This is a genomic window from Streptomyces sp. NBC_01089 (assembly GCF_045162975.1).
Taxonomy (GTDB): Bacteria; Actinomycetota; Actinomycetes; order Streptomycetales; family Streptomycetaceae; genus Streptomyces.
Genome location: NZ_CP108660.1, coordinates 4,996,348 through 5,054,018, shown reverse-complemented (window position 1 = coordinate 5,054,018; position 57,671 = coordinate 4,996,348). Strand labels below are relative to the sequence as shown.

Here is a 57,671-nt window from a genome sequence, read left to right as displayed (position 1 = left end):
CTCGCCGGTGGGCGCCACGGCGGCGCAGCCGTACAGATGGATCTGGGCCGGCTCGACCTCCATGAGGGCGACCACGCTGCCACCCTCGCGCTCCTGGATCTCCACCATGCGTGCGAGCAGCGGGTCACGCGGGTCGATCAGGTCGTCGCCGAGCAGGACCGCGAAGGGCTGGTCACCGACGTGCGGGGCCGCGCACAGCACGGCGTGGCCCAGCCCTCTGGGGTCGCCCTGGCGGACGTAGTGCATGGTCGCGAGGTCGCTGGACTCCTGGACCCTGGCGAGCTTCTCGGCGTCGCCCTTGCGGGTGAGCGCCGACTCCAGCTCGTAGTTGCGGTCGAAGTGGTCCTCCAGCGGACGCTTGTTCCGACCGGTGATCATGAGTACGTCGGAGAGACCGGCCGAGACCGCCTCCTCGACGACGTACTGGATGGCCGGTTTGTCCACCACAGGCAGCATCTCTTTGGGCGTGGCCTTGGTGGCCGGCAGGAACCGGGTACCGAGGCCCGCTGCCGGAATGACAGCCTTGCTGATCCTGGGCGGCAACTGAGTCATGCGTAGCACCCTATCCGCTGATATCTGGGCGGAAGATGATGCTCCGGTTAATAGATCCTCATACCCGAGGTGACGAGAGGATGACGGACTTCTCATGACGCCCGCACACTTCGACAAACCGTCTCTGCGGCGGCAACTCCTGGCCGCACGGGCCCTCCTGTCCCCCGAGGACGTCGCGGCGGCTGCCGCGGTTCTCGCCGGTCACGCCGTCGCGCTCCCGGAGCTCGCGCGGGCGCACACCGTCGCGGCCTATGTCTCGGTCGGCCGTGAGCCGGGCACCCGCCCGCTCCTGGACGCGCTGCGCGCCCGCGGGGTCCGGGTGCTGCTTCCGGTGCTGCTGCCCGACAACGACCTCGACTGGGGCGCGTACCGGGGCGCGGACTCGCTGGTGCCCGCCGGGCGCGGGCTTCTGGAGCCGGCCGGCGCACGGCTCGGCGTACGCGCGGTGCTCGAAGCCGACGCGGTCCTGCTGCCCGGACTGGCCGTCGACGGGCGGGGGATGCGGCTGGGGCGCGGCGGCGGCAGTTACGACCGGGTGCTCGCCCGGCTCGCGGGGGCGGCAGCGCACCCCGCCCTGGTGGTGCTGCTGTACGACAACGAGGTGGTCACGCGGGTCCCGGAGGAACCGCACGACCACCCCGTGCACGCGGTGGTGACCCCGGCGGGCATCCGCCGCTTCAACGCCTGAGCCGCCGCCGGGTCAGCGCCCGGGCCGGCCCGGAAGCCGACCCGGGCCGGCCCGACGCCGCCCGTGTCACGGCTTGAGCACCAGGGTGTCGACCGTGCTTCTGTCGACGGCGGCCTTGCTGAACGACCAGCCCAGCAGTTCGCCGTTGGCCCACTTGCTCTCCTGATCGGTGTAGTGCGCGCTGTACGCGTGCCCCGACTCACCGGTCAGGTTGATCCACTGCGACTTGTCGAGATCCTTGAGGTTCACGACCATCCGCATCGACGGGACCCAGACGACTCCGTACCCGCCGGCCGCGTTCCAGCCGGTGGCGTCCACCGCCGCCTCGCCGCCGCCCAGGTTGAACGGGCCGCGGTTGAGCATCCACTGGAGGATGCCGGGGCCGTCGGTGCCGAGCGTCTGGTTCTTGAGCATCAGCTGGTGCAGCCGGCCCCAGTTCCAGGTGTCGACGTCCTTGCCGAGCTTGGCCGTCAGCTCCCAGCGGGCGTCCTTCATGGCCCGCGCGAGCAGCTGGTCACGGTTGTGGGTGGCCCCGTCGAGGCGGGTCTTCGGCGTCTTCCACCAGTCGCTGTCCGGCTTGTCGAGCAGCTTGCGCACGACCTCGAACCACCGGTCGCCGCCGTCCGGCTGCGCCGAGTCGGCCGAGCGCTCACCGCACTCCCGTACCAGCTTGTCCTGTTCGTCGGCGGGCCCAGCCGCGCTGTTGGCGGGCGGCACATTGAGGCACTGGCCCTCCACCCGCAGCTCCTTGGGCAGCTTGTTGCCGAAGGCCAGTTTGAGGATGTTGCGCCAGACCGCGTTGAAGTACGCGGCGGCGGCCGAGTCCGACTCCTGGGTGTAGTCCCAGCCCTCCAGGAGCTTCTGCGCCTGGCGGACGTACGGGTCCTTGATGTTCAGCTTCAGCAGCCGCGGGGTCAGCAGCTTCGCGATCTCGCTGCTGTTGTCCAGCTGCATCTTCTGCATGTCCTCGGTCGAGATCTTCCCGCCGTCCTTGGTCTTCGACTCGATGAGGTCGGTGATCCGCCGGCTGCGGGTGCCGTAACCCCAGTCGTCGGTCAGCAGGTACGGGTACTTCTTCGGGTCGATCACGGCCTGGTTGGCGGTGACGATGTAGCCGCGCTTCGGGTTGTACTCGTAGGGCAGCTTGTCGAAGGGGATCGTGCCCTTCCACTGGTACTTGGAGTCCCAGCCGGGAGCGGGCATCGTCCCGTCGTACCCGTTGGAGCGGATCGGGATGGTGCCGGGCGCCTGGTAGCCGATGTTGCCCTGGGTGTCGGCGTAGATCAGGTTCTGCGAGGGGACGTCGAAGTCCTTGGCGGCGGCGCGGAAGCCGGTCCAGTCCTTGGCCTTGTCGAGGTCGAAGACCGCGTCCATGGAGTTGCCCGGCTGGAGCGCCGTCCACTTGAGTGCCACCGCGTAGCCCGCGCCGCGGTCCGGTGCGGCCGAGGTCACCGGGGCTTTCTGGCCGACCTTCGCCAGTTCGGTGTCCCGGTCGGAGACCAGGGGGCCGTTGTTCGTCTCTCTCACGACGATCTGCCGTGACTTCCCGCCGGCGACCTTGATGGTCTCCTTGCGGGTCGTGAAGGGCTTCTCCTCACCGTCGTAGAGATAGCCGTTGTCGGTGACCTTCTCCAGATAGAGGTCGGTGACATCGGCGCCGAGGTTGGTGAAGCCCCAGGAGATGTTCTGGTTGTGCCCGATGATCACGCCGGGCATGCCGGAGAAGGTGTAGCCCGCCACGTCGTAGTGGCAGTTGCTGTTGACGGTTCTGCAGTGCAGGCCCATCTGGTACCAGAGGGACGGCAGTTGCGGCGCCAGGTGCGGGTCGTTGGCCAGCAGCGGCTTCCCGGTGGTCGTCAGCTTGCCCGAGACCACCCAGGAGTTGGAGCCGATGCCGCTGCCGCTCGGGCCGAGCAGCGTCGGGATCTTGTCCAGGGTGTCCGAGAGCGAGGAAAGCTGCGACTGCACACCCTCGACCGCGTCGCCCGCGGTGTTCGAACCGCCCGTGACACCGCCCGGGTTCGCGTCCTGGTCGAACTTGCCGGTGACCGGGTCGATGCCGCCCTGCTGCACGATCGGCTTGTTCCGGCTGTACGGGTAGGACGGGTACAGGTCGCTGATCTGCTGGGCGCTGAGCCGCGACGTCATCAGGGAGCGGTCGATCTCGTCCTGCATGTTGCCGCGCAGGTCCCAGGCCATCGCCTTGAGCCAGGCCACCGAGTCGACGGGCGTCCAGGCTTCGGGCTTGTAGTCGTTGGTGAGATTCAGGGCCGCGTACTCGACGGAGATCTGCTTGCCGTCCTTGCCCTTCAGATACGCGTTGACCCCGGCCGAGTACGCCTGGAGGTTCTTCTTCGTCTCCGGCGACAGCTTGGTGTCGTACTCCTGCTGCGCGACCCGGTGCCAGCCGAGGGTGCGCAGGAAGGAGTCGGTCTTGACCTGGCCTGAGCCGAACATCTCGGAGAGCCGGCCGGACGTCATGTGCCGCCGGACGTCCATCTCGTAGAAGCGGTCCTGGGCCTGGACGTAGCCCTGCGCACGGAAGAGGTCGGCGTCGGTGTCCGCGTAGATCTGCGGTACGCCGTAGCTGTCGCGCTTGACGTCGACGCTGCCGGAGAGGCCGGGGACCTTGATCTCACCGGTCGTCTGCGGAAGGGACGCCCGCACGGTGCTCACGCCCCAGTACGTCCCGTACCCGATGCCCGCGACGAGCGCCAGCACCACGACGATCACGATCAGCCTGGCGCGACGCCCTTTCTTCCTGCGGGATTTCGTGCCGGAATTCGTGCCGGAAGGGGCGGCTGTGGTGGTGGCGGCGGGCATCGCTGTCCTTCGAGGGGCAGGGTGGTCTGTAGGTCCGACGGAGCGCTGGAGCAACCATAGGCGCAGCGCTCGGGCGCCAGGGACCTGGTATCCCCACCGCCATCGCACAAGTAAGCGAAGCGTCAAGGAAGCGTCAAGGATTAGGTAGGGTAACGAAGTAACTGCAGGCGTACGAGGGAAGGAACGGCCACTGACTGTCCACCATCTCAACGAGCTCCTGCTGATCTGCTCGCTCGTCCTGCTGATCGCCGTGGCCGCCGTGCGCATCTCCTCCCGCAGCGGCCTCCCCAGCCTGCTCCTCTATCTCGGCATCGGGATGGCCATAGGCCAGGACGGCATCTTCAACGTCAAGTTCGACAACGCCGAGATGACGCAGGTGATCGGCTACGCCGCCCTGGTCGTGATCCTCACCGAGGGCGGTCTCGGCACCAAGTGGAAAGAGATCAAGCCGGTCCTGCCGATGGCCGTCGTGCTGTCGACGGTCGGCGTCGCGGTGAGCGTGGGGATCACCGCCGCCGGCGGGCACTATCTGGTCGGTCTCGAATGGCGCCAGGCCCTGATCATCGGAGCCGTGGTGTCGTCCACCGACGCCGCCGCGGTCTTCTCGGTGCTGCGCAGGGTGCCCCTGCCGTCCCGGATCACCGGTGTGCTGGAGGCCGAATCCGGCTTCAACGACGCCCCGGTGGTGATCCTGGTCATCGCGTTCTCGACGGCCGGTCCTGTCGACCACTGGTACGTACTGATCGGCGAGATCGCCCTGGAGCTGGCGATCGGCGCCTCGATCGGGCTCGCCGTGGGCTGGCTCGGCTCGTGGGGGCTGCGCCATGTCGCGCTGCCCGCGTCCGGTCTCTACCCGATCGCCGTGATGGCCATCGCGATCACGGCGTACGCGACCGGCGCCATCGCGCACGGCAGCGGGTTCCTCGCCGTCTACCTGGCGGCGATGCTGCTGGGCAACGCCAAACTGCCGCACTGGCCGGCCACCCGCGGATTCGCCGAAGGGCTCGGCTGGATCGCCCAGATCGGCATGTTCGTCCTGCTCGGTCTGCTGGTGAGCCCGCACGAGCTGGGCAGCGACTTCTGGCCCGCGGTCATCGTCGGCCTGGTCCTGACGATGGTGGCGCGGCCGGTCTCCGTACTGCTGAGCCTGGCGCCGTTCCGGGTGCCCTGGCAGGAACAGACCCTGATGTCGTGGGCCGGGCTGCGCGGAGCGGTGCCCATCATCCTGGCGACCATCCCGATGGTGTCCGGGATCGACGGCAGCTCCCGGGTCTTCAACATCGTCTTCGTGCTCGTCGTCGTCTACACCCTGGTGCAGGGGCCGACGCTGCCCTGGCTGGCCAGAAAGCTCAGCCTCGGCAAGGGCGCCGACGCCGCGGCCGACCTGGGCATCGAATCGGCGCCGCTGGAACGGCTGCGCGGGCATCTACTGTCGGTGGCGATCCCGGAGAAGTCCCGGATGCACGGCGTCGAGGTCGGCGAACTGCGGCTGCCCAAGGGCGCGGCGGTGACCCTGGTCGTCCGGGACGGTACGAGCTTCGTACCGCAGCCGTCGACGGTGCTGCGGCGCGGGGACGAACTCCTGGTGGTGGCGACCAATCCGGTGCGCGACGCGGCCGAGGCACGGCTGCGGGCCATCGGCCAGGGCGGCAAGCTGGCGGGCTGGCTCGCCGACGGCGGCATCAACCGCCGGTAGCGGCAGCGCTCTGGCCTGTAGCGGCACCGCTCTCGTCGGCAGCAAGCACCACTCGCCAGTAGCGGTACCATGAACCGAATCGGTTCTGACCCGATCGACTTGATTGACCTGATTGACCTGATCGACCAACTCTGCCTGATGCAGAGCTGGCGCGACCGTATGGCGGTCGAGGCACCCACGTCGCGGTGCGTGCGCGGTATCCGCGCAGGTGTTCCGCACGACGAAACGGCCCGGCCTACCGCAGTTCCGCGCAAGAGGACAGCTCTCGGCAGCTCCCGTACGCATGCCTCCGCATGCCCGTACGACCAGGGGAGCGCCACCAGGCGGCAGAAAGGCTAGGCCGTGGTGTCCACGGTCTCCGAGACCCGTCCGGGGTACGGGCAGTTGCTGCGCACACCTGGCGCATGGACGTTCCTGCTGCCCGGTTTCGCCGCGCGGCAGCCCTTCGCGATGCTGACCATCGGCATCGTGCTGCTGGTGCAGCACACGACGGGGTCGTACGGCAACGCCGGCATCGTCGCCGCTGTGACGGGTGTCTCCATGGCGCTGTTCGCGCCGCAGAGCGGGAAGCTCGCCGACCGCTTCGGACAGCGCGCGGTGCTGTTCCCCGGCGTCCTGGTGCACACCGCTTCGGTGGTCGCCCTGACGGTCCTCGCGCTGGCGGGCGCCCCGCTGTGGGCGCTGTTCATCGCCGCTGTGCCGACCGGTGCCTCGGTACCGCAGGTCGGCCCGATGGTCAGGGCCCGCTGGGCCGCGAAGCTGGAGGGCTCGCCCCTCATGTCGACGGCCGCCGCCTTCGAATCGGTGACGGACGAGTTCACCTTCGTCATCGGCCCGGTGCTGACGACCGCGCTGTGCACCGGGATCCACCCGGCGGCCGGGCTGATCACCGAGGCCACGCTGACCCTGATCGGCGGTCTCGTCTTCGCGGCGCAGCGCCGGACCCAGCCCGCCGTCCGCGTACGTGACAACGACCACACGTCCGTACGGCACGTCTCCGCGCTGTCGGTTCCCGGTGTACGGGTGCTCGCCATCGCGTTTCTCGGGATCGGCGCGGTGTTCGGCGGCATGCAGGTCTCACTGACCGCGTTCGCCGAGGAGATCGGGCAGCCCGGAGTCAACGGTGTGCTGTACGGGGTCTTCGCCGCGGGCAACATGCTGGCCGGCATCGTCTGCGGAGCCGTCGCCTGGAAGACCGGGCCGAAGTTCCGGCTGCTCGTCGCCTACACGGCGCTGGCCATCACGGCATCCGGGCTCTGGGCGATGCACACGGTTCCGCTCATCGCGGGCCTCGGACTCCTGGTCGGCCTGTGCATCGCACCCGCGCTGATCAGCGGATACACCCTGGTGGACACGCTGGTGCCGACTTCGGCACGCACCGAGGCGTTCACCTGGCTGACCGGTTCGGTGGCACTGGGACAGGCCGCGGCCGTCTCGGTGGCGGGCGAGCTGACAGACGCGTACAGCTCAAGTGCCGGGTTCCTGGTGCCGATGGGCGGAACGGTCCTGGCCCTGCTCACCCTGCTGGCACTGCGGTCCCGGCTGACGCCGCGCGACGCGGGACCGGGCCTGGAAGCGGAGCCGGCCTCGGCGACGGCGACGGCATCCGCGTCCGATGCGGCATCGGGTCCGGAATCGGATCTGGCGTCGGATGTGGCGTCGGATGTGGTGTCCGGCCGGGGCATCAAGCGTGGCGCGCGGCGTGGGATCGGTCACCGAGTGCCCGTCTCAGTGGACTGATCCAGCGGAATACGTCACTATAGAGCGTCGTTAGCACTCACTGAGTGAGAGTGCCAGGAGGAGCAAGTGCCGACCTATCAGTATCAGTGCACCGAATGCAGCGAGGGTCTCGAGGCGGTGCAGAAGTTCACCGATGACGCCCTGACCGTATGCCCGAGCTGTGATGGACGCCTGAAGAAGGTGTTCTCGGCGGTCGGCATTGTCTTCAAGGGCTCGGGGTTCTACCGGAACGACAGCCGTGGCTCGTCATCGAGCAGCACGGCGGCGTCCGCGAAGTCCACCGGTTCGTCGTCCTCGTCGGACTCGTCCTCGGGTTCGTCCAGCTCTTCCGGTTCCTCGGGCTCTTCGGGTTCCTCGGGTTCCGACGCGAAGGCCGGTGCCTCGAAGTCGGCCGGTTCGGCGTCGTCCTCGTCATCGAGCAGCTCCTCCAGCGGCAGCTCGGCCGCCTGATAGCGCTTTCCCGGAAACCCCGCCGTCGGTCGACGGTGGGGTTTCCGTTGTGTCCGGGGCACCCAGGGCGTCGGGGGCGGGTCCTGAGCCCCGGATAGTGTGACCGGCATGGTGAATGTGGCGAACTCGGCAGACCGGGCGACCGCGGGGCGTACCCCGGCCCTGACAGCGGACATCGGGGTCATCGGCGGCTCCGGCTTCTACTCCTTCCTGGAGGACGTGACCGAGGTCGAGGTGGACACCCCGTACGGGAAGCCGAGCGACTCCCTCTTCCTCGGTGAGATCGCCGGCCGCCGGGTGGCGTTCCTCCCCCGGCACGGACGCGGCCACCATCTGCCCCCGCACCTCATCAACTACCGGGCGAATCTCTGGGCGTTGCGCTCCGTGGGCGTACGGCAGGTGCTCGGCCCGTGTGCGGTCGGCGGTCTGCGGCCGGAGTACGGGCCGGGGACGCTGCTCGTCCCGGACCAGATGGTGGACCGGACGAAGGCGCGCCCGCAGACGTACTACGACGGTCAGGTGCGGCCGGACGGCAGCATTCCGAACGTGGTGCATGTGTCGCTGGCCGACCCCTACTGCCCCGCGGGCCGCAAGGCAGCGCTCGCGGCGGCGCGGGGGCGGGAGTGGGAGCCGGTGGACGGCGGGACTCTGGTCGTCATCGAGGGGCCGCGGTTCTCCACCAGGGCCGAATCGCGCTGGCACGCGGCGATGGGCTGGTCCGTGGTGGGTATGACCGGGCACCCGGAGGCGGTGCTCGCCCGCGAACTGGGGCTCTGCTACACGTCGATGACGCTGGTCACGGACCTGGACGCGGGGGCCGAGGCGGGCGAGGGCGTCTCCCACGACGAGGTGCTGACGGTCTTCGCCGCCAATGTGGACCGGCTGCGCACGGTCCTCTTCGACGCGGTGGCGGGGCTGCCCGCGGAGCAGTCGATGGCCTGCCACTGCGCGCGGGCGCTGGATGGGGTGGACCCGGGGATCACGCTGCCTTGAGGGGCGGGCGGTTCAGGCACTGCTGAGCCCGGCTGCGGATGGGCAGGCGCGGGTGAGCCAGGCACCGCTGAGCGGCTTCGGGTGAGCAGGCGCGGGTGAGCCAGGCATCGCTGAGTGCGGCTACGGATGAGCGGGAGCGGCGAGCAGAGGCGGTTGAGCGGCTGCGGGTGAGCGGGTTGTCCACAACTGGCGAGTAGTCCACAGCTCTCAGCGGGACGCGGCGGAAGGCCGGATGGTGGGAGGCGCTCGACCCGGACTCCTCTCACCAGGCGGTGGTTGTCATGATCCCCATGCCCGTACCGGTCGTTTCCGCGCCCGAGCCGCGCGGAGTGCCCCCGTTCGCCCCGCTCCGGGTGCGCCCGGGACGGCGCCGTGTGCGGCGGGCCCTTGGCCGATGGCGCCGGACGGCGGTGGCGGGGCTGATCCTCATGGCTGCCGCCCTGGCCGCCTGGGCCCCGCGGGACGCAGGGGGCGCGGAGCCCCCGCCCAGCGCCAAGGCCGACGCCCGGGCGGATTCTCGGGCCGGCACCACGTCGGGCGGGGCCGCCGCCGTCCGGGCCCGCGGACCGGGAGCCCCGGCGGCCTCGGGCCCTGCTGCCATGGTGTCCGCGCCGGTACGTATCGCCGACGCGGCGACCGTACGGCTGCTGGCCCCCGGCGACCACGTCGATGTCATCGCGGTCGGTGACACGTCGGCCGACGGCACGTCGACCGACCACACATCGACCGACGACACATCGACCGGTGACCCCTCGGCGGGATCCGGCCGACCGGGGAGCGCCCGCGCGGCACGGGTGATCGCGACGGGAGCCCGGGTGTCCGACGTACCGGATGCGGCAGACATGAGAGACACGGATGCCGCGGGTGACCCCTCTCCCGGCTCCGGTGCCCTCGTCGTCCTCAGGGTGCCCCGCTCGACGGCGACCGCGCTGGCAGGCGCCGCAGCCACGTCGAAACTGGCGGTGACACTGTGCTGAAATCAGCGTCGGCTTCCGCGCCAATTAGTACTGATGCCCAGTCATGTACCCAACAGGGGCAGGGTAATTGGACAGTTTCGTGGCGCAGCGCCTTAGGTGGCGGAGCGGGCTGTTCCGCCCCCGGCGCACACGAAGAAGGACCGCTTGATGAGCAAAGAGAACCCCACCCTGCTGGAAGGCTTCAAAGCCTTCCTGATGCGGGGGAACGTCATCGACCTCGCTGTCGCCGTCGTGATCGGCGCCGCGTTCACGGCCGTGGTGAATTCCGTGGTGAAGGGCGTGATCAGCCCACTGGTCGGCGCCTTCGGGACCTCGCAGCTGGACTCGTACAAGTCCTGCTTCAAGGGTCCCTGCACCGTCGACGCCTCCGGCGATGTGACCAACGGCATCTACATCCTGTGGGGGTCCGTGCTCAACGCGGTCCTGACCTTCGTCATCACCGCGGCCGTCGTCTACTTCCTGATGGTGCTGCCGATGGCGAAGTATCTCGCCCGCAAAGCCGCCAAGGAGCAGACGATGGAGGAGGAGACGGTCGAGGCGGAGGTCGCCGAGGTGGCGCTGCTGCGGGAGATCAGGGACACCCTGGTCGCCCAGCGTGGCTCGGGCCACGGCTCCTGACGCCAGGCGCGCCTCAGATGTGGTGCGGCGGCTTCTCGTCGAGGAAGCGGGCCAGATCCGACGCACTGCCCCCGGAGGACGACTGCTCGCCCCAGCCGCGGTCCGAGTCGTCCGGGGACTGCTGGTCGAGCGGATCGTCGAAGACCAGCTTGGATACCGGCCTGGCCACCGGTGTCGCGCCGGAGGAGGTCGCGGAATCGCGGTCCTCGTCATCACGGGAGGCGCGGCCGGGAACGGGGGCATTGCTCATACGGCAAGGGTACGGCGCCCGGCCACGGTACGGCTCCGCCCGCTGTTCAACGGTCCTTGGGGTCGAGACGCCAGAGCGCGAGCACCGCCAGAAAGGACAGACAGAGGAATCCGGCGCCCCACCACGCGGTGCTTGTGTGTCCCTCCATCCACTCGTTGACGGTGATCGTCAGGGCCCAGAGCTGGCCGATCACGACCGTCATCGCCAGGGCGAGCCGGGCGGTCAGCTTGGCGGAGCGTTCAGGCTCCTGTTCGCTCCCGGCGCCGGGCCCCGGGCCGGTGTGCCGGATCCGGGGGTCTCCGTACCCACTGGTGGCGCGGATCTGTGGATACCGTTCGGTGAGCGGCCGGTTGAGACGGGGCTGCGCACTGCCGGGCCGGTATTCGGGCCGGGGAGAGCCGGGCCGGGGAGAGCCGGGCCGGGATGCATCGGGCCGCTGCGGCTCGGGCTGCTGCGGCTCGGGCTGCGACGGGTCGTGGCGAGGCGATTCAGGCTGCGACGGCTGGTCGCTCATGTCTGCTCCCCTCGGTCATGTGTCGTCCGTCTCACACCGGGACAGCCGATCCGTGCGGTCGATTCCGGGTCCGAGTCCTTGAACTGCCGGCACACCGCGTCCTTGATGTTCTCGCCGGAGCGAGCCGTGGCCAGGGCCCAGACGCTGCCGTCGTCCCGCTCCACGAGAAGCACCCGGGGCAGCCCGCGAGGGGGCGGGCCCGCGGTGACCTCACCGGTCCGCGCGTCGAAAACGCCCTCGTGGCAGGGGCAGTAGAGCTCGCCGTCGGCACCGCGGTCCTTGCGCCACAGAACACCGCAGGCGAGGTGGGTGCAGACAGCGGAGTATCCGACGAGGCTGCCGTCCGCGAGGCGTACGGCCACGGCTCGGTCCTCGTCGCCGGGAAAGCGGAAGGCGACGGACTCACCGGGCTGCAACTGATCGGTGACCTTCTTGGGGGTGGGCGCGGTCTCGCTGTCACCATGCCGCTCCAGCACTCCCCCGGCGACACCGAGGCCGCCGATGGCGAGCCCGCCGGAGACGGTGGTGACGATCCGCAGATAGTCGCGCCGCGTGGTGAGCGAGTCCGCGCTGATCCGGTCGTGCAACGCCTCGCGCGCCCCACCGTTGTCCGCCGCCCCACCCCCGGACGGGCCGGACGGGCCGGACGACGAATGCCCCGGCGGTTGCTGCCCGGGTGGTTGCTGGCCGCCCGGTGGCTGCTGGGTGACGCTCATCGCCCGCCACCTCCGCTCCCCGCACCACCGGTGCCCGTGCCCGTGCCGGTGACATCGGAACCACCACCGGCACCGGCACCACCACCGCCACCGTCGGAACGGCTCGCACCCCCCGCGCCACGCGCACCACCCGCACCGCCCACGCCCGGCGGCGCTTCTCTCACATCGACCCCATTGACCTCGACCACCGGCAGCCCGCCGGGCACCGGCCACTGGACCTTCTCCGCGGGGACCACCATCGCGACGCCGGTCTTGACCACGACATCGCCGAACGCGAAGGAGTCGGCAACCTGGACGCCGGGGCGCTCCGCCTGGAGCTCCTCCAGCGTTCCGTAGAACAGCGCCCCGGTCGGGCAGACCGTGGCGCACATGGGGGCGAGGCCGTAGGCGGTGCGGTCGTAGCAGAGGTTGCACTTCAGCTGGAGCTTCGCCTGGAGGTCGATCTTCGGTACGCCGAAGGGGCAGGCGTTGACGCAGTTGGAACAGCCGATGCAGCGGGTGGTGTCGGCCTGCTGCACCACACCGTCGGCGGTCACCAGGATCGCGTCGGCAGGACAGACCTCGGCGCAGGGCGCGACCGGGTCCTCGCAGTGCATACAGACCGTGGGAAGGGAGGCGACGGACTGGCCGGGGTCGGTGTAGTCGAGGTGGATCATCGACTTGCCCCGGTGCGAATCGCACTCACGGCATGCGGAGACACATGCCTGGCAGCCGATGCAGCGCCCCGGATCGATGAAGATCGTTCTGCCCATCATGGCGGACTCAGCTCCTCTCCGCCGTGCCACGCCCCTGCGGGGCCGAGGGCGGCAGGGGGTCGGTGCGGGAGATCTGCGCCTCGGGGTAGGCCGTGCCACCGGGGGCGACGGGCGGTGCGGGGACTTCGTCGACCCGCTGGGCGGCCTCGATACGGCAGGCGCAGACCTTGTACTCGGGAATCTTGGAACGGGGGTCGAGAGCATCGATGGTGAGGGCGTTGGCTGCGGTGGGAACGGGCCAGTGGTACGGGATGAAGACGGTGTCGGGCCGGATGGCCTCGGTGACCAGCGCGGGGAAGACCTCGCTGCCGCGCCGGGTGACGACCCGCACCGGGTCGCCGGATGCGAAGCCGTGCGACGGGTGCACCTCGACCCAGGGGCGCGGGGTCTGCTCGACCAGTCCGCCGAGCCTGCGGGTCTGGTTGCCGGAGAGGAAGTGCGCGACCGTGCGGCCCGTGGTGAGCGACATGGGGTGCTCGTCGTCGTACGGGTCCATCGGGGCGTGCCATTCGACGACTTGCAGATGGATCTTGCCGTCGGGGTGGTACGTCGTGCCGTCCTCGAAGAGCCGGGGGGTGCCGGGGTGATCGGTGGAAGGGCAGGGCCAGGCGATGCCGCCGGTCTCGTCGAGCCGTTCGTAGGTGATGCCGTAGTAGTCGTTGACCGTGCCCGCCGACGCGACGCGCAGCTCTTCGAAGACCTCGCGGGAGCCCGCGTAGGTGAACTTGTCGCCCACCCCGAGCCGCTGGGCGAGCTGCGAGATCACCCAGGTGTCGGTCCGTACGCCGGGGGGCGGGTCCTGTGCCTTGTTGTGCTTGACGACACGGGCCTCGGCGTTGGCCATCACGCCCTCGTCCTCGGCCCAGGTGGTGACGGGGAAGACGACGTGCGCGTTGGCCGCGGTCTCGGAGAGGAAGAAGTCGAACTGGGCGTGGAACTCGGTGGTGTCGTACCCCTCCTTGACGACGCGGTAGTGGGGAAGGGAGACGAAGGGGTTGTTGCAGATGCCGATGAGTCCGCGGATCTCCTGGCGCTGCATCTGCCAGACCATTTCCATCATCGAGGTTCCGGCGGGCGGGAGTTCGGGCTCCTCGATGCCCCAGATCTCGCAGATCTGCCTGCGGTGCTCCGGGTTGGTGATCGAGCGGCCGCCGGGGAGGAGGTCGGACTTCTGGCCGTGTTCACGGCCGCCCTGGCCGTTTCCCTGGCCGGTGAGGGTGCCGTAGCCGGCGCCGGGGCGGCCGATGTGGCCGGTGGCGGCGCAGAGGTTGATCACGGAGAGGCAGTTCTCGACGCCCTGGGAGTGGTGCTCGATCCCCCGGGCATGCCAGGCCATCGCCCGCTCGGCGCCCGCGAAGGTCCGGGCCACCTGGACGACCTGAGCCGCCGGGATTCCGCAGATCTCGGCGGCGCGTTCCGGGGTGTAGTCGGCGACGGTGGCGCGTACCTCTTCCCAGCCGGTGGCGTGTGCCTCGACGAAAGCCCGGTCGTCGAGGCCCTCGCGGATGACCACGTTCAGTACGGCGTTGAAGAAGGCCGAGTCGGTGCCCGGCTTGAGCGCGACGTGGATGTCGGCGGTGCGGGCGATGGCCGTCTCGCGCGGGTCGATGACGATGAGGGACGCGCCGCGGTCCCTGGCTCCCCACAGGTACTGGGTCAGCACGGGGAAGCACTCCCCGACGTTCGATCCGGCGATGAGCAGGCAGTCGGTGAGGAGGATGTCGGAGAAGGGGTTGCCCGCCCGGTCGATGCCGAAGGCGAGTTTGTTGGCGCCGGCGGCGCTGACCATGCAGAGCCTGCCGTTGTAGTCGACATGCCGGGTCTTGAGCGCGACCCTGGCGAACTTGCCGACCAGATAGGTCTTCTCGGAGTAGAGGCTGGCCCCACCGAGCAGCCCGAAGGCGTCGTTGCCGAACTGCCCCTGGATACGGCGGATCTCGGCGACGGTGAAGTCGAGGGCCTCTTCCCAGGAGGTCTCCCTGAAGGGCTCGTCGCGCGAGCGGCGCATCAGCGGGGCGGTGAGCCGGTCGGGGTGGTTGACCTGCTGATAGGCGTTGATCCCCTTGGGGCAGAGCCGCATCCGGTTGATGTCGTGGTTGCGGGGCTCGACTCCGAAGACCTTGCCGCCCCGGTCGACCCGGAGGTACATGCCGCACTGCACCCCGCAGAAGCAGCAGTGGGTGGGGACGAGCGTCTCGCCGTTCTGGTCGGCGCGCCACTGATCAGCCGGGATACCGCCCGCGTCACGGAAGTTGCGGGTGCCCGGAGGCGCGATGGCCGGGTCGAGCGGCACGGCGGGCGCGGCCGGCTGAGCGGAGTTGCCCGGCAGCGTGGAGCCGTGCGGCTGAGCGGAGTTGCCCGGCAGCGTGGAGCCGTGCGGCTGAGCGGAGTTGCCCGGCAGCGTGGAGCCGTGCGGCTGAGCGGAGTTGCCCGGCTGGGCGGAGCCGTGCGGTGAAGCCGGGGCGTGCGGGGTGCTCACTTGAAGCCCTTCTTCACTTGGCTGAGGTAGGCGTTGCCGCGCAGTACCCGCTTGCAACGGGGGCAGTACTCGGTCCAGGCGTCGAAGCTCAGGTCCAGGTCGCGCATGGTGGCGCGGAGGTTGTCGACGTACGGGCCGGTGTCGATCGGCTCATGGCAGCGGCGGCAGGTGAAGACCTGTTCGTCCTGGCGGGCGGTGTACTTGAACAGCTGCATCCCGACGGCGGCGGGCCGCTGCACGATGTGGAAGAACTTGCCGAACGGGATGTAGATGAGCGTGAAGATCACCGACACCATGTGCAGCACGGCGAGGAACTCATAGCCGCCGCCGTGCAGGAAGATCGAGGAGAAGGTGAGGAGGAGGCCCGTCACGGAGATGACGATCAGCGCGAGCAGCGGTACGAGGTCGTAGGCGAAGCGCTGTCCCGTCATGGCGCCCCGGTCCTTCATCCGCCGCCACAGGAAGTACGCGGCCCCGGGGATGACCAGGACGGCCGCGACGTCGAGGCCGTGGAACATCAGCCAACCCACGATGTTCAGCGAGTCGAACCCGATGATCTTGAAGCCCCAGATCCGCATCTCGTACCCGGGCCCCGAGCCGCTGCCCGACGTGAAGGTGAACCAGCCCCAGGTGAGCGGGAAGGTGATCAGTGCGGCGAGGATGCAGCCCCAGAAGATCAGCTGGTGAGCCGCCCAGCGGGCGTGCGAACGGGCTCCTAGGAACTTCTGGAAGCCGAGATAGGTGGCGATCATCTTCGGCAGGGCGGTGGGCGCCTTGCGGAAGTTGGCGCGTGAGAAGAGGCTGCCCCAGCCCCTGTTGAAGAGCCGCCGGGCGCCGGGCGCGGAGATCCAGACCGTGTACCGGTAGGCGACACCGAAGGCGAGGAAGACGCTGGCGACGGCGTACGGCAGCAGGGCCGAGTCGAAGTCGCGCAGGAAGCGGCTGCCCAGCACGATGGCCACGATCAGCAGGAGCGAGACCGCGGTGCCCGCGGCCGTCGCGCGTACGGAGACCGGGCGCCCCGGCATCTGGCCGGCCGGGGCCTGGTTCGCGGGGGCCGGGCGTACGGAGTTGGGGGCCGGCGGCGGTGCGGCGGGGGCGGGAGGCGGCTCGGTCACTGCGCCACCGTAGTCGGCAATATCCGTTTTATGCGTTTTCTTCGGTGCGGGTGGCGAGGCTTCACGCAGATGCCGAACCGGCCGTCGGCAGGGAAATCCACCGGCGGCAGTGGTCCCATGGGGGTATGACCGCAGCAGACACCCCGTCGGAGCGCCCCGCAGCCACTCCGCCCTTCAGTACGGGCAGTACGGGCAGTACGGGCAGTACGGACTCGCCCGCCGGCGCCGGTCCCCGTACCGGCGTCCACTCCTCCCCCTGGCACACCGGCTCGCTCACCGACGTGGACGGGCTGCGGGTCGGACATGCGCGGGTCCCCGGTGAGCGTGCGCTGAGCGGCACCACCGTCGTCCTGGCGCCGCCCGGCGGTGCGGTCGCCGCCGTGGACGTGCGCGGCGGCGGACCCGGCACCCGGGAGACGGACGCCCTCGACCCGCGCAACCTGGTGCAGCGCGTGGACGCCGTCGTCCTGACCGGCGGCAGCGCGTACGGCCTGGACTCCGCGTCCGGCGTGATGGCCTGGCTGGAGGAGCAGGGCCGCGGCGTCCAGGTCGGGCCCGACCCCGCCCAGGTCGTCCCGGTCGTCCCCGCCGCCTGCATCTTCGACCTGGGGCGCGGCGGCGACTGGCGGGCCAGGCCGGACGCGTCGACGGGGCGCGCGGCCGTGGAGGCCGCGGCGCGCACGGCCCCGGGCACACCGGTCGAGGAGGGCGGCGTCGGCGCCGGTACGGGCGCGGTGGCCGGCGGGCTCAAGGGCGGCGTCGGCTCGGCGAGCGTCACCCTGGCGTCCGGCGTCACCGTGGGAGCCGTCGCCGTGGTCAACGCGGCGGGCTCACCGGTCGATCCGCGAACGGGCGTGCTCTACGGCGAGTACGGGCAGGGCCGGCCCGAATACCCGGCCGACGCCGTCCATGAAGAGGCACAACGCCTGCTGGCTCTGGCGCGCGAGGGAAATGCGCGCCCCCCGCTGAACACCACCATCGCCGTCGTGGCCACCGACGCCGAACTGACCCGCGCCCAGGCGCAGAAGCTGGCCGGAACAGCACATGACGGTCTCGCACGTGCGGTGCGGCCCGTCCATCTGATGCATGACGGCGACACCGTCTTCGCACTTGCCACCGGCACGGGCCACCGCCCCGACCTGAGCGTCCTCAACGACGTACTGGCCGCAGGGGCCGACGCGCTGAGCCGGGCCGTGGTGCGGGCCGTCCGGGCGGCGGAGTCGGTGGAGGGGCCGGGGGGCTGGTTCCCGGCCCACCGTGACCTGTACGGCACGGAGGCGGGAACCGATCCGAGCTGACGCGGCATCTACTGACGTACCGGACACATGAGTTGGCGGGGCGCCCGGGAACTTTTCGCACGCCCCCATCGTTTTGCCGAACGAAGGCCACGTTGTCAGACCCAGGGACTACGTTGAGTTCCGACCTCATGACTTGCCGCGACGGCCTGGAGAGACCTTGAGCCATTCGCATGAGACGACCGAGGAGCACCTCGCGCGACTCCTCGGGCGCGCACTGAACGCTTTCGAGCTGCCCGACGCCACCGTCGAGCGGCTCGGCTCCGCGCTGGCACACAGCACAGCGCTGCACTCCTCGCACCACAGCTCGGGCGCGGGGCTGCACCGCGAGACGTACCGGCACACGTTCCTCATCGCCGACGGCACCGATCTGGCGCTGTGGGAGCTGGTGTACGAGACGGGTACGGGCACGGGCCCGCAGTACGAGCTGTATCCGGGCGAGGCCGAGGCCAGGCTCGCCGTGACCCGGATCCGCGGGGCTGACGCCGCCGCGATGTTCCCCGACGACGACCCGGAGGACGACCTCGGGATCCTCGCCGCGCTCCAGTCGGCACCCCCGCCCGCGGTGGCCAGGACGTACGCGGCGGACCGCTCGGCCGACCACGCCCGCCGGCTGCTGCGCCGCGCGGAGAACCCGGACCGCCCCGGTGAGGACATCGCCGGGCTGCTGCGGTCCGCCTTCGCCCATCAGATCAGCCAGGCTCTCGGCAGCCAGTGCCGCTTCGAGAGCGTGGGGCCCGCCGCCTTCACCCTCTACGAGCACGCCTTCCTGCTGCTCGACGGCCAGGAGATCAGCCTCTGGGAGGTCGAGCACACGGCGACGCCCGACGGACGCCATATGTGCGAGGTGTACATGTCCCAGAGCGAGGCCCGCACGGCGATGGAGCTCCGCGCCCGCGTGCGCTGAGCTCCGTCCCGCATGTCCCTGTTACTGCCGTTGCTGCCGTTGCTGCCTTAGTGCCTTTAGTGCCTTAGTGCCTTTACCGCCGTCACCGGTCCTCCGCCCCCGCCGCGCGGACCAGCCGGGCGCCCAGCTCCGCCACGTACTCCACCAGTTCGGGCGGATGGTGCACGGTGAACTGCGCGTCCACCAGCGCGAGTCGCAGCCCCAGCCACTCCAGCGAGTCCGCCACCGGCGCCCGGAGTCGGCAGCGCCGCTCGTCCAGCACCTCGGGTGTGCCCATCCCGCCCGGCAGCCGTGCCGCCACGAACTCCGCCGGGGCCTCGAAGGTGACGTCGAGATCCACCGAGGGCTGGCGCCGCGACAGCGACCGGCTGACGAACTCCGCCGCGTCACCCACCGGAAGCTCGCGCGGCACGAACCGCGCCCCGGTCGCGAACGGCCGGCTCACCCGGTCGACCCGGAACGTACGCCAGTCGTCCCGGTCGATGTCGTACGCCACGAGATACCAGCGGCGCCCGGTGGAGACCAGCCGGTGCGGCTCGACCAGCCGCTTCGTCTCCGTACCGTCCCCGGCGCGGTAGCCGAACCGCAGCCGCTCGGGCCCGGTGGCCGCCCCCGCGATCACCGTGAGCGTGCTCGGATCGATCGTCGCACCGTCGCCGCTGGTCAGCGGGATCGTCGCCGCCTGGAGGGTGGCGACGCGGTGGCGCAGCCTGGACGGCAGCACCTGTTCCAGCTTGGCCAGGGCCCGTACGGAAGCCTCCTCGATGCCCTCCACCGCGTGCCCGGCCCCGGCGCGCAGCCCGACCGCGATGGCCACCGCCTCCTCGTCGTCGAGGACCAGCGGGGGCATGGCCTTGCCCGCCACCAGCCGGTAGCCGCCCTCCGCCCCCATCGTGGCCCGGACCGGATAGCCGAGGTCGCGCAGCCGGTCGATGTCGCGCCGTACCGTGCGCCTGCTGACGTCGAGACGCTCGGCGAGTTCACCGCCGGGCCACTCGCGCGGAGTCTGGAGCAGCGAGAGAAGGTGCAGCAGCCGTACCGGAGTGTCCGTCATGACAGCCAGGATGCCCGGGAAGTGGGACACAGCCTGACCTAGATGCCGGTTAACTTCCCGGCATGACCTCAACACCTCCGCCCACCGCGCCGGATGCACAGGACACCCGGGCCGCGCTCAGGGCCGACCGCCGCCGGTGGTTCGCACTGGCCATCGTGATGACCGCGGCCTTCATGGACTTGGTCGACGTCACGATCGTGAACATCGCGATCCCGTCCATCCAGAAGGACACCGGCGCCACGTTCAGCCAGATCCAGTGGATCACCGCCGGTTACGCCCTCGCCTTCGCCGCCGGGCTGATCACGGGCGGCAGGCTCGGCGACATCCACGGCCGCAAGAGGCTCTTCCTCATCGGGATAGGCGGCTTCACGCTGGCCTCCGCGCTGTGCGGCTTCGCGGCCGGCCCGGAGATGCTGGTCGCCTCACGCATCCTGCAAGGTGCGATGGCGGCGCTGATGGTGCCGCAGGTGCTCTCGATCGTGCACGCCACCTTCCCCGCGGAGGAACGCGGCAAGGTCTTCGGGCTGTTCGGCGCGATCGTCGGCCTGGGCGCGGTCTCCGGCCCGCTGCTCGGCGCGCTGCTCACCGAGTGGAACATCGCCGGTCTGGAGTGGCGCCCGATCTTCCTGATCAATCTGCCGGTCGGGCTGATCGGGCTGCTGCTGGGGCGCAGGTTCATCACCGAGTCGAAAGCTCCGAAGGCGCTCCGGCTGGACATCGTCGGTGTGCTCCTCGTGGTGGCGGGTCTGCTGATGCTGCTCTACCCGCTGACGCGCGGCCGTGAGCTGGGCTGGCCGCTCTGGGGGTATGTGTCGATGGCAGGCAGCGTCGTCGTGTTCGGCGGACTGGTCGCGTACGAGCGGCTGAAGGCCCGGAAGGACGGGTCGCCGCTGGTCGAACTGGAGCTGTTCAGGGTGAAGAGCTTCGCGGCCGGTACCGCGGTGCAGGCCACGTTCGGTGTGGCGCTGGGGATCTTCTTCCTGGTCTGGACGCTGTACATGCAGATCGGGCTCGGCTGGAGCGCGCTGCGGGCCGGGACGACGGGGATCCCGTTCTCGGTCGCGGTGTCGGCGGCCGCCGGTATCTCCGTACAGAAGCTGGTGCCCCGCTTCGGCCGCAAGGTGCTCCAGACGGGCGCGCTGCTGATGGCGGCCGGGCTGCTGCTCTACATCTGGGAGGCGGACCGGTACGGGACGGCGATCGCGTCCTGGCAGATGGCGCTGCCGCTGGCGGTGATGGGGGTCGGCATGGGGCTGATCGTCGCGCCGCTGACGGACGCGGTGCTCGCCGATGTCCCGAAGGAGCACGCGGGGTCGGCATCGGGGCTGATCAACACCGTGCAGCAGATGGGCAATGCGCTGGGGCTCGGCCTGGTGTCCGTGGTGTTCTTCGGTTCGATCAGCGACCGCCTGGCGCCGAGTGCGACCGGCCCCGCCTTCGTCCATGCCTTCATGGACTCGCTGTGGTGGGTCGCCGGGGTGCTCGGTGTGATCTTCCTGCTGATGTTCGCCCTGCCGAAGCGGGCACCGGCGGGCAGCGGTACCGACGTGTCGGCACCCGGCCCGGAGGAACACCCGGGGTCCGACCCGGACGGGACACCCAGGGAGCCGGCGCTCACGGTCTGAGCCACGGTGGGGCTTCGTACGCCCTGCGCCCGCCTTCAGACCGGCGCGCTCAAAGGCCGGGCGCACCCAAAAGCCGGGCGCGCCTTACAGAACAAACGCCGGCCGGCACCCGCAGTGGGCGCCGTCCGGCGTTTGTAGTCGATTCGCGGCCGGAGAGGGCTGCGAGGGAGTCGGGAGCAGAGGTTGGGCAACGGGCCTGGCCGCTCACGCCGCTGCGTCGAAGCCCACGTCGTCGGCCATCTTCTTCAGTTCGAGCAGGGCGTGCTTCTCGATCTGGCGGATCCGCTCACGCGTCAGACCGTGCTCCTTGCCGACCTCGGTCAGCGTCCGCTCCCGGCCGTCGTCGATACCGAACCGCATCTTGATGATCGAAGCCGTGCGGTGATCGAGCTTGCCGATCAGCTCGTCCAGCTCCTCACTGCGCAGCAGCGTCATCACCGACTGCTCGGGCGACACCGCCGACGTGTCCTCCAGGAGGTCACCGAACTGGGTCTCGCCCTGGTCGTCCACCGGCATGTTCAGGCTGACCGGGTCACGGGCCCAGTCCAGCACGTCGCTCACCCGGGCCGGCTTGGTGTCCAGCTCGGCTGCGATCTCCTCGTGCTCGGGGTCGCGGCCGTGCTCACGGTTGAACTCGCGCTGGACACGGCGGATCCGGCCCAGCTCCTCCACCAGGTGCACAGGGAGCCGGATGGTGCGCGACTGGTCCGCTATCGACCGGGTGATGGCCTGGCGGATCCACCACGTCGCGTAGGTGGAGAACTTGAAGCCCTTCGCGTAGTCGAACTTCTCGACCGCGCGCACCACGCCCGCGTTGCCCTCCTGGATCAGGTCGAGCAGCGGCAGGCCGGCACGCGGATAGCGGCGGGCGACAGCGACGACCAGTCGCAGGTTGGACCGGATGAAGACGTCCTTGGCGCGCTCCCCGGCGGCGACCAGCGCCTCCAGTTCCTCACGCGAGGCCCCGGCCGCCTCGCTCTGCACGGAACCGTCGAGGATCTGCTGGGCGTACACCCCGGCCTCGATGGTCTGGGACAGCTCGACTTCCTTTTCGGCGTCGAGCAGTGGCGTACGCGCTATTTCGTCGAGGTACATGCCGACCAGGTCGCGGTCGGCGATCTCCCCGCCTACGGCGCGAACGCTGCTTGCCCGGTCGGATCGACGGGCGACGGCACGGGTTGCCATGCGTGCTCCCTAACGTGAGTAACGTGATGAGGTCGCGAATCAGTGGCTCGGTGTGGGGCTCGGTGTGGTGCGGAACACCCTCTCCGGTGTCCTGCATCTGATGGAAACAACGACTGGAATCCGGACAGAATTCCCATGACCCGCTCTGTTTTTGGTGATCATGCAGTACCCTGTCCGGCCACCAAGGGAGAGCAGATGTCTGCGCAGCGTACGGAAGTGCAGGTCAGGCCGGGGAAGGAGGCGGATCTCCAGGCCCTCACCGACCTTTACAACCACTACATCCTTGAGACCGCGATCACATTCGACACGAATGTCTTCACCCCCGAGGAACGCCGCCCGTGGCTGCTCTCCCACCCTGAGGACGGCCCACACCGGCTACTGGTTGCGCAGGAGGTACCGTCTGCCCAGATCCTCGGGTACGCAACCAGCAGCGCACTCAGGCCGAAGGCCGCGCCGCCGGGCGCCTACCGCGAAGTCTGATCCCCGGCCCCCGCCCGCTCCCCCGGGCCGTTGCCCATGACCCATTACCCGAACTGCACCGACCGCTTCGCCAGCCCCATCCAGAAGCCGTCGATCACATCACGGCGGCTCTCAAGACCGTCCCCGGCCGCCCCCAGCGTCACGAACAGTGGCGCGAAGTGTTCGGTGCGCGGGTGGGCGAGCCGCCCCGACGGGGACTTGCGCTCGAAGTCGAGCAGCGCGTCGATGTCCCGCGCCTCCAGCGCCTCCCGCCCCCAGGCGTCGAACTCGGCGGACCAGCCGGGGGTGCCCTCGTGCCGCAGCGCGGCCAGATTGTGGGTGAAGAAACCGCTGCCGACGATCAGCACGCCCTCGTCACGCAGCGGGGCGAGCCTGCGCCCGATGTCCATCAGCTTGCGCGGGTCGAGCGTCGGCATGGAGATCTGGAGTACGGGTATGCCGGCGTCCGGGTACATCTCGACCAGCGGGACATACGCACCGTGGTCGAGCCCCCGGTCCGGGACGTCCTGGACGGGATGGCCCGCGCCGCGCAGCAGCTTCCGCACGCTCTCGGCGAGCAGGGGCGCACCCGGGGCGTCGTACCGCACCTGGTAGTAGTGCTCGGGGAAGCCCCAGAAGTCGTACACAAGGGGGACGGTCTCGGTCGCGCCGAGCGCCAGCGGGGCATCCTCCCAGTGTGCCGAGACCATCAGGATGGCCTTGGGGCGCGGCAGACCGGCGGACCAGGCGGCGAGCTGGCCCGGCCAGAGCGGATCGTCGGCGAGCGGTGGCGCGCCGTGGGAGAGATAGAGGGCGGGCATGCGTGCGGGGGCGGTGGCGGGCATGGGCGACAACTCCATTACTTGAAGTCTCAAGCATTTACTCAGGATCAGACCTTAGCCGGATCTAGTTTAATATTCAAGAAAGAGTCGTACAGTGGAGCACATGACCTCGGCACCGCCCCCTGACGAACCGCGCTGGCTCAGCGACGAAGAGCAGCGCATCTGGCGTGCGTACCTCCACGCCACCACGCTCCTGGAGGACCATCTCGACCGCCAGTTGCAGCGGGACGCCGGGATGCCGCACATCTATTACGGGCTGCTCGTGAAGCTCTCCCAGGCGCCCAGGCGGCGGATGCGGATGACCGAGCTGGCGATGGACGCGAAGATCACCCGCTCCCGGCTCTCGCACGCGATAGCGCGGCTGGAGCGGAACGGCTGGGTGCGCCGCGAGGACTGCCCGTCCGACAAGCGCGGCCAGAACGCGGTCCTGACACCCGCCGGTATGAAGGTGCTGGAGCGGACCGCGCCCGGCCATGTCGCAGCCGTACGGCAGGCGCTGTTCGACCGGCTCTCCCCCGAACAGATCGGCCAGCTCGGCGAGATCATGCGGGTGATGGCCGAGGGTCTCCAGCCATCGGGTGAGGACGCGGATCTGCCCTGGCTCCGCTGACCCCTCACTTCTGAGGCGCCCCCGCGGAACCAGGGCAGAACGTCCGTACCCGGCTGGGCTCAGTGCGCGATCACCGGGATCTGCACCTCGTCCTCGACCACGTCGGAGTCACCGGAGCCGGAGCTCGACACCGCCGGAGTGACCGAGGGACGACCGGCGTTGATGAGCGTCAGCGCGATCACCGAGGCGACCGCCAGGATGCCGACCGCCACCCAGATCGCGTTCGTGTAGCCGTGGACCAGCGCCTGGGCCTGGACCAGCTTCGGGTTGCCGCCGGCCGTCGCGTGCCCGACCAGGTACGCGGTGGTGGCGGACGCGGCGATCGTGTTCAGCAGCGCCGTACCGATCGCACCGCCCACCTGCTGCGAGGTGTTCACCATCGCCGAGGCGACACCCGCGTCACGGGGCGCGATGCCGTGCGTGGCGAGCGACATGGCGGGCATGAACGCCGTACCCATCCCGAGGCCCAGCAGCACCATGCCCGGCAGGATCACCGACGCGTACGACGAACCGACCTCGATACGGGTCAGCAGCAGCATGCCGACGGCCGCGACGGCGAAGCCGGGGCCCATCAGGAACCGGGCGGGCACCCGGGTCATCAGCCGGGCACCGATCTGCGTGGAGCCCGTGATCATGGCGGCGACCATCGGCAGGAAGGCGAAGCCGGTCCTGACCGATGAGTAGCCCTGCACGACCTGGAGGTAGTACGTCAGGAAGAGGAAGAGACCGAACATCCCGATGATGGCCAGGCCGAGCGAGGCGTAGATGCCACCGCGGTTGCGGTCGGCGACCACCCGGAGCGGCAGCAGCGGGGCCTTGACCTTCGACTCGACGGCGACGAACGCCCCGAGCAGGACGACGGTCGCGACGAACATGCTGATCGTGACCGGGTCGGACCAGCCGTCGGACGCGGCGCGCGTGAAGCCGTACACCAGCGAGACCAGACCGGTCGTGGAGAGCAGCACACCGGGGATGTCCAGCGGCGAACGGTTACGGCCGCCCGCGGGCTCCCGGATCACGAAGTACGCTCCGAGCGCGGCGACTGCGGCGAACGGGATGTTGACGAAGAACGTCCACCGCCAGTCCAGGTACTCGGTGAGGAATCCGCCGAGCAGCAGGCCGACGGCGCCGCCACCACCGGCGATCGCACCGAAGATGCCGAACGCCTTGGCGCGCTCCTTGGCATCGGTGAAGGTCACGGCGAGCAGCGACAGCGCGGCCGGCGCGAGCAGTGCGCCGAAGATGCCCTGCGCGGCACGGGAGGTGAGCAGCATCGCCTCGTTGGCGGCGGCGCCACCGACGGCGGACGCAGCGGCGAAGCCGAGCAGCCCGATGACGAAGGCGCGCTTACGGCCCCACAGGTCGCCGATGCGGCCACCGAAGAGCAGGAGCCCGCCGAAGGCGAGGGCGTAGGCCGTGATGACCCACTGCTTGTTGGCATCCGAAATACCCAGGTCGACCTGGGCGTGCGGCAGCGCGATGTTCACGATCGTCGCGTCGAGCACCACCATCAACTGCGCCAGGGCGATGAAGACGAGTGCTTTCCAGCGGTTGGGGTCAGGGAGTGATATGTCGGGAGTTTTCGACATCGAATGAGACATGGCGGGAGCCACCTAGGGGTGCGGAGAGGTCATGAGGAGTGCGGAGGTCGCGCTCCGGAGCGCGCCTCGGGGCGCACTTCGGTGATGCGTTGCGCGGGTGGACGTTCCGGGCGCGCGCTTCAGGCGCGCACGCGGGCGTCGGGCGTCAGAATCCCGGCATCAGAATTCGGACATCAGGATTCGGGCATCGGGCATCGAGGTCAGGCGTGCAATTCGGGCGTCCTGTTCAGGCGTGGTGTTCAGGCGTCGTGATCAAACGTCGAGATCGAGCATCGGGTGCGGTTCGAGCATCGTGTTCAAGCGTGGGGTCCGCGCGTTACCGCTGCGTTACGACGGCCGGCGGAGGTCTTCAAGAGTCGCCGGTGACCCGGGAAGGACCGTCCGTGCCGAGGTCTGGAGCCCGTCGAGGAACAGCTGTAGATGGCGGTGGACAAAGCGGTCGAGACCCAGGCAGCCCGTGCCGGGCAGTGGCCGGGTGAGCTGGGAGAGGGCGACGAACAGATCCCCGACGGCGACGTCGGAGCGCAGTTGCCCTTCCCCGCGCGCACGGCTCATGAGGTCCTCCACGGACTCCTCGAGCCGGTCGCGCGCCGCCATGATCTCCGCGTCCGCACGGTCGAAGCCGTCGGAGAGCATCGGGCAGAGCGCACCGATCTTCTCGTCGGCCGCTGCGTGCACAAAGCGGCGGAGAGCGGCGAAACTGTCGGGCTCCTCGGCGATGGCCGCCTCCACCTGGTCCGCGACGCGGGCCATGACGGAGAGCACCACATGCCGGAAGAGATCGATCCGGTCAGGGAAGTGACGGTAGAGCGTGGCGTTGCCGACGCCGGCCCGGCGGGCGATCTCGTCGAGCGGCACATCCGGCCCGTACTCCACGAAGATCTCACGCGCGGCCGACACGATCCGCTCCCGGTTGCGCAGAGCATCGGCCCTGGTGCGCGGCCGGACGGCGGTGGCGGTTTCCACGGCGCTTCCTTCCCTGCGGTCCTGGTTCCCGTAACCGGGGAGGGTCTCCCCGGTTCGCTGTGACACCGGTTCAAACGGGGAAACGGTCCCCAGTTATTTCCCCCGCCTCATGTGACGTGGGACACACCCCATTCGTCAGGAAAAGTCCACGATCGGCCCACCCAGCGCGCGCCCCCGCCTCACCCGACACAGGGTGATCGAACGAGTGCAGCTCGGAACCGTCGGCTGCCGCGGCCCGAAGGCGAAGGCATGCATCAGACCCGCCCCAGGTCGAGCGGCAGCCCCTCCGGCCGTTCCCGGACCTCCCGCTCCCGGATACGTTCGCCCCGGCGCCCGCTGGCCGTCGTCACCCTGGCGGCCCTCGCACTGGCCGCACTGACCTCGGGCAGCACCACCCTGCTGCAGAAGACCCCGCCGGGCGGTCCCGCGTCCGCCACCGGCCGGCTCTCCGTACGCGCCGACCGCCCCGGATCCGCCCTGTCGCTCGGCCCGTGCCGGATCGGCGGCGCGCTGGGCGTCCAGATGTCCGAGGGCCTGCCGACCGCACCGGGCTACGCCCGCTCGACCGGCAACATCCACGCCCTCACGCTCATGATCGACTTCCCGGACGCACACGGGTCGGAGCCCGCGATGAAGCGGTACGGCGAGTTCTTCCCGCAGACCGCCACCTGGTACCGCACCAGCTCCTACGGGCGGCTGGACTACCACCCCGAGGCCCCCGTCAAGCGCTGGCTGCGGATGCCGTCGCCGTTCAGCTCGTACGGAATACAGCGGGGCTCCCCCTACCAGCCGGGGTACCGGCGGCTCGCCCAGGACATCGTGAAGGCCGCCGACCGCCAAGTGGACTTCCGCAAGTACGACCTGATCAATGTGCTGGCCACCCCGAACGCGGGCCCGTCGGCGCTGGACACCGTGCTGTCGGTGACGTTCTCCGGCAATGAGGAGGCGCCCGTCGCCGACGGGGTGAAGCTCTCCAACATGTCGTTCATCTACAGCCGCCAGGACGACGGATCGGGCTCGTACAGCCACACCGGCTACCGCGTCCTGCCGCACGAGAACGGCCACACCTTCGGCCTCCCCGACCTCTACACGTCGAGCGGCGGCGGCTCGGTCGGGCACTGGGACATCATGTCCGAGGACTGGGGGGCCGACAACGACATGCTGGGCTGGCACAAGTGGAAGCTCGGCTGGCTGGACGACAAGCAGGTCAGCTGTGCGTCGACGCCCGGCACCCACGAGGCGACGCTCTCGCCGCTGGAAACGCGCGGAGGCACCAAACTGGCCGTGATCCCGATGTCCGAGTCCGCCGCCTACGTGGTCGAGATCAGGACCCGGTCGGGCAACGACGACGCGGTGTGCCGCCCCGGAGCGCTCGTCTACCGCGTCGACGGTGACGTCGACACCGGCCAGGGCCCCATCTCCGTCAGGGACAGCACCCCGGACAGCGGCGGCTGCACCCTGCGCGCCAATGTGCAGGCGGAGCTGTCGGACGCCCCGTACACGGTGGGCCAGACCTTCACCGACGCGGCGCACGGGATCATCATCAAGGTCACCGGCAAGGACAAGTCGGGCGACTACCAGGTCCGGATCACCCGCTCCTGACGGCCCCGCACCGGCCGCTCGGGCGCCCGCCGCGGATCAGCCGCCCCGTGACACCTGGTCCTGGACGGGCCCCCGCAGCTCGCGCTTGAGCACCTTGCCCGTCGCGTTGCGGGGCAGCGGCTCCGCCCGTACGAAGACGTACGCGGGGACCTTGAAGGCGGCCAGCGACTCCCCCACATGCGCCCGGAGCACCTCAGGGGTGGCGCCGCTGCCGTCCCGCAGCTGCACCACGGCGGCGACCTCCTCGCCGAGTACCGGGTGCGCGACGCCGAGCACAGCCGCGTCGAGCACATCGGGGTGCGCGTGCAGAGCGGCCTCCACCTCGACGCAGTACACGTTCTCGCCGCCCCGGACGACCATGTCCTTGATCCGGTCCACGACGCTGACCCGGCCCTCGTGGACGGTCGCGAGATCCCCGGTCCTGAACCAGCCGTCCTGGAAGGCGTCCGCGGTGGCCTCGGGGGCGTTCCAGTACCCGCGGACGAGCGCCTGCCCGCGCAGCCACAGCTCACCGACCTCCCCGTCGGCCAGCGCCCGGCCCGACCGGTCGGCGATACGCACCTCGGTGGCGGGGGTCGGGCGGCCGACGCTCTCGGGGTGGGCGCGGTACTCGGCGCCGAAATTCGCCAGGACGCCGCCGCTCGTCTCGGTCAGCCCGTAGCCGTTCCGCGGCTCGATCCGTCCGCTGTGCCGGGCCACCAGACCGCGTACGAGGTCGGGCGGGGCCGCGGCGCCCCCGGTGCTGAGCATGGCCAGGGTCTCCAGGCCGTCGCCGCCGCGCTCGGCCGCGTCGAGCAGCTGGAGCGCGGTGGCGGGCACACCCGCGTAGTGCGTGACGCCATGCGTACGAATGGCGGCCAGGGCCTTGTCCGCGTCCCACTTGCGCATCAGGACGAGGGTGCCGCCCGCGGCCATCGCCGCGTACACGCTGGTGAAGGCGGCCACATGGAAGAACGGGAAGGTCATCAGCGCCACCGGCGCCGGCCCCTCACCGGGAACGGCGCCGCGCGCCAGGACGGAGGCCGCCGCGTGGTAGAGGGGGTTCATCATGGCGCCGACCTGCGCGAGATGCGTGGCCACCGCGCCCTTGGGGCGGCCGGTGGTGCCCGAGGTGTAGATGATCGTGGCGTCGTCCTCGGGGCGGATCTCCACATCGGGCGGACCGAGCGCGGGATCGGCCGCGGGCAGCTCCTCGTAGCGCTCGAAGCGTGCGTACGGGAGGGTGGTGGGGGCGTCGGCGGCAGGGGTTCCGGCGGTGCCGGCCTGGCTCGGTGTGCTGCCGTCGTGGTGAAAGGCGAGGATCCAGGGGCGGTCGCCGCCGTCCGGGTCCCCCTGCCGGCCGGCCCACGGCAGGACCCGCCCCAGCCGCTCACCGTCGACCAGCAGCACCCGCGGCCGGCAGTCGTCCAGGGCGTACGTGAACTCGTCCTCGGTCCACCAGGCGTTCAGCGGTACGGCGACGAGCCCGGCCAACTGGGCGGCCCAGAAGGCGATCTGCCACTCGGGGTGGTTCCGCATCGCGACGACCGCGCGGTCGCCGGGCGCGAGCCCGTACACATCGGTGAACCGACGGGCGAGCGCGCAGGCGGCGGCGAAGAACTCGCCATAGGTGTACGTACCGCTCTCGGCGACGAGGAACGGCTGATCCCCGAAGGCCCAGACGGCTTCGACGAACTCCCGCAGGGTGCGCGGTCCGCTCTCGTACACCGGAGAACCGTCCTCGGCGGCGACCACGGCAAAGGGCGCACCGGGCGCACGCAGCGCGGCTTCGACCGCGGCGGGGTCGGGAGAGGCCGGGCCGGAGGAGGCTGGGTCGCGCGGGGCGGCGGGGCCGGGAGAGGCGGTGGGGGGCTCGGTCTGCGGCACTGAAGACCCTTTCTAAGCGCTTGCTCAGTCACCTGGGACGCTATGCCCGCATCTGCACCGGGTCAAGGAGACGTACACGCCCGCCCCCAACACCCCGCCACCGGACGGAACTCCGCGTGACCACGGCAGGACATCACCGCAGCAGGGTGGCGCAGACGGCTTTCCCGCCGTCGGCCTCGTTCCGTACCGCGACGGTACGGGCGAGCCGCTGGACCATCGGCCAGCCGAACCCGCCGGTGCACCCGGTCAGGTCGGGGGTGCGGTCCTGCGGATGGGCCGGGCTGGGGTCCACGACGGCGACTTCGACACTGCGCCGGTCGGCACTGAGCCGCATGACGGTCACACCTCCGGCGTGACGGAGGGCATTGGTGACGAGTTCGGAGACCAGCAGGACCAGATTCTGCGACAGGTGCGCGGGCGGCGCGGGATGCAGCCCGGCGAGAAACCGGAAGACAGCCTCCCGGGCGTCGGCCGCGAGACGCGGCCGGCAGACCCAGTCGGCGGACTGAGAGCCGTCGATATCGATGTCGGTGTCGGCACCGGCACCGACACCGACACCGACACCGGCATAGACACTCCCGTCGGCACGGGCACCGGCACTCACATAGCCACTTACATCGGCGCCGCCGACAACGCTCCGCTCACCGAATTCCTGATGCATATGACTCACCCCGCCTATAGAAACGTCCCTCTTGGCACGCCCGTTGATCTCCTGGTAGCTGCGCGCCTACCCCCACCGAGAGGATCCAGCGGAAATGCCTCGCAATTCACTCACGTACAGGAACACGCATGAAGGAGAAAGCGCGGGGAACCAGGAATCCCAGCCACCCGAGGCAAGCCCGCACCCGGAGCCGGCGAACACGCAGATGTGAGCAGATACGAGGTGACCTTGAGGCCCATCCGAAGAAGATATACGGACAAACCGCCACAGAACTCCCCTCATCTGCCCTGAGGGGATTGAAGCCATGCCCTCCGGGCAGGAGCGGATATTGAACGGGGTCCGCTACTTGGGGAGGCTGAAAAACATGACGCAGACATTCGCGCATGCCGCCACGACTGAGTCGGCACCTGCTGAGTCGGTATCTGCTGAGTCGGCTGAGTCGGCACTGACGGCACTTACCGCTACCGCACCGGCTCCGCCGGAGGTGGGCGATCTCCCCTGGATCGAAGACGCGGGGAAGGTCGCACCGAAGGACGCACGGGCACTTTCAAAGATCTTTTTTGACCAGCTCCAGGTCCTCGAAGAGGGCACGCACGAATATCAGTACGCACGCAACACCCTTATCGAGATGAACCTCTCGCTGGTGAGGTTCGCGGCCAGCCGGTTCCGTCACCGCGGCAGCGGCGAGATGGAAGACATCAACCAGGTCGGCACCATCGGCCTCATCAAGGCCATCGACCGGTTCGACCTGTCGCGCGAGGTCGAGTTCACCACTTTCGCCGTCCCTTACATCGTCGGCGAGATCAAGCGCTTCTTCCGTGACACCAGCTGGGCCGTGCATGTCCCGCGCCGGCTCCAGGAGTTGCGGGTCGAGATCGCCAAGGGGAAGGAACACCTGGCGGTCCTGCTCGACCGTGACCCGACCGTCGCCGAGCTGGCCGAGCACCTCCAGCTCACCGAGGACGAGATCGTCGAGGGCATCGTCGCGAGCAACGGCTACACCGCCGGCTCCCTGGACATGCCCAACGAGTCGACCGGCGACGGCCAGGCCACCAAGAGCGGCCGCACCTTCGCCGACGTCCTGGGCGAGGCCGACCCCGCCATGGAGACGGTCGAGGACCTGCACGCCCTCGCGCCGCTGCTGAGCAAGCTGGACAACCGCGAACGCCGCATCGTGGAGATGCGCTTCGGCGAAGAGCTGACCCAGTCGCAGATCGGCGAGAAGCTGGGCATCTCCCAGATGCACGTCTCGCGTCTCCTGTCGCGCATCCTCAAGAGCCTGCGCAGCGGGATGCTCGTCGAGGAGTAACGCACCCCCCGACGCCCCGCACAGCGATACGTGGCCCCGTCCGACACCACAAACCCCGGGTGTCGGACGGGGCCACGCGCAGGTCCGGCCCGCCCACCGCGGCAGCCGAAGTGCCCTCACCCACGGGAGACACGGCACGGGAGACACGGGAGGATGAGGCGACTCATTTGGCCTCACCGAGCAGACCGTACCCGGCCGTGTGCCCGGCTCGGATATGCTGGGTCGCCGGAAGAGTGCTCTCTATGCACTAACGGCGTTGCCACGGCGACGGTTCCCAGACAGGACAGATCTCGTCCATGACAAGCGACGCGAAGAGTGACGCCGCACCTGCCGGACGGGGGAGTCAGCGACTCGCCGAGACCGTGGCGGCGCTGATCGAGAAGGACATCGTCAAGGAGGGCTGGCGCACCGGCTCGGTCCTCGGTTCCGAGCGGGAGCTGATCGAACGCTACGGCGTGAGCCGCGCCGTATTCCGCGAAGCCGTACGGCTCATCGAGCATCACCAGATGGCGCGCATGCGGCGCGGACCTGGCGGTGGCCTCGTCGTCACCGAGCCGGATCCGGGCATCGTCCGCGATGCCGCGCGCGTCTATCTCCGGCACGCGGCCGTCAGCCGGCGCCAGCTGTTCGAGGCGCGGATGGCCCTCGAACTCGCGGGTGTCACCACCGCGATCGAGAAGCTGACGGAGTCGGGGATCGACCGCCTGACAGACGCGCTCGACACCGAGCAGGAGCTGATCGAACAGGGCGTGACGCTCGGGCACGCGCGCAATCTGCACCGCGTGATCGCCGAACTGGCAGGCAATCCGGCGATCACCCTCTTCGTCGAGGTGCTGGCCCAGCTCGACCAGGACATGGTGCAGGACGAATGGGAGTCCGGCGATCAGCCGGCCGCGGAGAACCGCGGCGCCGCCGCCGAGTCCCACCAGGCGCACCGGGCGATGGTCGCGGCGATCGTGGCCGGCGACGCCCCGCTCGCCCAGCACCGGATGCGGCGCCATCTGCAGGCCGTGGCCGAGCTGCTGAAGAACGAGTCGTAAGCACACAGCACAGCCCGCCCGTCAAAAAGTGCACTCTTTGCCGTCGGCATCAGGTTCACGTCTGAACTACTGCTGCCCCAGACCTTGCCATCAGGCAATGAGTGCACTCAAATATTGCTGAGCAGGCTGAGCAGTACGAGATCCACCGAGCACGGTTCGTGCCGTGGTCTCCAGCGACTCGCGAAAGGGACGTTCCCATGAACTCGCAGACCCGGCCGCACCACAGCGCGGACGACGGCGCGGACCACGCCGCAGACCACAGTACGGACCACGGCGCGGACGACCTTCTCCGCAATCTCGGCATCCCCGCCTGGGGCACTGTGTACGACCTGTCATCGGGCTGGTGGCGGCACATGCCCACCTTTGACGGCTACCCGCGTTTCGAGATCCTCACCTACAGCTCGCCGCACGGCCAGCGGACGTCTCGGCGCTTCCCCTTCGACAACCCCGATGAGAACAAGGTCCAGTTCGGCTACGTGTCCGAGCTGATGTCGGGAAGTCTGCACACCGGCACCCATATCGACGCGCTCTGCCACATCACCTGCGGCGAGAACGACGAATGGCACGGCGGTGTGTCCGCGAACGACGCGCTGGGCGACTACGGCGCCGAGAGCGGCGACGCGTCGGAGCTGGCTCCCATCATCGGAAGGGGCGTCCTGCTCGACGTCCCCGGAGCCCTCGGCCTCGACGTCCTGCCACCGCACTTCGCGATCGGCGAGCAGCATCTGCGGCAGGCGGCGGAAGCGGCCGAAGTGACGGTCCAGGAGGGCGACATCGTGCTGGTGCGGACGGGCCAGATGAAGTACTGGCCCGACATCGATCTGATCCGCAAGCACAGCAACGGCAGCGGCGTGGCGCTGGACGGGGCGCAGTGGCTCGTGTCGCAGGGCGCCCGCTATGTGGGCGCGGACACCATGTCCTTCGAGGTACGGCCGTCGACGGTGCCGGGGAATCAGCTCCCGGTGCACCTGTATCTGCTCCAGGAGCAGGGCATCCACATCATGGAGTGGGTCAACTGCGAGGGTCTGGCAGCCGGTTCGGTCTCCAGTTTCCTCTTCGTGGGCCTGCCGCTGACCATCCGCGGCGGCACCGGGTCGCCGCTCCGGCCGATCGCCGTGGCGTGACCGGGCGGGGAGGAGCGTCGAGATGCACGGCATGGTCTTCTCCGAGCTGACCCCGGTGGCGTTCGCCGCGCGCGCCGCCAAGGTGTTCGCCGACCGCCTCGCGGTCGTCGACGGCGATCTGCGGTACTCCTACGCCGAGCTCTGGCAACGGGCCGGGGCGCTGGCCGGTGTGCTGGCCGGGCACGGGGTGCGGCCGGGTGACCGGGTCGCGGTGCTGGCCCCCAACACCCACGTCCTGCTGGAGGCGCACTACGGAGTGCCGCTGGCCGGCGGTGTCCTCGTGGCACTCAACACCAGGCTGGCGCCCGCCGAGATCGCCTACATCCTCGACCACAGCGCTGCCGGGCTGGTCATCGTGGATGACATGTGCCGCGACCTGCTGACCGAGGCACTGAAGCTCGGCGCGACCCGGCCGACGGTGATCAACTCGGGGCAGCCGCAGGACGCGTACGAGTCCCTGCTGGCCGCCGCCACCCCGCAGGCGGTGCCGGTGACCGACGAGAGATCCCTGCTGTCGATCAACTACACCAGCGGGACGACCGGCCGGCCGAAGGGGGTGATGTACCACCACCGCGGTGCGTATCTCCAGGCGCTGGCGATGGCGTACCACGCCAAGCTGGACACGTCATCGCGCTATCTGTGGACGCTGCCGATGTTCCACACCAACGGCTGGTGCTTCCCGTGGGCGGTGACCGCGGCCGGGGCGGTGCACCACTGCCTCCGCAAGGTGAGCCCGCCGGACATCTGGGACGCCATCCGCGGGAGCGGCGTCACCCACTTCTGTGCGGCCCCCACGGTGCTGGCCATGCTGGCCGACGACCCCGCGGCGGCAGCACCGGCCCCCCACCCGGTCCAGGTGTTCGTCGGGGGCGCGCCGCCGTGGCCCGCGCTGCTCGCCAGGATGGGCGAGCTGGGCATCGGGATCCGTCATCTCTACGGGCTCACCGAGACGTTCGGCCCGGCCGTCGTGTGCGACTGGCAGCCCGAGTGGCAGGATCTGCCCGCCGAACAGCGCACACCGCTGATGGCGCGGCAGGGCATCGCGAACATCGTCGCCGAACCGCTGCGGGTCGTCGATTCCCAGGGGGACGACGTGCCGGCCGACGGCGACACGCTCGGCGAGATCCTGCTGCGCGGCAATGACGTGATGCTCGGCTACTACCGCGACGAGGCGGCGACCGCGGCCGCGACGACCGCCGACGGCTGGTTCCGCTCCGGCGACCTGGGCGTGCTGCACCCGGACGGCTATGTCGAGCTGCGGGACCGGGCCAAGGACGTCATCATCTCCGGCGGGGAGAACATCACCTGCGTCGAGGTGGAGAGCGCGCTCACCCAGCATCCGGCGGTCCTCGAGGCCGCGGTTGTCGGTGCCCCGCACCCCAAATGGGGCGAGGTTCCGATCGCGTACGTCACGCTCAGGGCCGGTGCGTCGGTCACGGCGGCAGAGCTGGGCACCTTCGTACGGGCCAGGATCGCGGGGTTCAAGGCACCGCGCCAGGTGGTCTTCCGCGAGCTGCCCAGGACATCGACCGGAAAGATCCAGAAGAACCTGTTGCGCGAACAGGCCGCGCACGCCGCGTACTTCGCGGCCGATCAGTCCCCTTGTCAGTGACCTGCGCCTGAGGAAGGCCGAATCATGCTCAAGACCAGGAGATCCTTCGCGCTCGCGGCCGCCTTCGTGGTGGCCCTGGCGGTCGGCGGTCCGGCGGCCGCCACCGCCGCGACGACGACCGACGCCGGGAGTGCCGCCCCGGCCGCCCAGGCCCGGGCCGCCCAAGCCCACGCCCAGGCCCAGGCCCAGGCCCAGGGCGGAGAGCAGGGCGGAGAGCCGGGTACGCCCACGCCGCGCGTCATCAGGGCCACCCGGGCAGCCCGGGTGGCACCGCTGGACCCGCCGTCGAGCTGGGGGCACGCGACCGTGCTGGAGGGTCCCGCCCTCGGGCCCGACGGCCGGCTGTACTTCGTCGACTTCACCGCTCCGGCCGGACACCCCAAGATCCTCCGGTACGACCCGCGGACGAAGAAAGTCATCTCTCTCCACACCGATGCCACCAGCCGCTTCTCCTCACTGCAGTTCAGCCCGGCCGACGGGAAGATCTACGTCACCGACTACGACAACGGGAAGATCGACCGGCTCGACCCGGACGGCACCGGCTTCACCACCGTCTTCTCCGGGCCCGTGGACGGCCGGGTGCTGGTGCCCGACGACATCGCCTTCAACAAGGCGGGCGACATGTACATCACCGACTACCACGGCTCGCTGGAGAAACCGGACGGCCGGGTGGTACGTCTCGACGCCCGCGGCGCCCACCCGGTCGTCCTGCAGAAGGGCCTGTCAGGCCCCAACGGCATCTCGTTCACGCCGGACTTCTCCGCCTTGTGGGTGAGCGAGTACAACCTCGGCCGCGAGGACCACTTCACCCTCGCGCCCGACGGCAAGAGCATCACCGGAGGCGGTGTGGGGATGTCCGCCAACGTCGGTGGCGGCGGCTTCGACTCCAACTCCGTCGACTCCGCCGGCAACGTGTACCAGGTGGTGCTCGGCGCCGGGAAGATCCTCGTATGGAACCCGTCCGGAGACCTGCTCGCCACGATCGTCATCCCGCAGCAGCCCCAGCCGGAGCCCCTCGTCAGCAACCTGGTGATCAAGCCGGGCTCGACCCACGGGTACATCACGGTCGGCGGCGACAACGGCGGCTACCTCTACACGTTCCACGCCCTCGCGCCGGGCCTCCCGCAGCCGGCCGGCCGCTGAGGCGGGACCGGCGGCCCTGGGGGGGGCCGCCTGCCCCCCCTCGGGCCTGACCGGTCCCTAGGACCTGTCCGCACTCCCGGTCGCGCCGGTGCCCGTGGCTTCGGCCAGGGCATCGGCGCGCACCCTCCGGCGGTCGGGCTTGTTGTTCGCGGTGAGCGGGATCGCGTCGAGCAGCCGCAGTTTCTTGGGGATCTTGTACCCCGCCAGGTCGGCCCGGCAGAAGCCGCGCAGCTCCTCCAGAGCGACCGCCCTGTCCCGGACGGCGACGATGCCCGCTTCGACCCGCTCCCCCCAGTGCCCGTCGGGCAGCCCGTACACCACCACGTCGGCGACGTGCGGGTGACGGAGGATCACTTCCTCCACCTCGCGCGGGTAGACGTTCTCACCCCCGCTGATGATGACCTCTTTCCGGCGGCCGGCGATGAACACCCAGCCGTCCTCCGTCCGTGAGGCGCGGTCGCCGATGTGCACACCGTCGGCCCGGAACGTCTCCGCGGTCTCCTCCGGCAGCCCGTAGTACCCGTGCCCCTGCCAGGGGCAGGCGACCACGAGATCGCCGACGACACCCGCGGGGACCTCGCGGCCGTCCTCGCCGAGGATCCGTACGGTCGCGCCGGGGAGCGGCCGGCCCACACCGGTGAACCGGCCTGCCAGCAGGTCCTCGTGGTCGAATCCCATGACCGAGCCGAACTCGGTGGCGCCGAATCCGGCACGGATCCTGGCGTTCGGGAAGTCGCGCAGCAGACCGCGTACGAAGTCGTCGGTGGACGGAGCGGACCCGAAGCGGATCGCGGTGACGTTCTCGCGGCGGGTCGTGGCGAAGTCGGGGTGGGCGCGGAGCGCGCTGAACATCGTGGGCGCGCCCATGAGACGGCCGGCGCCGCGGTCGATCGCGGCGAGTACGGAGCCCGCGTCGAACCGGCGCTGGATCCACACCTCTCCGCCAGCGAGCAGCGGAGCCAGCAGGTTCGTGCCCAGGGTGATGTGGAAGAACGGCGAGAAGAACAGCTCGATGTCGGCGGGTGTGCGCGGGTTCCCGTGCGCGCAGGTGTTCAGCCAGAGCCACAGGCTGCGCTGGGTGTGGAGTACGCCCTTCGGCGTTCCGGTCGTGCCGCCGGTGGCGAAGATGATGGCGGGGGCGTCCTCCGCCGGGGGTATGAGGGTCCCGCCGTGGCTGTGACTGTGGCCGTGGCTGTGGCTGTGGCTGTGGCTGGGACCGGCCAGTGGGGCCGTACGGTCGGCCACGGGCCTGCGCTCGCCCGCCGCGGTCAGCTCGACGACCCGGCAGCCCGTCTCCTGGGCGAGCGGCGCGTGGGCCGGGTCCGCGATCACGACAGCGGGGTCGAGCGTGGCGAGGTAGGCGCGCGCTTCAGGACCGGTCAGGCGGCCGTTGAGCGGGGCGGCCACCAGACCCGCGGCCAGCGCGCCGAGGATGACCACCGTGTGCGGAATCGACGGCTCCATGGCCGTCACGACCCGGTCACCGGTCCGCAGCCCGGAGCGCAGCAGCCCCACGGCGACGGCGTCCATCGCATCGGCCAGCTCGGCGAAGGTCAGTTCGCCCGAGTCGTCCCGCAGGGCTCGTCGATGAGCCCCGTGCGGTCCTGAGCCGATCGCGCGCAGCCAGTTCGGCAGTGTCAGTTCGTGACCCACGAAGGTGCTCCCTTGGTCGTCAGCCAGTGGTCGTCAGCCGGTGGTCGTCAGCCGGCGCAGTCAGCGCGAGGAGTTCGCTGCAGGCTATCGGCCGAAACGCCAATTGAGTACTCCCTTCTCGGTTTTGATTGACCGGCACCCACCGAGGATCCGACCAAGAGGCTCCACCATCTCCCTCATCCCCTCCCCCGGAGATGCGCGACTCCCCCGGAGATGCGCGACCCCTTGTCGACGACCCAATAAAGTGTACTCTTTTCATCAGAGCGCCTCACTCCTCCGATGGGAGCGACCGACGTGGCACCGCGGGACGCGCTGGATGCGCCCGCCCGCACGGTGTCGCGGATGGCGCACGACCGCACCACGGGGAGGGACTGATGGAGTTCGCTTTGAGTGACGCGGACACGGCGTTTCGTAGCGACCTCGTCGGCTTTCTGGACCGCGAACTCGCCGACGGATGGGACCGCTCCGAGCGTGGTCTCGGCAGCGCGGTGTACACCGACTTCTCGAAGGACTTCGTACGCACCCTGGCGGCCAAGGGGTGGCTCACACCGCACTGGCCGCGCGAGTACGGCGGTGGCGGCCAGGGCGCCTGGCAGCACTTCGTGCTCGGCGAGGAGATGTGGAAGCGGGGAGAGCCCCGCGGTCCGCAGTACATGAACGTGAACTGGGTCGGCCCCGCCCTCATCAAGTACGGCACCGAAGAACAGAAGAGGACGCTCCTGCCGCCGATCACCCGGGGCGATGTCTTCTGGTGCCAGGGCTTCTCCGAGCCGGAGGCCGGCACCGACCTCGCGGCCCTGCGGACCCGCGCGGTCCGCGACGGTGACGACTACGTCCTCAACGGCCAGAAGATCTGGACCTCGTACGCGAACCGGGCCGACTACTGCTTCCTCCTCGCACGCACCGGTTCCGTGGCGGACGGGCGGGACGGGATCTCCGTGTTCCTGCTGCCGCTGAGGACGCCGGGCGTCGAAGTCAGGCGGATCGACGGCTTCGTGGGGGACCACTCCTTCAACGAGCTGTTCCTCACCGACGTCAGGGTTCCCGGGAACTGCCTGCTCGGCGAGGAGAACAAGGGCTGGGACATCGTCCGCAGGACCCTCGCCTACGAGCGGGTCGGCGCCCCGCGCTATGCGCGGGCGGCCCTGGTGCTCGACGGGCTCGCCGACTGGTGCCGGGCGGCCGGTCTGCTCACGGATCCGGGCGTACAGGAGCAGTTCGGTGACGCGAGAGCGCTCTGCGAGGCCGCCCGTGTCCTGGTCTACCGGGTCATCGACGAGCGGGCCAAGGCGAAGGAGCCCTCGCCCATGGCCTATCAGGCCCGTGCGGCGATGGTGCAGGCCGAGCGTGCGGTCGGGGATCTCGCGCTCGATGTCATGGGAACCGAGGCCCTGGTCGAGCAGTCGACGGGCGACGCGCAGTTCCGTAACTCGCTCGGCGCCGGTATCGCCGCCGGCAGCTACGAAGTCCAGCTCAACCTGATCAGCCGCCTGATCCTGAAGCTGCCGAAGGAATAGAGCCGAAGGAACAGACGAGCGACAGAGACGAGCGGCAGACAAGCAACAGGCAAGCGACAGACGAGGAAGCGACGTGGATTTCGAACGATCGGATACGCAGCGGGCGCTGCTGGACGCACTGGCCACCCTGTTGAACCGGCACGCCGGGACCGGGCGCTGCCGCGAGCTGGCCGCGCGCGGGGCGTACGACCACGCGCTGGAGTCCGAGCTGCGCGCGGCGGGTTTCCTCGACCTGTTCGGCGAGGCCGGCGCGGGGCCGCTGGAGGCCACGCTGGCGGTCGAGCAGATCGGCGCGGAGCTCGGTGCGGTCACCCCGGTGCCGCACCTGCTCGTACTGCCCGCGCTCGGACTGCCGGTGCCCGAGGGGCCGGTCGTCCTGGCCGGCCCGTCGGGCAGCGGCGGCCCGGCGCCCGTACGGTACGGCGGCGAGGCCCGGCACATCCTCACGGCGGGCGCCGACCGGTCCGCCGATGGGCGCGCCGGTGAGCCCGCGGACCGGTGCGTCGCGGCGGAGTTGAGCCCGGACGACGCGGAGCCGGTTCCGTCGGCGTACGGCTTTCCGCTGGCCCGGGTGGTGCCGCTCCGCGCCCGTGACCTCGCTCCCGGGACCTCGCAGACCATGATCAACTGGTGGCGGGTCGGGGTGTGCGCCGAGGCTCTCGGCATGATGCAGCGGGCGTTCGACCTCACCGTCGAGTACGCGAAGGACCGCACGGTGTTCGGGCGGGCCCTCGGTTCGTTCCAGGCGTTGCAGCACCGCCTGGCCGAGTTGAGCGTGCTCGTCGAAGGCGCGCGCTGGCTCACCTACGAGGCGGCGTTCCTCGGCGCCACCGCGGAGTCGTCGGCGGTCGCGGCCGCGCACACGATGACCGCACTGCGGCGCCTGACGCGGGAGACGCATCAGATCACGGGTGCGGTCGGGCTGACCCGGGAACACGATCTGCACCTCTGGACCCTCCGGCTGCAGGCGCTCAGGGCCGAACTCGGCGGGCTGCGCGCGCACCGGCGAGCCGTGGTGACCTCGCGCTGGGAGGTCATGGCGGCATGAGTGAACCCGTCGCGTTCACCCCGGATCAGGAAGCGCTCGCCGGGTCGGTCCGGAGCTACTGCGCGGCCAGGTGCACCGAAGACGTCCAGCGGGCGGGCTCCGGGGCGTTCCCCTGGTCCTTCTGGCAGGGGCTGGCCGAGCTGGGCGTGCTGTCGCTCGCGGTGCCCGGCGAGGAGGGCGGCGCGGGCGAAATCGCCGCAGCGTCCATGGAGTTGGGTCGGGCCTTCGCCCCCGGACCGCTGGCGGCGACGGTCTTCGCCGCGCATACGCTGCCGTCCGTGTACACGTCCGCCGTCGTGTCCGGCGCGAGTCTGGTGTCGTGGGGCCGTCCCCCGCTGATGCCGTGGGCGCCGCTCGCCGAGGTGTTCATCGAGAGCGGTACGGACGGCGAAGCGGCCTGGCTCGCGCGCCCCGCCGGTGGGCCGACCGCACTGGAGACGCTGGGCAACGAACCGTGGGGGCGGGTTCCGCTGGAGCGCGTACTCCCGCTGGAACGTGTCCGGGCGGGAACAGACCTCGCGGACATGGCACTCGCGGGGTATCTGTGGGGCGCGGGACAGCGCGTACTGGACGCGGCCGTCGAGCACGCACGCACCCGGGTCCAGTTCGGCCGTGCCATCGGCACCTTCCAGGCCGTAGCCCATCCGATCGCGGACGCGGGCCTCGGGCTCGAAGCCGCGCGGCAGCTCATCAAGGTCGCGGCGAAAGCGGTCGACCAGCGGCACCCCCAGGGGTCCGCGCTGACCGGCGCCGCCCGGCTGTCCGCGGCGAGAGCCGCGATGGACGCGGCTTTCGTCTCCCATCAGACGCACGGGGCCATGGGCTACTCCGTGGAAGGGCCGATCGGCCACATCGCGCAGCGCATCAGGCAACTCTCCCTGTTGCCGTCGCACGCGAACCACACTGGCGAACAGGTACTGGCGATGTATTCGGAGAGTGGTCGGGAATGACACAGGACCAGCAGCACGGGGCGGACGGCGCGGACGCGGCGGACGGGGCGGACACGGCGGACGGCGCGGAGGGGGCGGGCCCGGTGGAGCCCGAGGTGCTCTTCGAGAAGCGTGAACACATCGCGTACATCACGCTCAACCGGCCGCACAAGGGAAACTCCCTGACCGGAACGATGATGCCGCAGATGAAGGCCGTCTGGAGCGAGGTACGGGACGATCCGTGGATCCGTGCGGCCATCGTCACCGGCACCGGCGACCGGCACCTGTGCACCGGCGCGGACGTGAACGTCGTGGCGGGCCGGGGCGGCATGAGCACCGGCACAGGCCCCCTGACCGACGAGGTCTTCTGGTCGCCGCGGCAGAACCGGGTCTGGAAACCGGTCATCTGCGCGGTCAACGGCCTGGCGGCCGGGGCCGGTCTGCACTTCGTGGTCGACGCCGACATCGTGGTCGCGTCGGAGCGGGCGAGCTTCATGGACACCCACGTCAATGTCGGCCTGGTGGGGGCGATGGAGAACATCGGACTCGCCAAGCGCCTGCCGTTGGGCTCGGCGCTGCGGATGACGCTGATGGGCAAGGGCTACCGGATGCCCGCGGAGCGCGCGTACCAGCTGGGCCTTGTGGACGAACTGGTCGCCCACGACCGGCTCATGGACACGGCGGAGGAGATGGCCCGGTGCATCGCCAAGAACTCACCCGCCGCGGTGTCCCTGTCTCAGCAGGCGATCTGGGGCTCGCTGGACATGTCGTACACCCAGGCGTGCGAGTACGGATGGGCGCTCCTGCGGATGCACTGGGCACACCCCGACTCGAAGGAGGGACCCAGGGCGTTCAGCGAGGGGCGCGAACCGAAGTGGACCACCGCGGCCGGCAAGGACGAGTGACATGGACTTCGGATTCACGCCCGCCGAGGAGGCGTTCCGCGGCGAGGTGCTCGACTTCCTGGCCGGACACCAGGGCCTGAACGGCTACTTCCACCGCGGGGAGAACACCGGGGACGGCGTACGGAAGGTCTACCGGGCGCTCGGGGAGCGTGGCTGGCTGTCGCTGTCCTGGCCGGTGGAGTTCGGTGGCGGGGGCCTGTCACCCGCGTACGAGTTCATCCTCTGGGACGAGATGGCCTACGCGCGGGTCGCCAGGCCGCCGATGGGTCCGGGCCTCGTCGCCAAGGCGCTCATGGCCCACGGGACGGCCGAGCAGTGCGAACGGCTCCTTCCCGGCCTCCGGCTCGGGCAGCTCAACTTCGCGCTCGGCTACTCGGAGCCGGATGCCGGCTCGGATCTGGCGGCGGTACGGACCCGGGCGACCCGGGCCGGCGACGAGTACGTGATCGACGGCGCCAAGTGCTGGACGTCCAACGCCCACTGGGCCGACTGCATCTGGCTGCTCTGCCGGACCGGGGCCCAGGACAGCAGGTCGCGCGGGCTCAGCGTCCTGATCGTGCCGCTGGACCACCCCAGTGTCTCGGTCTCCCCGATCCCCACGCATGACGGCGGGCGCCTGAACGAGGTCCGGTTCGACGGGGTGCGGGTCCCGGCCGGGAACCGTGTCGGCGACGAGAACGCCGGGTGGCAGGTGGTCGCGTCCGCGCTCGCGGTGGAACGGCACGTCCAGTTCCCGCCGAAGCGGCTGCGACGGGACCTCCAGGACCTCGTCTCCTGGCTGGAGAAGTCGGGCCTGAGCCACGATCCCGTCGTCCGCCGACGGCTGTCCGAACTCGCCGTGCGGGTCGCCGAGGTGGAGGCGCTGGCCCTGGCGCTGCTGGGCGAGATCATCAGCGGCGAGCCGTCGGCGGTCCCGGCGGCGTACCACAAACTGGCCGGTACCCGGCTCGCCCAGGAGATCGCGCGTTCGGCCATGGAGTTCGGGTCGAGCGAGGCGCTGGTCAAGGACAGTGACGTCGAGTTCATGTGGCGCCAGGCGATCCTGGAAACGGTCGGCGGCGGAACGTCGGAAATGATGCGCGGACTCATCGCACGCCAGGCGTTCGGCCTCGACAGCAAAGGCTGAGGGGTGAGGGGGCTGAGGGGCTGAGGACTGAGGGCCGTCGCGCCGCCTCATTGCCCACCCACGGCAGCTCACCGACAGCACCCGCGTAACAGCAACTGGGTAACAGCAACGCTCACCATGCCGTATGCCGCACGCTCATATGCCGCACGCTCAAGGGAGTCAGTCATGCCCGCTGCACCCTCCGCGTCGTCCCCGCCAAGCCCGGAGAGACCGGGAGGACCCGGGAATCCCGAGGGGCCCGGGAACCCCAGGAACCCCGGGAACCCACCACCCACGGCGCCGGATCCCGCCCTGCTGCGCAAGGTTGCGCTGTCGAGCCTGCTCGGCACGGTCATCGAGTACTACGACTTCCTGCTGTACGGCACGATGACCGCCCTGGTCTTCGGCCGCTTGTTCTTCCCCGAGTCGAATCCCACGGTCGGCACGATCGCCGCGTTCGGGACGCTGGCCGCCGGCTATGTCGCACGGCCCGTGGGCGGCGCGGTCTTCGGCCACTTCGGCGACCGGCTCGGACGCAAGACCGTACTCATCGTGACGATGGTCCTCATGGGCGCGGCGAGCTGTCTGATCGGGCTGCTGCCCACGTACGCGACCATCGGCGTCGCGGCCCCCGTCCTGCTGATCCTGTTCCGCATCGTCCAGGGCATCGCCATCGGAGGTGAGTGGGGCGGCGCCACGCTGATGGTCGTCGAACACGCCGACGCACGGCGCCGCGGCCTGTGGAACGGCGTGATGCAGATGGGGTCACCGATCGGCTTCCTGCTGTCCAGCCTCGCGGTCACCGCGATCACGCTTCTTCCCCAGGACCGGTTCGAGGCATGGGGCTGGCGGATCCCGTTCCTGTTCAGCGGGCTGCTGCTGGGCGTCGGCCTGTATGTGCGCGTCAGCATCACGGAGAGCCCGCTGTTCCAGCAGGCGGCGCGGGCCCGGGAGGAGCGAACGGGGGCGGAGCCACCCCGTATCCCGCTGGCCCAGGTGCTGCGCGCACCACGTGTCCTGGTCCTGGCGTGCGCGGTCGGCATCGGCCCCTTCGCGCTGACCGCCCTGATCGGCACCTTCATGCTCACCTACGCCAAGGCCGTCGGGTACGAGACGTCCGACGTGATGACCGGCCTCACGGCCACGTCGCTCACCGGCCTGGTGGCCATACCGGGCTTCTCCGCACTCTCGGACCGCCTCGGCCGCCGGGCGGTCTCGCTGGGAGGCGCGGCGGGGATCGTGCTGCTCGCCTTCCCGATCTACGCCCTGATCAATACGGGGTCCGTGACGCTGCTGATTCTCGGCATGGTGCTGGGACAGGTGGTCCAGAACGCGATGTACGCCCCGCTGGGCCCCCTGTTGTCGGAAATGTTCGGCACCCGGGTGCGCTACACGGGAGCGTCGATGGGCTACCAGCTGGCCGCACTGATCGGCGGCGGCTTCGTCCCGCTCTACGCGAGCAGCCGCCTGTCGGCTTCGGGCGACATCTCCAGCACCCCGCTCGCCACGCTGGCCATGGTCTGCGGACTGATCACGGCGCTCGCCGTCTGGCGCACGGCGGAAACCCGCGGCCGGGACCTGTCCGAGGAGCCGGCTGGAGCCCTTCCCGAGGACCTGCCCGAGGACCTGCCCGAGGGTCCGGGCGTCACCGCATAGAGATCCGGTACGCTGTTGTGGGTCTACAAGCCCCGCCTTCGTAGCTCAGGGGATAGAGCACCGCTCTCCTAAAGCGGGTGTCGCAGGTTCGAATCCTGCCGGGGGCACAGCGTTTACGCAGGTCACAGCATGTTTCGCCCTCTCGGAGAGCCCTTCGAGGGGGCGTTTCGCTGTGCGGGCGGGGAATCGGGGTCCAGGGCGCCGGTCGCCGGTCGCCCGCCTCCGGCGGTGTCGAAGAGGAGAGCGGCTCACCGTCAAGGCCCAACTTGCCCGGACAGGCCGCGCGTTGGCCTTGAAGGGTGCGTCGTGTCCGGCTCCGACCGGATGTGGATGCCGTTACCTGGCCCGGGCCGGGATGCCCGGAGCCGCGGACGTACCCCGGTACCTCAGCTTGTGGTCGTCGGTGGGCTCCCACACCTGTCTGCAGCCCGTGCAGTACCAGCGCCACCGGTCCGGCAGTTTCGGGACAGTGGTGCTGGTGTCCTTCCACAGGGGGCGCGGTTCGCGGCAGTGGGGGCATTGCGGTGGTCTCAGCACCATGGGGGTCTCTCCTCGGCCATCCCCTCAGCCTTGCCCCTGCGCCGTCGTGCGTCCTGCGGACTCGCTGCTGCCACCCGTACGGGGTACGGAGGGTCCTCTCCCGCTCGGGCTCAGGCGTGCGCTGTGCCGCAGGAACGAGTACGTCTTCGTGCCGGCCTGCAGCAGGTTGGCGCAGGCCAGCGCGGCCCACAGGCCCGTGAGGCCGTAGGCGTCGGCGACCGGGACCGCCAGTGCGGCGAGCACCCCGAACCACACCACCGTCGACACCAGGCTCGGGCCCGCCCGTCTGAGGCCGACCAGGGCGAAGCCCGCCACCGCCTGCAGCGCGTCCGCGACCACCACCGCGAGGACCAGCGGCAGCAGCCGTACCACCTGGTGGGCGAGCGAGGCGTCCGTGGTGAACAGGCCGACCACCGGGGTACGCAGGGCCAGCAGCGCCGCTCCGAGCACCGTGACCGCGCTCAGGGCCACCCGGACGCCCGCCCCCACACTGCGGCGGATCCTCCGCACGTCGCCCCGGGCCGCGTGCTCGGCGATCAGCGGGACCGTGGACTGGCCGACCGCGACCGCCGCGGTGAAGATGACGTTCACCAGCGACTCCGCGACGCCGTGCACGGCCGCCGCGTCCGTACTGATCCGCGCCGCGGCGAACGTCAGGACGCCCAGTACCGAGAACTTCACCAGGACCGTGCCACCGAGCGGGATGCCCACCGCCGCCAGCCCCAGCACCCGCCGCGGTTCGGGGCGTCCGGGCCACAGCGGCCGTCCGGCCAGCACCGTCCGTCTGCGCAGGGCGAGTTGGTTCAGCCCGGTGCTGATCGAGCTCGCGGCGAGCATGGCCACGCCCGCACCGGTCAGCCCCCGGCTCGGGAGCGGGCCGGGGCCGCCGACCAGCAGGACCGACAGGGTGACGGATACCGCGGTGCCGATGAGACCGGAACGCATCACCTGGGCGGAGTGGCCCAGCGCGACCAGGACCGATGTCGCCGATCCGCCCACGGCGATCAGCAGCACACTGCCCGCCAGCAGCCAGGGCAGCGGCCCCAGTTGGTGGAGTACGGCGGGCTGCACACCCCAGAGCCCGCCGATGTACGGCACCGCGGCGACCACCGCCGCACACACCCCGCCCACCGCGAACGCCAGCCACATCCCGCTCCGTACCAACGGCAGCAGTTCGTCCGGGGACTCACGGTGCGGGGTGATGAACGGCATCACCCCGCGCAGGGCACCCGCCACGGTGGCGGTGGCGGGCCCGAAGACCGCGACGGCCACGGCGAACGCGGCCAGCGAGGCGGTCGCGTGCCGCCCCAGCAGTACGGTGTCGACGAGCGAACCCGCCGACGCGGCAAGGGTGGTCGCGTAGAGCGGGGCCGCCGTCCTGGCGATGGCCGTGAACGCGCTGCGGTCGTTGCTCACATACGGGGATCCTGCCACTCCTGCCACCCCTGGCGCGGGCGGACAGCGGAAATCCGGCTCCTGGTGCCTCTGTATCGCCGTGTTGCTGTGCCGCCGTACCGCTGTGCCGCCGTACCGCTGTGCCGCCGTACCGCTGTGCCGCCGTACCGCTGTGCCGCTTTGCTGTGCCGCCGTACCGCTCAGAGACGCGCGGGACTCAGGGATGCATCCGCGCTCTGCCCGCCACCGCTCCCGCCCGCGAGCCCCGCCGCCTCCTTGATCGCCTCCACCGCACGGGCGATCCGCTCCGGCGACTCCCGTATCCGGCGGCTGAACTCCACATGCAGGAAGGGGAGTTCATCGTCGTCCGCGGCCCGGCCCTGGACGTTCGTGCGGCCTTCGAGCGAGCAGCGGCGCACCCAGACACGGCAGACGGCGAAATCCTGGCGGGACAGCGCTGCCGCCAGCCCTTCGCCCCAGGCGCGGCCGTGGTCCCCCCGGCCGGTGGAGACGATCACGTCGTAGTCGGGCTCGGTGGAGTTGGCGAAGCCGTGCAGCTGGATGCCCGGCAGGCGGTGGGCGATCAGTTCGGCGCAGACCGCGTGGAAGACGGTGTCGCGGCGGTGGGCCACGTCCGCCGCGCCGTTCTCGCCCGCCCTGCGGTTGGTGCCCGCCATGACCAGCACCCCGCCGGGCGTGGCGCGCCAGGCCCCCACCCCCAGCTTCTCGCTGTCGGCGTCGGCGACCGGGTGCGGGATCTGCGCGGACCACGTCACCACCGGCCGCGCCGGGTCGCCCGGGGCCCCGGCCGGCCGGTCCTGCGGCAGGTCCACGTACACCCGCCCCCACCCCCGGGTGACCTCCCTGGCCCGGTCCGCGATCTCGGCGAAGGGGCGGCCGGTGGCCGTGTCGGTGTACGTGGTGACGCCGAAGTCGACCTCGGCCAGGCGCTTTCCGGCCTCCGCGCGGCGGCCGTCCAGATACAGGCCGACGCCGTCGGCGACCGTGCGGCGCTCCAGGGCGGAGGGCGGGCGGAAGGCGCTGCGGCGGATCGTCTGCCGGGTGAAGTCGTCGATCCGCGCGGCGAGGTCGACACGCTCGCGCGGCTGCGCACGCGGCGGCCTCGATTTTGCGGAGTCGTTCCCTCCACTTGACGTGATGAGAACCACAGCCACCACTACCACTGCCATGACCAGCGATATCGCCAAGATCACTGTCCTACCGGCCCAAGGAGTCGTCATATTCGAGTAAAAATACACGGGTGACCCGACGCACTTATGTTCCCTTCACATCTCGCGCCGCAGCGACCGCTCTCCTCGCGCTGGCCGCGGTCGGGTGTTCGCTCCTGAACGGCGGCGGGCCGGACGCGTCGGGCACGTCCGGCAAGGGGAGATCGGGCAAGGGCGACGGCCCGTCGTTCACGGTGGCCGCGGCCGGCGACATCCTCATCCACCCGCCGCTCATCGACCAGGCCCGCAAGGACGCCAAGGCCGAAGGCAAGCAGGGGCTCGACTTCTACCGGCTGATGGCCGGGGTGCAGCCGGTCATCTCCCGGGCGGATCTGGCGATCTGCCACTTCGAACCGGTGGTGGGCAAGCCCAACGGCCCGTTCCGCAGCTTCCCCGACTTCCTGGTACCCCCGCAGATCACCACCGCGGTCAAGAAGATCGGGTACGACACCTGCTCGACCGCCTCGAACCACACCCTCGACCACGGCGCGGCCGGCGTGAAGCGCACGCTGGACGCACTCGACAAGGCCGGGCTGAAGCACACCGGTTCGGCACGCAGCAGCGCCGAGGCCGACAAGCCGCTGATCATGGACGTGAAGGGCGTCAAGGTCGCGCAGATCTCGTACGCCTTCGGGTTCAACGGGCGCGAGGTCCCCGCGGACAAGCCCTGGCTGGCCAACCGGACGGCGTTCGACCGGATCAAGAAGGCCGAGCAGCGGGCCCGCGCAGCCGGCGCCGATGTGGTCATCCTCAGCATCCACTGGGGCCGCGAGCACCACCCCGAGCCGAGTTCGGGGCAGATCGGCCTTGCCCGCCGGATCGCCCGGGAGACCGGGATCAACCTGGTCATCGGACATCACGCCCATGTCGTCCAGCCGATGGAGAAGGTCGACGGCACCTGGATCGCGTACGGGCTCGGCAATCAGGTCGCCCGGCACGAGGTGCCGTCCGGGCTGACCGAGGAGGGCATCATCGGCTGGTTCGACTTCCACAAGCGGGGCGGCAGCTGGGAGGTCAGGGCCCGTTACGTGCCGACGCTCGTCTCCATCCCGCCGGCGTCCGACGCCGCGAACCCGCCGGCCGCCGACGCGGTGCAGGACCACCGGCTCATCGATGTGGCGGCGGCCCTGCGCGACGGCGGGAAGCTGACCGCCGAGGAGAAGGCCCGCTACCAGCTGGCGTTCGAGCGCACCGAGGGCACGATGCTCAACCGCGGTGCCGCGCAGGACGGGCTGGAGCCACTGGAGAGACTGCCCGGCTGACCTGCGGCGGGGCCTGGCGGCAGCGGCCGTCCGGTGAACGTGCGGGGTCGCACGGGAGGCGACCCGGTGACCGGGGAGCAGCCCCCGTACGGCCGCCGGGCCGACCACCACGGCGGGCGCGCGGCGGGCGGCGTGAACCGGCCACGTGGCCTGAGTCACACCTGACATTTTCCTTACAACCGTTCCCAATTCGAACGTGTCATGCATTTTCGCGACGGCGTTCCGACGATCAAGCACCGTCCCGCTCACGCGCTGTCCCGCTCACCCGCTGTCCCGATCACCCGCTCACGCCCTGTCCCGCTCACCCGCCGCCCCGCTCACGCCCCGCCCCGCCCCGCTCACCGAAGTCCCCCGAAGTCCCAGGAAAGGGAATGCCCATGGCCGCCACGCCTGCGAAGCGGCGACACAAGGTCCGCCGCCGGGCCGACATGTCGCTGCTGGGTGGCATACGACCGCCCATCGCGGTCCTCTCGGTCCTGCTGCTCTCCCTGGCCGGGATCACGGCACTCAACCTCGGGCGTACGGTGCAGGACCCGGTCCCCGAAGCGGTGCTGACCTCGCAGCAGCAGTTCGCCGAGGACGGCGCCATCGCGCTGCGCGCCTCGATCGACGAGAGCTTCACCGACCTGGCCAGGACCGCGAGCCTCTTCAACGCCGGGGCGCCCGCGTCACCCGACGCCGTGCTCGACAAGGTCAGCAGCGTCTACCAGAAGTGGACGGGCACCGCCGTCGTCCAGATCTCGTCCGGCAAACTCCTGGCCGCCCGCGGCGAGAACGTCCCCCTCACCGCCGTCGACACGGCCAAGCTCAGCGCCAAGGACGGCCTCAGCCCCCGCATGGTCCGGCTCGCCAACGGCGAGACCCGGCTGCTCTCCTTCGCCGTGCTGTCGTGGCCCGGCGCCCCGCAGCAACTCCTGGTCGCCTCCAGCAATCTGCGCTTCCCCGGCATCAGCCTGGGCCAGTTCCGCTCCATCGCCGTCATCGACACCGCGGCGGAGATCCTCTCCAGCGACGGCATCCCCGAGCCCGAGCAGGTGCGGACCGCCACCCAGCGCGCCGACGCCAAACGCGCCGACAAGCAGCTCAAGAGCTTCGCCAGGACGGCGGCGGTCAAGGTACGCCGTAACCCCATATCGGCCAGGGAGCCGGGCTCCGGTGGTTTCCCCGGTGTCAGCGGAAGCCTGGTGGGCGACGTCCACACGGGCGACCGCAGCGTCGCCGGATACGCCTCGCTCGCCGGGCCGCAGCCCGGTGAGCCGACCATCGCCACCGGTCTCGGCCTCAGCGTCGTCGCCATGGTCCCGGTATCCGAGAACCCCACCGCCGTCGCAGGACCGCTCTTCGGCCTGACCGCGGCCGGCGCCCTGGTCGTCATCGGGGCCCTCGCCGTCGCGCTGCTGCTCGGCACCGTCCAGCGGCCCCTGATCCGGCTCTTCCTGGAGAGCCGCAGGCTGACCCGCGGCGACCTGACCCGCCCGGTCAGCTCCCCCTCGTACGGTGAGGCCGCCAGGATCGGCCGCGCGCTGGAGCGGCTGCGCCGCCAGCTGCTCGGCGAACCGGCGGACGCCACCGCTCCCCCGCGGCCCCGCAGATTCGCGCGCATCGGCGGTTTCGGCAGCCGCGGTCTCCTCCTGATCTGCGGCGCGCTGCTGCTCGTCTGGTGCGCGCCGATGCTGCTGCTCCTCAACCGCGCCGATGACACCGCCGTCGTACCGCAGCAGCTCGTCAACGACCAGCGCGAGCGCACCGACACCCTCACCGACCGGGTGCGCCGGGCGCTCAACGAGGGCCAGGCCGACCTCCTTTCGGTGGCCACGCTGATCGGCAGCGACACCTCGCCCGCCGATATGCACACCGTCCTGGAACGCACCCGCCTGGAGCACGACCGCTACCAGTCGCTGTACGTCGTGGACGCATCGGGGAAGGTCGTCGCGCACGCCGGCGACACCCCGCACCAGCCGGTGAGCCGCGCCAAGGCGGGCCATCTGATCCGGGTGCTCAACCACTCGGGCAAGAAGCCGCTCATCGTCGGGTACGCCGGGATTCCCGGCCGCAGCGGCTCCACGGTCATCGGCGAGTTCCACATCGAGTTCCTGAACGCGCTGCTCAAGCGGCCCGGACTCGGTGAGGTCCGGGTGGTCGACTCCGGCCAACGGGTCATCGCGGGCAACACCGGCTACCGGGCCTTCCACCGGCTGCCGGGCGAACGCCTCAGGGCCCTCGTCACCGGCACCAACCAGAAGACCGGTACGAGCGCGCACCCCAGCGGCATCCTCTACCGCGACGGCGGCTCGGTGCAGATCGCTGCGGCCGCGCCCTTCGCCGGCGGCGGAGCGGCGAAGACCCTCGGCTGGACCGTGGTCAGCCAGCAGCCCGCCCGCTCCCTGGCCATCCCCGAGTACCGCAGACAGAACCTCACGGTGCTCGGCGGGCTGCTCGGGATGGCCGCCGTCGCCGCCTGCCTCGGCTGGCTACACATCGTCGTCGTACGCCCGCTGCGGGCACTCGCCGACCAGGCCGAGGCGCTCGCCGACGGGGACCGCCGCACCGTCCTGTACCCGCGCCACCACGACGAGGTCGGCGCCGTCACCCGCTCCCTGGAGCTCGTACGCCAGCAGCTCCCGGCACAGTCCAAGCGCGACACCGCGCCCGCCGCGGCCGCGCCCCACGCACAGACCACCACCGCACCCCACGCCGAAAGGACCTGACCGGACGTGCTGTTCCTCTACACCGTGCTGGTGGTCTGCTGCGCGATCCTGCTGGTCGCGGGGATCGTCGAGCAGCGCCGCCACTTCATCAACCTGGAGCGGATTCCGTCCCGGGTCCTGGTGAACGGCATCCGCGGCAAGTCCTCCATCACCCGGCTCTGCGCGGGCGCGCTGCGCGGCGGGGATCTGGTGACCGTCGCGAAGACCACCGGTACCGCCGCCCGGTTCATCCACCCCGACGCCACTGAGGAGCCGGTCTACCGGAAGTTCGGCCTGGCCAATGTGGTCGAGCAGATCGGCATCGTGCGCCGCGCCGCCTCCTACGAACCGCAGGCGCTGGTGATCGAGTGCATGGCGGTGATGCCCGCGCTCCAGGAGATCAACCAGTCCAAGCTGATCCGCTCCACGATCGGCGTGCTCTGCAACGTACGCGAGGACCATCTGGCCGAGATGGGCCCGACCCTGGACGACGTGGCGCGTTCGCTCTGCCGCTCGATGCCCGAGGACGGGATCTGTGTCACCGCCGAGGTCGACCGGTTCGCGATCCTCCAGGAGGAGGCCGACGCCCGGAACTGCGAGCTGGTCTACGCCGATCCGGAGACGGTCAGCGACGAGGAGCTGCGCGGATTCAGCTGGTTCACGTTCAAGGAGAACGTCGCCATCGCGCTGAAGGTCGCCGAACTCCTCGGCGTGGAGCGGGAGACGGCGCTCAAGGGGATGTACGACGCGCCGCCGGACCCGGGTGTCCTGTCGGTCGAGCGGTATCTGACGCCCGACGGCAAGAAGCTCAGGTTCGCCAATGTCTTCGCGGCCAACGACCCCGAGTCGACGCTGATGAACGTCAACCAGCTGCTCGACCTGGGCGCCGTGCACCGCCCGCTGCACGTCGTGATCAACTGCCGGCCCGACCGGGTCGAGCGCAACGGCCAGATGGGCGAGATCATCCCCGATCTCCGGCCGGAGAAGGTCTTCGTCATCGGGCACCCCGCGAAGAGCGCCATCGACGCGATACCCGCCGAGTGGCGCGACCGCGCGGTGGACCTCGGCGGCGACCGGCGCGACCCGGACGAGTTCATGGGCGCGCTGCTCGGGCAGCTCGGCCCCGACTCCTCGCTCATCGCCATCGGCAACATCCACGGCCAGGGCGAACTGCTCCTGGAGCACCTCGCCGAGCTCCCGCCCGACGAGACCCCGGACACGGAGCCCGCCGTACCGGAGGAGCGCGGTCCGCAGCACCCGCACCATCCGCGGCACGACGAGACGCTGGGGCTTCAGCAGTACCGGCCGCATCTCGACCCGTACGCCGCCTACCCGGAGGCGTACGAGAGCCGCTACCAGCCGCACCACCAGTCGTACGAGCAGGCCGAGCAACAACCCCGGCCGCGCGGCATGTTCGAGCCCGCCGTCTATCCGGACCAGGCCCACCCGCCGCAGGACCCGCATGCTCCGCACGACCCGCACGACTCCCATGCCCCACACGATCCGCATGATCCGCACGCCCCGCACGACCCGTACCAGCAGAGCCGGCAGAACAGCGCAGGAGACCCCCGTTGATCCCCACCGTCCTGACGCCCGAGATCGCCGCCATCGGTATCGCGCTCGGCCTGATGTTCTCCCTGGTCTGCTATCTGACGACCAACCTCTCGCCCGGCGGCATGATCACGCCCGGCTGGCTCGCGCTGACCCTCGTGGAGGATCTGCAGCGCGCCGCGATGGTCGTCGGCGTCACCGTCCTCACGTACGTCTCGGTGCTGCTGCTCCAGAAGGTCGTCATCCTCTACGGCAAGCGGCTGTTCTCCGCCGTGGTGCTGACCGGGGTGATCCTCCAGGCGACGGTGATGATCGTGCTCCAGGTGGAGTTCCCGCTGATGTACGCCAACCAGACACTCGGCTTCATCGTGCCCGGCCTCATCGCCTACCAGCTGGTCCGCCAGCCCAAGGGGGCGACGCTGCTGGCCACCGGCTCCGTCTCGCTCCTCGCCTATGTCGTCCTGACCGCCGGCATCCTGCTCGGCGCCCTCCCGTCTGCCTGAGGTGATCCAATGACCGCTCCGCGTACCAAGCAGTCGAAGCGTGGCCGCAAGGTCCTGCATGCCACCACCGTCCTCGCGCTGCTCGCGGCCAGCGCGTACTTCACCGTCGAGCTGCGCAAGGACGAACAGGCCAAGGCGCCCACCGTCCAGGCCGTCACCGACAAGCCGGGGCTGCGGACGGCGGGCGACTCGCTGAAGGCGGGGAAGACCTGGGAACGGCTCAACTCGCCCGCCCGCACGGTCCTGCGCGACGCCGAAGGCAAGGTGCTCGCCACCTTCACCGACAACGCCCGCACCGCGACCCTCACCGGCCCGTCGCGCACCTTCGCCGAGCCCGCCAACACCAAGTCGAGGGTGGTCAGCGAGAGCTGGGTGCGGCTGATGCCCGAGAAGTGGAAGAAGGGCGCGGAGAAGCAGCAGTGGTTCCAGGACTGGTTCAAGAAGTACTACGGCAGCGAGGAGGACGACATCTTCGCCTTCGCCTTCCAGTACGTGGAAGGGGCGCCGGTCAAGAAGGACGACGAGGGTGTCCCGTACGCGGGTGACGCGAACTTCGGGCCGATCAACCCCGAGGGCAGCGAGGGCAACGACCTGCGCCTCGAACAGTCGGACTTCTTCGACTACCTCGGCATTCCGTACACCTTCCGCAACGGGGTCACCCGGCAGCCGCAGAAGGCGCGTTACCGGGCGATCGACTGCTCGGGCTTCATGCGGACGGTCTTCGGCTACCGCGCGCGCTACCCGCTCGCGCCGCTGGACGGCCAGGGCGACGGCCTGCCCCGCACCGCGAACGGCATCGCCCGCTCGAAGCTGGGCTCCGACGTCATCCCGCTCAAGGGCATCACACCGGCGGACCGGCCGACCTCGATCGATGTGCTGCAACCCGGCGACCTGGTGTTCTTCAAGCTCGACCAGCGGACAGGGCAGCGGCTCGACCACGTCGGCATGTACATGGGCCATGACACGGACGGCCACCTCATCTTCGTCTCCAGCCGTGAAGAGGTGAACGGCCCGACCATCGGCGACAAGGGCGGCACCTCGCGCCTCGACGGCAACGGCTACTACGCGGCGACGCTGCGCAGCGCGAAGCGGATCTGAGGGCCTGGGCTGACCTTCGGGGCAGGCCCCGGAGGTCAGTCAGGGGTGCCCCGAGTCCGGCTTGCCCGGGGTGAGGTGCTGGCCGGGGCCGCCCGCGGGCAGGCTGTCCTTCAGCTCGTCCGGGCACGGGGTCCCGCGCGGCAGCCGGTACGGCGACGCCAGCCGGTACACACCCGCCTTCGGGGCGAGCAGCTCCGTCCACTCGTCGCCGTCCGCGTCCTTGTCCGTCTTCACCAGACAGCCCCGGACATTGCTGAAGACCTTCGGCTCGCCCTCGGCGCGCCCCTTGGACGCCTCCGTCTCCTGCGGCGGTTCGACGCTCTTGCCCTTGTCGTCGACCAGCCCCAGCCACGGTGAGTACGGGATCCGGATCAGCACCCGGCCGCGCTTGTGCACCCGTACGGTCAGCTCACCCTCCTCCGCGCGCTCCACGGTGCCCGGCGGGTCGGCCATCGGCGTCGGCCGGTCGACCGCGAACAGCTGCCAGTTCCGGTCGCCCCAGAGCCGCTTCAGATACGGCAGGCCGTCCTGGACGAGCTTCTCCTCCTGGCCGGCCCCGGTGTCCGGCGCGCCCGTGGGCAGGACGACGTACCGGACCGCCCAGCGGGAGAGCCAGGACCGGTAGTTGACGGAGTCGAGCGAGTCGTCGTAGAAGAGCGGGTTGCGCTCCATGTCCGCCTGGCGGTTCCAGCCGCGGGCGAGATTGACGTACGGGGAGAGGGCGGACGCCTCACGGTGGCTGCTCGCCGGGACGACCTCGACCCGGCCCTTGTCAGCGCTGTGCTTCTGCAGCTCGTTGACCAGCGGGGCCAGTTCCCGGGTCCAGGAGGCGGCGGGGGCGGTGCGCACCACGTCGTCGACGCCCTTGAAGCCGATCCACACATTGAGCCCGATGAACGCGATCACCAGCGCGTACCACTTGCGCGACTTCGGCACGGTGTACGGCAGCGCCGCGAGCAGCACCACGCCCGCGATGATCATCGGCAGCCGGGAGACGTTCGAGCCGATCTGCGAGTCGATCAGCCAGGTCAGGATGACGCCCAGCGAGTAGACCGCAGCGCCGGTGCGGACCGTGCGCCACTCCTTGGGGACGAGGAAGAGGACGAACACCCCGTACAGGAAGGGGAGCGAAGCCGTCCCCACCGACATCGGCTGGGTGCCGGAGAACGGGAACAGCCAGGCGGACAGCGCGACCACGACGACCGGCGCGAGCCCCAGCGCATAGGCGCCGGGCCGCCGCTTGTTGAGGAAGAGCGCCGCCGCCACCACGCCCAGGAAGAGCCCGGCGACGGGGCTGCTCGCGGTGGCGATCCCGGCGAGCGG

At 70.3% G+C, this 57,671-nt stretch carries 45 protein-coding genes, 1 tRNA gene and 3 pseudogenes (2 of these 49 only partly in view); 30 read left to right on the top strand and 19 right to left on the bottom strand.

The window, feature by feature from the left end:
• Positions 1 to 552, bottom strand: partial view of a UTP--glucose-1-phosphate uridylyltransferase GalU gene (galU, locus tag OG510_RS22730; RefSeq protein ID WP_406139146.1) — the 5' portion only. 351 nt of this gene lie to the left of the window's left edge; only the first 552 of its 903 coding nucleotides appear in the window; it begins with the start codon at positions 550 to 552; its stop codon lies beyond the left edge, outside the window.
• 94 nt (positions 553 to 646) lie between these two features.
• On the opposite strand from galU, the gene OG510_RS22725 reads away from it, so the two are divergent.
• Positions 647 to 1,240: a 5-formyltetrahydrofolate cyclo-ligase gene (locus OG510_RS22725; protein ID WP_406139144.1), complete on the top strand. Its 594-nt coding sequence runs from the start codon at positions 647 to 649 to the stop codon at positions 1,238 to 1,240.
• 66 nt (positions 1,241 to 1,306) lie between these two features.
• Here the strand turns inward: OG510_RS22725 and OG510_RS22720 are convergent, their stop codons facing one another.
• Positions 1,307 to 4,063 carry a penicillin acylase family protein gene (locus OG510_RS22720; protein ID WP_406139142.1) on the bottom strand — a complete coding sequence of 919 codons (2,757 nt, stop codon included), beginning with the start codon at positions 4,061 to 4,063 and terminating at the stop codon, positions 1,307 to 1,309.
• 190 nt (positions 4,064 to 4,253) lie between these two features.
• Here OG510_RS22720 and OG510_RS22715 point away from each other — a divergent pair, with 190 nt between their 5' ends.
• The 6 genes and pseudogenes from OG510_RS22715 (at position 4,254) to mscL (ending at position 10,537) form a co-directional block, all read left to right on the top strand.
• The gene (locus OG510_RS22715) at positions 4,254 to 5,759 is read left to right on the top strand and encodes a potassium/proton antiporter (RefSeq protein ID WP_406142490.1); all 1,506 of its coding nucleotides are present in this window, start codon (positions 4,254 to 4,256) and stop codon (positions 5,757 to 5,759) included.
• Positions 5,760 to 6,101: 342 nt separating this feature from the next.
• Positions 6,102 to 7,322 (top strand): annotated as a pseudogene (locus tag OG510_RS22710) (MFS transporter); the annotation flags it as partial.
• 243 nt (positions 7,323 to 7,565) lie between these two features.
• Positions 7,566 to 7,949, top strand: a complete 384-nt coding sequence (locus OG510_RS22705) for an FmdB family zinc ribbon protein (RefSeq protein WP_406139141.1) — start codon at positions 7,566 to 7,568, stop codon at positions 7,947 to 7,949.
• Positions 7,950 to 8,057: 108 nt separating this feature from the next.
• Positions 8,058 to 8,942: an S-methyl-5'-thioadenosine phosphorylase gene (locus OG510_RS22700; RefSeq protein WP_406139139.1), complete on the top strand. Its 885-nt coding sequence runs from the start codon at positions 8,058 to 8,060 to the stop codon at positions 8,940 to 8,942.
• Positions 8,943 to 9,370: 428 nt separating this feature from the next.
• On the top strand, positions 9,371 to 9,919 hold the full coding sequence (locus OG510_RS22695; RefSeq protein ID WP_406139138.1) for an RcpC/CpaB family pilus assembly protein: 549 nt from the start codon (positions 9,371 to 9,373) through the stop codon (positions 9,917 to 9,919).
• Between the two features lie 144 nt (positions 9,920 to 10,063).
• A complete protein-coding gene (mscL, locus tag OG510_RS22690; protein WP_406139136.1) occupies positions 10,064 to 10,537 on the top strand; it encodes a large conductance mechanosensitive channel protein MscL in 474 nt (157 codons plus the stop codon).
• Positions 10,538 to 10,550: 13 nt separating this feature from the next.
• Here mscL and OG510_RS22685 read toward each other — a convergent pair whose 3' ends face one another.
• From OG510_RS22685 to OG510_RS22660, 6 genes and pseudogenes are all read right to left on the bottom strand, one after another.
• On the bottom strand, positions 10,551 to 10,787 hold the full coding sequence (locus OG510_RS22685) for a hypothetical protein (protein ID WP_406139134.1): 237 nt from the start codon (positions 10,785 to 10,787) through the stop codon (positions 10,551 to 10,553).
• 46 nt (positions 10,788 to 10,833) lie between these two features.
• Positions 10,834 to 11,301 (bottom strand): hypothetical protein, encoded by a 468-nt coding sequence (locus tag OG510_RS22680; RefSeq protein WP_406139133.1) that lies wholly within the window; start codon positions 11,299 to 11,301, stop codon positions 10,834 to 10,836.
• Positions 11,298 to 12,017 carry a ubiquinol-cytochrome c reductase iron-sulfur subunit gene (locus OG510_RS22675; protein WP_406139132.1) on the bottom strand — a complete coding sequence of 240 codons (720 nt, stop codon included), beginning with the start codon at positions 12,015 to 12,017 and terminating at the stop codon, positions 11,298 to 11,300. The genes OG510_RS22680 and OG510_RS22675 overlap by 4 nt, the downstream gene beginning before the upstream one ends.
• A 158-nt stretch (positions 12,018 to 12,175) precedes the next feature.
• Positions 12,176 to 12,772: pseudogene (locus tag OG510_RS22670) on the bottom strand (4Fe-4S dicluster domain-containing protein); the annotation flags it as partial.
• Positions 12,773 to 12,779: 7 nt separating this feature from the next.
• Positions 12,780 to 15,101, bottom strand: a complete 2,322-nt coding sequence (locus OG510_RS22665; RefSeq protein ID WP_406142489.1) for a molybdopterin oxidoreductase family protein — start codon at positions 15,099 to 15,101, stop codon at positions 12,780 to 12,782.
• Positions 15,102 to 15,247: 146 nt separating this feature from the next.
• Positions 15,248 to 16,369, bottom strand: coding sequence for an MFS transporter (locus OG510_RS22660; RefSeq protein WP_406139130.1), 1,122 nt, complete (start codon positions 16,367 to 16,369; stop codon positions 15,248 to 15,250).
• Between the two features lie 125 nt (positions 16,370 to 16,494).
• Here OG510_RS22660 and OG510_RS22655 point away from each other — a divergent pair, with 125 nt between their 5' ends.
• Together OG510_RS22655 and OG510_RS22650 are read left to right on the top strand one after the other, a co-directional pair.
• Positions 16,495 to 17,667 carry a P1 family peptidase gene (locus OG510_RS22655; RefSeq protein ID WP_406139129.1) on the top strand — a complete coding sequence of 391 codons (1,173 nt, stop codon included), beginning with the start codon at positions 16,495 to 16,497 and terminating at the stop codon, positions 17,665 to 17,667.
• 157 nt (positions 17,668 to 17,824) lie between these two features.
• Complete coding sequence (locus tag OG510_RS22650) at positions 17,825 to 18,571, top strand: DUF6227 family protein (RefSeq protein WP_406139127.1); 747 nt, start codon at positions 17,825 to 17,827, stop codon at positions 18,569 to 18,571.
• 82 nt (positions 18,572 to 18,653) lie between these two features.
• Here the strand turns inward: OG510_RS22650 and OG510_RS22645 are convergent, their stop codons facing one another.
• Positions 18,654 to 19,625: a helix-turn-helix transcriptional regulator gene (locus tag OG510_RS22645; protein WP_406139126.1), complete on the bottom strand. Its 972-nt coding sequence runs from the start codon at positions 19,623 to 19,625 to the stop codon at positions 18,654 to 18,656.
• A gap of 62 nt (positions 19,626 to 19,687) precedes the next feature.
• On the opposite strand from OG510_RS22645, the gene OG510_RS22640 reads away from it, so the two are divergent.
• A complete protein-coding gene (locus OG510_RS22640; protein ID WP_406139124.1) occupies positions 19,688 to 21,250 on the top strand; it encodes a DHA2 family efflux MFS transporter permease subunit in 1,563 nt (520 codons plus the stop codon).
• Positions 21,251 to 21,454: 204 nt separating this feature from the next.
• On the opposite strand, the gene OG510_RS22635 is transcribed toward OG510_RS22640, so the two are convergent.
• The gene (locus OG510_RS22635; RefSeq protein WP_406139122.1) at positions 21,455 to 22,435 is read right to left on the bottom strand and encodes an RNA polymerase sigma factor RpoD/SigA; all 981 of its coding nucleotides are present in this window, start codon (positions 22,433 to 22,435) and stop codon (positions 21,455 to 21,457) included.
• Between the two features lie 195 nt (positions 22,436 to 22,630).
• Here OG510_RS22635 and OG510_RS22630 point away from each other — a divergent pair.
• A pseudogene (locus tag OG510_RS22630) lies at positions 22,631 to 22,888 on the top strand (GNAT family N-acetyltransferase); the annotation flags it as partial.
• Between the two features lie 71 nt (positions 22,889 to 22,959).
• Here the strand turns inward: OG510_RS22630 and OG510_RS22625 are convergent.
• Positions 22,960 to 23,739 (bottom strand): dioxygenase, encoded by a 780-nt coding sequence (locus OG510_RS22625; protein ID WP_406139120.1) that lies wholly within the window; start codon positions 23,737 to 23,739, stop codon positions 22,960 to 22,962.
• 91 nt (positions 23,740 to 23,830) lie between these two features.
• Here OG510_RS22625 and OG510_RS22620 point away from each other — a divergent pair, with 91 nt between their 5' ends.
• Entirely contained in the window at positions 23,831 to 24,346 is a 516-nt protein-coding gene (locus OG510_RS22620) for a MarR family winged helix-turn-helix transcriptional regulator (protein ID WP_406139118.1), read from the top strand.
• A 59-nt stretch (positions 24,347 to 24,405) separates the two neighbouring features.
• Here the strand turns inward: OG510_RS22620 and OG510_RS22615 are convergent, their stop codons facing one another.
• Positions 24,406 to 25,935 (bottom strand): MFS transporter, encoded by a 1,530-nt coding sequence (locus tag OG510_RS22615; protein WP_406142488.1) that lies wholly within the window; start codon positions 25,933 to 25,935, stop codon positions 24,406 to 24,408.
• A gap of 339 nt (positions 25,936 to 26,274) precedes the next feature.
• Complete coding sequence (locus OG510_RS22610; protein ID WP_406139117.1) at positions 26,275 to 26,913, bottom strand: TetR/AcrR family transcriptional regulator; 639 nt, start codon at positions 26,911 to 26,913, stop codon at positions 26,275 to 26,277.
• 249 nt (positions 26,914 to 27,162) lie between these two features.
• Between OG510_RS22610 and OG510_RS22605 the strand changes: the two genes are divergently transcribed.
• Positions 27,163 to 28,515: a M6 family metalloprotease domain-containing protein gene (locus tag OG510_RS22605; RefSeq protein WP_406139115.1), complete on the top strand. Its 1,353-nt coding sequence runs from the start codon at positions 27,163 to 27,165 to the stop codon at positions 28,513 to 28,515.
• A 36-nt stretch (positions 28,516 to 28,551) separates the two neighbouring features.
• Here OG510_RS22605 and OG510_RS22600 read toward each other — a convergent pair whose 3' ends face one another.
• Together OG510_RS22600 and OG510_RS22595 are read right to left on the bottom strand one after the other, a co-directional pair.
• Entirely contained in the window at positions 28,552 to 30,381 is a 1,830-nt protein-coding gene (locus OG510_RS22600) for an AMP-binding protein (RefSeq protein ID WP_406139114.1), read from the bottom strand.
• Between the two features lie 133 nt (positions 30,382 to 30,514).
• Positions 30,515 to 30,907 (bottom strand): ATP-binding protein, encoded by a 393-nt coding sequence (locus OG510_RS22595; RefSeq protein WP_406142487.1) that lies wholly within the window; start codon positions 30,905 to 30,907, stop codon positions 30,515 to 30,517.
• Between the two features lie 499 nt (positions 30,908 to 31,406).
• Here OG510_RS22595 and OG510_RS22590 point away from each other — a divergent pair, with 499 nt between their 5' ends.
• From OG510_RS22590 to OG510_RS22570, 5 genes are all read left to right on the top strand, one after another.
• Entirely contained in the window at positions 31,407 to 32,351 is a 945-nt protein-coding gene (locus tag OG510_RS22590) for an RNA polymerase sigma factor SigF (protein WP_406139113.1), read from the top strand.
• 296 nt (positions 32,352 to 32,647) lie between these two features.
• Positions 32,648 to 33,391, top strand: a complete 744-nt coding sequence (locus OG510_RS22585; protein ID WP_406139111.1) for a FadR/GntR family transcriptional regulator — start codon at positions 32,648 to 32,650, stop codon at positions 33,389 to 33,391.
• A 197-nt stretch (positions 33,392 to 33,588) separates the two neighbouring features.
• Positions 33,589 to 34,515 (top strand): cyclase family protein, encoded by a 927-nt coding sequence (locus OG510_RS22580; protein WP_406139109.1) that lies wholly within the window; start codon positions 33,589 to 33,591, stop codon positions 34,513 to 34,515.
• Between the two features lie 22 nt (positions 34,516 to 34,537).
• Positions 34,538 to 36,127 (top strand): AMP-binding protein, encoded by a 1,590-nt coding sequence (locus OG510_RS22575; protein ID WP_406139108.1) that lies wholly within the window; start codon positions 34,538 to 34,540, stop codon positions 36,125 to 36,127.
• Between the two features lie 24 nt (positions 36,128 to 36,151).
• Positions 36,152 to 37,270 (top strand): SMP-30/gluconolactonase/LRE family protein, encoded by a 1,119-nt coding sequence (locus tag OG510_RS22570; protein WP_406139107.1) that lies wholly within the window; start codon positions 36,152 to 36,154, stop codon positions 37,268 to 37,270.
• A 57-nt stretch (positions 37,271 to 37,327) separates the two neighbouring features.
• On the opposite strand, the gene OG510_RS22565 is transcribed toward OG510_RS22570, so the two are convergent.
• A complete protein-coding gene (locus tag OG510_RS22565; protein ID WP_406139106.1) occupies positions 37,328 to 38,923 on the bottom strand; it encodes a class I adenylate-forming enzyme family protein in 1,596 nt (531 codons plus the stop codon).
• A gap of 374 nt (positions 38,924 to 39,297) precedes the next feature.
• On the opposite strand from OG510_RS22565, the gene OG510_RS22560 reads away from it, so the two are divergent.
• The 7 genes from OG510_RS22560 (at position 39,298) to OG510_RS22530 (ending at position 46,190) form a co-directional block, all read left to right on the top strand.
• A complete protein-coding gene (locus OG510_RS22560; RefSeq protein WP_406139104.1) occupies positions 39,298 to 40,440 on the top strand; it encodes an acyl-CoA dehydrogenase family protein in 1,143 nt (380 codons plus the stop codon).
• Positions 40,441 to 40,513: 73 nt separating this feature from the next.
• A complete protein-coding gene (locus OG510_RS22555; RefSeq protein ID WP_406139103.1) occupies positions 40,514 to 41,488 on the top strand; it encodes an acyl-CoA dehydrogenase family protein in 975 nt (324 codons plus the stop codon).
• Positions 41,485 to 42,438 carry an acyl-CoA dehydrogenase family protein gene (locus OG510_RS22550; RefSeq protein ID WP_406139102.1) on the top strand — a complete coding sequence of 318 codons (954 nt, stop codon included), beginning with the start codon at positions 41,485 to 41,487 and terminating at the stop codon, positions 42,436 to 42,438. The genes OG510_RS22555 and OG510_RS22550 overlap by 4 nt, the downstream gene beginning before the upstream one ends.
• Positions 42,435 to 43,322, top strand: a complete 888-nt coding sequence (locus tag OG510_RS22545) for an enoyl-CoA hydratase/isomerase family protein (RefSeq protein ID WP_406139101.1) — start codon at positions 42,435 to 42,437, stop codon at positions 43,320 to 43,322. Before OG510_RS22550 ends, OG510_RS22545 begins: the two co-directional genes overlap by 4 nt.
• A 1-nt stretch (position 43,323) precedes the next feature.
• Positions 43,324 to 44,448: an acyl-CoA dehydrogenase family protein gene (locus OG510_RS22540; protein ID WP_406139100.1), complete on the top strand. Its 1,125-nt coding sequence runs from the start codon at positions 43,324 to 43,326 to the stop codon at positions 44,446 to 44,448.
• Between the two features lie 165 nt (positions 44,449 to 44,613).
• Positions 44,614 to 46,083 carry an MFS transporter gene (locus tag OG510_RS22535; protein WP_406139099.1) on the top strand — a complete coding sequence of 490 codons (1,470 nt, stop codon included), beginning with the start codon at positions 44,614 to 44,616 and terminating at the stop codon, positions 46,081 to 46,083.
• A 34-nt stretch (positions 46,084 to 46,117) separates the two neighbouring features.
• Positions 46,118 to 46,190 (top strand) — tRNA-Arg (locus tag OG510_RS22530).
• 457 nt (positions 46,191 to 46,647) lie between these two features.
• Here OG510_RS22530 and OG510_RS22525 read toward each other — a convergent pair.
• Positions 46,648 to 48,039, bottom strand: a complete 1,392-nt coding sequence (locus OG510_RS22525) for an MATE family efflux transporter (RefSeq protein WP_406139098.1) — start codon at positions 48,037 to 48,039, stop codon at positions 46,648 to 46,650.
• 179 nt (positions 48,040 to 48,218) lie between these two features.
• A complete protein-coding gene (locus OG510_RS22520; RefSeq protein ID WP_406139096.1) occupies positions 48,219 to 49,208 on the bottom strand; it encodes a hypothetical protein in 990 nt (329 codons plus the stop codon).
• A gap of 71 nt (positions 49,209 to 49,279) precedes the next feature.
• On the opposite strand from OG510_RS22520, the gene OG510_RS22515 reads away from it, so the two are divergent.
• The 5 genes from OG510_RS22515 to OG510_RS22495 all read left to right on the top strand — a co-directional run bounded on the left by OG510_RS22515 (position 49,280) and on the right by OG510_RS22495 (position 56,348).
• Positions 49,280 to 50,509, top strand: a complete 1,230-nt coding sequence (locus OG510_RS22515; protein WP_406139095.1) for a CapA family protein — start codon at positions 49,280 to 49,282, stop codon at positions 50,507 to 50,509.
• A 377-nt stretch (positions 50,510 to 50,886) separates the two neighbouring features.
• Positions 50,887 to 53,217 carry a HAMP domain-containing protein gene (locus OG510_RS22510; RefSeq protein ID WP_406139093.1) on the top strand — a complete coding sequence of 777 codons (2,331 nt, stop codon included), beginning with the start codon at positions 50,887 to 50,889 and terminating at the stop codon, positions 53,215 to 53,217.
• A gap of 6 nt (positions 53,218 to 53,223) precedes the next feature.
• On the top strand, positions 53,224 to 54,771 hold the full coding sequence (gene pgsB / locus OG510_RS22505; RefSeq protein ID WP_406139092.1) for a poly-gamma-glutamate synthase PgsB: 1,548 nt from the start codon (positions 53,224 to 53,226) through the stop codon (positions 54,769 to 54,771).
• Positions 54,768 to 55,250, top strand: coding sequence for a poly-gamma-glutamate biosynthesis protein PgsC/CapC (locus tag OG510_RS22500; RefSeq protein ID WP_073738471.1), 483 nt, complete (start codon positions 54,768 to 54,770; stop codon positions 55,248 to 55,250). Before pgsB ends, OG510_RS22500 begins: the two co-directional genes overlap by 4 nt.
• A gap of 9 nt (positions 55,251 to 55,259) precedes the next feature.
• Entirely contained in the window at positions 55,260 to 56,348 is a 1,089-nt protein-coding gene (locus OG510_RS22495) for a C40 family peptidase (protein ID WP_406139090.1), read from the top strand.
• A gap of 39 nt (positions 56,349 to 56,387) precedes the next feature.
• Here the strand turns inward: OG510_RS22495 and OG510_RS22490 are convergent, their stop codons facing one another.
• Positions 56,388 to 57,671 carry the 3' portion of an MFS transporter gene (locus tag OG510_RS22490; protein WP_406139088.1) on the bottom strand. Its footprint extends 600 nt past the window's final position, so 1,284 of the gene's 1,884 nt are visible here — the last part of the coding sequence; its start codon lies beyond the right edge, outside the window; the stop codon is at positions 56,388 to 56,390.

What these genes read in the sequence shown, in the direction of transcription:
- OG510_RS22725 (WP_406139144.1), top strand. Translation starts at nt 647, where the DNA reads ATGACGCCCGCACACTTCGACAAACCGTCTCTGCGGCGGCAACTCCTG.
- OG510_RS22720 (WP_406139142.1), bottom strand. Translation starts at nt 4,063, where the DNA reads ATGCCCGCCGCCACCACCACAGCCGCCCCTTCCGGCACGAATTCCGGC.
- OG510_RS22700 (WP_406139139.1), top strand. Translation starts at nt 8,058, where the DNA reads ATGGTGAATGTGGCGAACTCGGCAGACCGGGCGACCGCGGGGCGTACC.
- OG510_RS22695 (WP_406139138.1), top strand. Translation starts at nt 9,371, where the DNA reads ATGGCTGCCGCCCTGGCCGCCTGGGCCCCGCGGGACGCAGGGGGCGCG.
- OG510_RS22685 (WP_406139134.1), bottom strand. Translation starts at nt 10,787, where the DNA reads ATGAGCAATGCCCCCGTTCCCGGCCGCGCCTCCCGTGATGACGAGGAC.
- OG510_RS22680 (WP_406139133.1), bottom strand. Translation starts at nt 11,301, where the DNA reads ATGAGCGACCAGCCGTCGCAGCCTGAATCGCCTCGCCACGACCCGTCG.
- OG510_RS22675 (WP_406139132.1), bottom strand. Translation starts at nt 12,017, where the DNA reads ATGAGCGTCACCCAGCAGCCACCGGGCGGCCAGCAACCACCCGGGCAG.
- OG510_RS22655 (WP_406139129.1), top strand. Translation starts at nt 16,495, where the DNA reads ATGACCGCAGCAGACACCCCGTCGGAGCGCCCCGCAGCCACTCCGCCC.
- OG510_RS22645 (WP_406139126.1), bottom strand. Translation starts at nt 19,625, where the DNA reads ATGACGGACACTCCGGTACGGCTGCTGCACCTTCTCTCGCTGCTCCAG.
- OG510_RS22640 (WP_406139124.1), top strand. Translation starts at nt 19,688, where the DNA reads ATGACCTCAACACCTCCGCCCACCGCGCCGGATGCACAGGACACCCGG.
- OG510_RS22635 (WP_406139122.1), bottom strand. Translation starts at nt 22,435, where the DNA reads ATGGCAACCCGTGCCGTCGCCCGTCGATCCGACCGGGCAAGCAGCGTT.
- OG510_RS22625 (WP_406139120.1), bottom strand. Translation starts at nt 23,739, where the DNA reads ATGCCCGCCACCGCCCCCGCACGCATGCCCGCCCTCTATCTCTCCCAC.
- OG510_RS22615 (WP_406142488.1), bottom strand. Translation starts at nt 25,935, where the DNA reads ATGTCGAAAACTCCCGACATATCACTCCCTGACCCCAACCGCTGGAAA.
- OG510_RS22605 (WP_406139115.1), top strand. Translation starts at nt 27,163, where the DNA reads ATGCATCAGACCCGCCCCAGGTCGAGCGGCAGCCCCTCCGGCCGTTCC.
- OG510_RS22590 (WP_406139113.1), top strand. Translation starts at nt 31,407, where the DNA reads ATGACGCAGACATTCGCGCATGCCGCCACGACTGAGTCGGCACCTGCT.
- OG510_RS22585 (WP_406139111.1), top strand. Translation starts at nt 32,648, where the DNA reads ATGACAAGCGACGCGAAGAGTGACGCCGCACCTGCCGGACGGGGGAGT.
- OG510_RS22580 (WP_406139109.1), top strand. Translation starts at nt 33,589, where the DNA reads ATGAACTCGCAGACCCGGCCGCACCACAGCGCGGACGACGGCGCGGAC.
- OG510_RS22575 (WP_406139108.1), top strand. Translation starts at nt 34,538, where the DNA reads ATGCACGGCATGGTCTTCTCCGAGCTGACCCCGGTGGCGTTCGCCGCG.
- OG510_RS22570 (WP_406139107.1), top strand. Translation starts at nt 36,152, where the DNA reads ATGCTCAAGACCAGGAGATCCTTCGCGCTCGCGGCCGCCTTCGTGGTG.
- OG510_RS22560 (WP_406139104.1), top strand. Translation starts at nt 39,298, where the DNA reads ATGGAGTTCGCTTTGAGTGACGCGGACACGGCGTTTCGTAGCGACCTC.
- OG510_RS22550 (WP_406139102.1), top strand. Translation starts at nt 41,485, where the DNA reads ATGAGTGAACCCGTCGCGTTCACCCCGGATCAGGAAGCGCTCGCCGGG.
- OG510_RS22545 (WP_406139101.1), top strand. Translation starts at nt 42,435, where the DNA reads ATGACACAGGACCAGCAGCACGGGGCGGACGGCGCGGACGCGGCGGAC.
- OG510_RS22540 (WP_406139100.1), top strand. Translation starts at nt 43,324, where the DNA reads ATGGACTTCGGATTCACGCCCGCCGAGGAGGCGTTCCGCGGCGAGGTG.
- OG510_RS22535 (WP_406139099.1), top strand. Translation starts at nt 44,614, where the DNA reads ATGCCCGCTGCACCCTCCGCGTCGTCCCCGCCAAGCCCGGAGAGACCG.
- OG510_RS22520 (WP_406139096.1), bottom strand. Translation starts at nt 49,208, where the DNA reads ATGGCAGTGGTAGTGGTGGCTGTGGTTCTCATCACGTCAAGTGGAGGG.
- OG510_RS22510 (WP_406139093.1), top strand. Translation starts at nt 50,887, where the DNA reads ATGGCCGCCACGCCTGCGAAGCGGCGACACAAGGTCCGCCGCCGGGCC.
- OG510_RS22495 (WP_406139090.1), top strand. Translation starts at nt 55,260, where the DNA reads ATGACCGCTCCGCGTACCAAGCAGTCGAAGCGTGGCCGCAAGGTCCTG.